General features: G+C 32.2%; 67 protein-coding genes and 4 pseudogenes (2 of these 71 running past the window's edge). 34 read left to right on the forward strand and 37 right to left on the reverse strand.

Annotation, left to right across the window (positions count from 1 at the left end; all coding sequences use genetic code 11):
* The 6 genes from AAHN00_RS06770 to grpE form a co-directional block, all read right to left on the reverse strand.
* Positions 1-1,694: the 5' portion of a pentapeptide repeat-containing protein gene (locus AAHN00_RS06770; protein WP_342272486.1), read on the reverse strand. Its footprint begins 169 nt before the window's first position; only the first 1,694 of its 1,863 coding nucleotides appear in the window; the start codon lies at positions 1,692-1,694; its stop codon lies beyond the left edge, outside the window.
* Positions 1,684-2,262, reverse strand: a complete 579-nt coding sequence (locus AAHN00_RS06775; RefSeq protein ID WP_341748228.1) for a biotin transporter BioY — start codon at positions 2,260-2,262, stop codon at positions 1,684-1,686. Before AAHN00_RS06775 ends, AAHN00_RS06770 begins: the two co-directional genes overlap by 11 nt.
* Positions 2,246-3,661 carry a sigma-54 dependent transcriptional regulator gene (locus AAHN00_RS06780; protein ID WP_342272487.1) on the reverse strand — a complete coding sequence of 472 codons (1,416 nt, stop codon included), beginning with the start codon at positions 3,659-3,661 and terminating at the stop codon, positions 2,246-2,248. The genes AAHN00_RS06775 and AAHN00_RS06780 overlap by 17 nt, the downstream gene beginning before the upstream one ends.
* Before the next feature lie 147 nt (positions 3,662-3,808).
* Positions 3,809-4,471, reverse strand: coding sequence for an HdaA/DnaA family protein (locus tag AAHN00_RS06785; protein ID WP_341751747.1), 663 nt, complete (start codon positions 4,469-4,471; stop codon positions 3,809-3,811).
* A gap of 9 nt (positions 4,472-4,480) precedes the next feature.
* The gene (locus tag AAHN00_RS06790) at positions 4,481-5,527 is read right to left on the reverse strand and encodes an AI-2E family transporter (protein WP_410521421.1); all 1,047 of its coding nucleotides are present in this window, start codon (positions 5,525-5,527) and stop codon (positions 4,481-4,483) included.
* 19 nt (positions 5,528-5,546) lie between these two features.
* Positions 5,547-6,128 carry a nucleotide exchange factor GrpE gene (gene grpE / locus AAHN00_RS06795; protein WP_342272488.1) on the reverse strand — a complete coding sequence of 194 codons (582 nt, stop codon included), beginning with the start codon at positions 6,126-6,128 and terminating at the stop codon, positions 5,547-5,549.
* Between the two features lie 200 nt (positions 6,129-6,328).
* On the opposite strand from grpE, the gene AAHN00_RS06800 reads away from it, so the two are divergent.
* From AAHN00_RS06800 to AAHN00_RS06815, 4 genes are all read left to right on the forward strand, one after another.
* Positions 6,329-6,778: a helix-turn-helix domain-containing protein gene (locus tag AAHN00_RS06800; protein ID WP_342270962.1), complete on the forward strand. Its 450-nt coding sequence runs from the start codon at positions 6,329-6,331 to the stop codon at positions 6,776-6,778.
* Between the two features lie 92 nt (positions 6,779-6,870).
* Entirely contained in the window at positions 6,871-7,281 is a 411-nt protein-coding gene (locus AAHN00_RS06805; RefSeq protein ID WP_342272605.1) for an IS630 family transposase, read from the forward strand.
* A 74-nt stretch (positions 7,282-7,355) separates the two neighbouring features.
* The gene (gene rph / locus AAHN00_RS06810; RefSeq protein WP_342272489.1) at positions 7,356-8,081 is read left to right on the forward strand and encodes a ribonuclease PH; all 726 of its coding nucleotides are present in this window, start codon (positions 7,356-7,358) and stop codon (positions 8,079-8,081) included.
* A 20-nt stretch (positions 8,082-8,101) separates the two neighbouring features.
* Entirely contained in the window at positions 8,102-8,779 is a 678-nt protein-coding gene (locus AAHN00_RS06815) for a hypothetical protein (RefSeq protein ID WP_342272490.1), read from the forward strand.
* A 233-nt stretch (positions 8,780-9,012) separates the two neighbouring features.
* On the opposite strand, the gene AAHN00_RS06820 is transcribed toward AAHN00_RS06815, so the two are convergent.
* The 3 genes from AAHN00_RS06820 to ykgO form a co-directional block, all read right to left on the reverse strand.
* Positions 9,013-10,227 carry an IS5 family transposase gene (locus tag AAHN00_RS06820; protein WP_342272606.1) on the reverse strand — a complete coding sequence of 405 codons (1,215 nt, stop codon included), beginning with the start codon at positions 10,225-10,227 and terminating at the stop codon, positions 9,013-9,015.
* The gene (locus tag AAHN00_RS06825; protein WP_342271196.1) at positions 10,178-10,366 is read right to left on the reverse strand and encodes a hypothetical protein; all 189 of its coding nucleotides are present in this window, start codon (positions 10,364-10,366) and stop codon (positions 10,178-10,180) included. Before AAHN00_RS06825 ends, AAHN00_RS06820 begins: the two co-directional genes overlap by 50 nt.
* A gap of 248 nt (positions 10,367-10,614) precedes the next feature.
* Complete coding sequence (gene ykgO, locus AAHN00_RS06830; RefSeq protein WP_094648811.1) at positions 10,615-10,740, reverse strand: type B 50S ribosomal protein L36; 126 nt, start codon at positions 10,738-10,740, stop codon at positions 10,615-10,617.
* Positions 10,741-11,074: 334 nt separating this feature from the next.
* On the opposite strand from ykgO, the gene AAHN00_RS06840 reads away from it, so the two are divergent.
* Positions 11,075-12,319, forward strand: a complete 1,245-nt coding sequence (locus AAHN00_RS06840) for an AmpG family muropeptide MFS transporter (RefSeq protein ID WP_342272491.1) — start codon at positions 11,075-11,077, stop codon at positions 12,317-12,319.
* Here the strand turns inward: AAHN00_RS06840 and AAHN00_RS06845 are convergent.
* The 7 genes from AAHN00_RS06845 to AAHN00_RS06875 all read right to left on the reverse strand — a co-directional run bounded on the left by AAHN00_RS06845 (position 12,316) and on the right by AAHN00_RS06875 (position 19,941).
* Positions 12,316-14,541 (reverse strand): Sca4 family protein, encoded by a 2,226-nt coding sequence (locus tag AAHN00_RS06845; RefSeq protein ID WP_342272492.1) that lies wholly within the window; start codon positions 14,539-14,541, stop codon positions 12,316-12,318. The two genes, AAHN00_RS06840 and AAHN00_RS06845, sit on opposite strands and share 4 nt — an antisense overlap.
* 64 nt (positions 14,542-14,605) lie before the next feature.
* Positions 14,606-15,424, reverse strand: a complete 819-nt coding sequence (locus tag AAHN00_RS06850; RefSeq protein ID WP_342272493.1) for a division plane positioning ATPase MipZ — start codon at positions 15,422-15,424, stop codon at positions 14,606-14,608.
* Positions 15,414-16,925, reverse strand: a complete 1,512-nt coding sequence (locus AAHN00_RS06855; protein ID WP_342272494.1) for a leucyl aminopeptidase — start codon at positions 16,923-16,925, stop codon at positions 15,414-15,416. The genes AAHN00_RS06850 and AAHN00_RS06855 overlap by 11 nt, the downstream gene beginning before the upstream one ends.
* 275 nt (positions 16,926-17,200) lie before the next feature.
* Positions 17,201-17,362, reverse strand: coding sequence for a hypothetical protein (locus tag AAHN00_RS06860; RefSeq protein WP_342271033.1), 162 nt, complete (start codon positions 17,360-17,362; stop codon positions 17,201-17,203).
* Positions 17,363-17,946: 584 nt separating this feature from the next.
* On the reverse strand, positions 17,947-18,111 hold the full coding sequence (locus AAHN00_RS06870; protein WP_410521437.1) for a CopG family antitoxin: 165 nt from the start codon (positions 18,109-18,111) through the stop codon (positions 17,947-17,949).
* Positions 18,047-18,187, reverse strand: a complete 141-nt coding sequence (locus tag AAHN00_RS15035) for a hypothetical protein (RefSeq protein WP_410521476.1) — start codon at positions 18,185-18,187, stop codon at positions 18,047-18,049. Before AAHN00_RS15035 ends, AAHN00_RS06870 begins: the two co-directional genes overlap by 65 nt.
* A gap of 254 nt (positions 18,188-18,441) precedes the next feature.
* Entirely contained in the window at positions 18,442-19,941 is a 1,500-nt protein-coding gene (locus AAHN00_RS06875; protein WP_410521422.1) for an Npt1/Npt2 family nucleotide transporter, read from the reverse strand.
* A 208-nt stretch (positions 19,942-20,149) separates the two neighbouring features.
* On the opposite strand from AAHN00_RS06875, the gene AAHN00_RS06880 reads away from it, so the two are divergent.
* Together AAHN00_RS06880 and AAHN00_RS06885 are read left to right on the forward strand one after the other, a co-directional pair.
* Complete coding sequence (locus AAHN00_RS06880) at positions 20,150-20,290, forward strand: hypothetical protein (protein ID WP_342272495.1); 141 nt, start codon at positions 20,150-20,152, stop codon at positions 20,288-20,290.
* A gap of 38 nt (positions 20,291-20,328) precedes the next feature.
* Positions 20,329-21,036: an IS6 family transposase gene (locus AAHN00_RS06885; protein WP_342270905.1), complete on the forward strand. Its 708-nt coding sequence runs from the start codon at positions 20,329-20,331 to the stop codon at positions 21,034-21,036.
* A gap of 221 nt (positions 21,037-21,257) precedes the next feature.
* Here AAHN00_RS06885 and AAHN00_RS06890 read toward each other — a convergent pair whose 3' ends face one another.
* Positions 21,258-21,488 carry a hypothetical protein gene (locus tag AAHN00_RS06890; protein WP_342272496.1) on the reverse strand — a complete coding sequence of 77 codons (231 nt, stop codon included), beginning with the start codon at positions 21,486-21,488 and terminating at the stop codon, positions 21,258-21,260.
* Between the two features lie 273 nt (positions 21,489-21,761).
* On the opposite strand from AAHN00_RS06890, the gene AAHN00_RS06895 reads away from it, so the two are divergent.
* Both AAHN00_RS06895 and AAHN00_RS06900 read left to right on the forward strand, forming a co-directional pair.
* Positions 21,762-24,500: an NB-ARC domain-containing protein gene (locus AAHN00_RS06895; RefSeq protein ID WP_342272497.1), complete on the forward strand. Its 2,739-nt coding sequence runs from the start codon at positions 21,762-21,764 to the stop codon at positions 24,498-24,500.
* A 73-nt stretch (positions 24,501-24,573) separates the two neighbouring features.
* Complete coding sequence (locus AAHN00_RS06900) at positions 24,574-25,896, forward strand: IS5 family transposase (RefSeq protein ID WP_342272498.1); 1,323 nt, start codon at positions 24,574-24,576, stop codon at positions 25,894-25,896.
* Between the two features lie 503 nt (positions 25,897-26,399).
* On the opposite strand, the pseudogene AAHN00_RS15040 reads toward AAHN00_RS06900, so the two are convergent.
* A pseudogene (locus tag AAHN00_RS15040) lies at positions 26,400-26,505 on the reverse strand (IS630 family transposase); the annotation flags it as partial.
* 108 nt (positions 26,506-26,613) lie between these two features.
* Between AAHN00_RS15040 and AAHN00_RS06910 the strand changes: the two are divergent.
* Both AAHN00_RS06910 and AAHN00_RS06915 read left to right on the forward strand, forming a co-directional pair.
* Positions 26,614-26,904: a transposase gene (locus AAHN00_RS06910; RefSeq protein WP_342270937.1), complete on the forward strand. Its 291-nt coding sequence runs from the start codon at positions 26,614-26,616 to the stop codon at positions 26,902-26,904.
* An 11-nt stretch (positions 26,905-26,915) separates the two neighbouring features.
* The gene (locus AAHN00_RS06915) at positions 26,916-27,764 is read left to right on the forward strand and encodes an IS3 family transposase (RefSeq protein WP_342272570.1); all 849 of its coding nucleotides are present in this window, start codon (positions 26,916-26,918) and stop codon (positions 27,762-27,764) included.
* A 53-nt stretch (positions 27,765-27,817) separates the two neighbouring features.
* Here the strand turns inward: AAHN00_RS06915 and AAHN00_RS06920 are convergent, their stop codons facing one another.
* Entirely contained in the window at positions 27,818-28,267 is a 450-nt protein-coding gene (locus AAHN00_RS06920) for a helix-turn-helix domain-containing protein (protein WP_342272500.1), read from the reverse strand.
* A gap of 471 nt (positions 28,268-28,738) precedes the next feature.
* Positions 28,739-29,623, reverse strand: coding sequence for a transposase (locus tag AAHN00_RS06925; RefSeq protein WP_342272501.1), 885 nt, complete (start codon positions 29,621-29,623; stop codon positions 28,739-28,741).
* 64 nt (positions 29,624-29,687) lie between these two features.
* On the opposite strand from AAHN00_RS06925, the gene AAHN00_RS06930 reads away from it, so the two are divergent.
* Positions 29,688-30,113 (forward strand): hypothetical protein, encoded by a 426-nt coding sequence (locus AAHN00_RS06930; protein WP_342271013.1) that lies wholly within the window; start codon positions 29,688-29,690, stop codon positions 30,111-30,113.
* The gene (gene tnpB, locus AAHN00_RS15045; RefSeq protein ID WP_342271559.1) at positions 30,101-30,289 is read left to right on the forward strand and encodes an IS66 family insertion sequence element accessory protein TnpB; all 189 of its coding nucleotides are present in this window, start codon (positions 30,101-30,103) and stop codon (positions 30,287-30,289) included. The genes AAHN00_RS06930 and tnpB (AAHN00_RS15045) overlap by 13 nt, the downstream gene beginning before the upstream one ends.
* 192 nt (positions 30,290-30,481) lie before the next feature.
* Here the strand turns inward: tnpB (AAHN00_RS15045) and AAHN00_RS06940 are convergent.
* Positions 30,482-31,435: pseudogene (locus AAHN00_RS06940) on the reverse strand (IS110 family transposase); the annotation flags it as partial.
* A gap of 124 nt (positions 31,436-31,559) precedes the next feature.
* Positions 31,560-31,841: a conjugal transfer protein TraD gene (locus AAHN00_RS06945; RefSeq protein WP_342272503.1), complete on the reverse strand. Its 282-nt coding sequence runs from the start codon at positions 31,839-31,841 to the stop codon at positions 31,560-31,562.
* Positions 31,842-31,988: 147 nt separating this feature from the next.
* Between AAHN00_RS06945 and AAHN00_RS06950 the strand changes: the two genes are divergently transcribed.
* On the forward strand, positions 31,989-32,141 hold the full coding sequence (locus tag AAHN00_RS06950) for a hypothetical protein (protein WP_342272504.1): 153 nt from the start codon (positions 31,989-31,991) through the stop codon (positions 32,139-32,141).
* An 80-nt stretch (positions 32,142-32,221) separates the two neighbouring features.
* Here AAHN00_RS06950 and AAHN00_RS06955 read toward each other — a convergent pair whose 3' ends face one another.
* The gene (locus AAHN00_RS06955; RefSeq protein WP_342270912.1) at positions 32,222-33,406 is read right to left on the reverse strand and encodes an IS3 family transposase; all 1,185 of its coding nucleotides are present in this window, start codon (positions 33,404-33,406) and stop codon (positions 32,222-32,224) included.
* Between the two features lie 220 nt (positions 33,407-33,626).
* Here AAHN00_RS06955 and AAHN00_RS06960 point away from each other — a divergent pair, with 220 nt between their 5' ends.
* The gene (locus tag AAHN00_RS06960) at positions 33,627-34,889 is read left to right on the forward strand and encodes an IS256 family transposase (protein WP_342270914.1); all 1,263 of its coding nucleotides are present in this window, start codon (positions 33,627-33,629) and stop codon (positions 34,887-34,889) included.
* Positions 34,890-34,962: 73 nt separating this feature from the next.
* Here the strand turns inward: AAHN00_RS06960 and AAHN00_RS06965 are convergent, their stop codons facing one another.
* Complete coding sequence (locus tag AAHN00_RS06965) at positions 34,963-36,147, reverse strand: IS3 family transposase (RefSeq protein WP_342270912.1); 1,185 nt, start codon at positions 36,145-36,147, stop codon at positions 34,963-34,965.
* A gap of 581 nt (positions 36,148-36,728) precedes the next feature.
* Here AAHN00_RS06965 and AAHN00_RS06970 point away from each other — a divergent pair.
* From AAHN00_RS06970 to AAHN00_RS15050, 3 genes are all read left to right on the forward strand, one after another.
* Complete coding sequence (locus tag AAHN00_RS06970; RefSeq protein WP_342272505.1) at positions 36,729-37,196, forward strand: PD-(D/E)XK nuclease superfamily protein; 468 nt, start codon at positions 36,729-36,731, stop codon at positions 37,194-37,196.
* Between the two features lie 100 nt (positions 37,197-37,296).
* Entirely contained in the window at positions 37,297-38,964 is a 1,668-nt protein-coding gene (gene ettA, locus AAHN00_RS06975) for an energy-dependent translational throttle protein EttA (RefSeq protein ID WP_342272506.1), read from the forward strand.
* Between the two features lie 51 nt (positions 38,965-39,015).
* Positions 39,016-39,297, forward strand: a complete 282-nt coding sequence (locus AAHN00_RS15050; protein WP_410521438.1) for a DUF2672 domain-containing protein — start codon at positions 39,016-39,018, stop codon at positions 39,295-39,297.
* Here the strand turns inward: AAHN00_RS15050 and AAHN00_RS06980 are convergent.
* Positions 39,220-39,459 carry a hypothetical protein gene (locus AAHN00_RS06980; protein ID WP_342272507.1) on the reverse strand — a complete coding sequence of 80 codons (240 nt, stop codon included), beginning with the start codon at positions 39,457-39,459 and terminating at the stop codon, positions 39,220-39,222. The genes AAHN00_RS15050 and AAHN00_RS06980 overlap by 78 nt on opposite strands.
* A gap of 124 nt (positions 39,460-39,583) precedes the next feature.
* Here AAHN00_RS06980 and AAHN00_RS06985 point away from each other — a divergent pair, with 124 nt between their 5' ends.
* The 7 genes from AAHN00_RS06985 (at position 39,584) to AAHN00_RS15060 (ending at position 42,756) form a co-directional block, all read left to right on the forward strand.
* Positions 39,584-39,898, forward strand: coding sequence for a TfoX/Sxy family protein (locus AAHN00_RS06985; RefSeq protein ID WP_342272609.1), 315 nt, complete (start codon positions 39,584-39,586; stop codon positions 39,896-39,898).
* A gap of 270 nt (positions 39,899-40,168) precedes the next feature.
* Positions 40,169-40,501, forward strand: a complete 333-nt coding sequence (locus AAHN00_RS06995) for a transposase (RefSeq protein WP_342272610.1) — start codon at positions 40,169-40,171, stop codon at positions 40,499-40,501.
* Positions 40,495-40,845 (forward strand): IS66 family insertion sequence element accessory protein TnpB, encoded by a 351-nt coding sequence (gene tnpB, locus AAHN00_RS07000; protein WP_342272509.1) that lies wholly within the window; start codon positions 40,495-40,497, stop codon positions 40,843-40,845. Before AAHN00_RS06995 ends, tnpB (AAHN00_RS07000) begins: the two co-directional genes overlap by 7 nt.
* Positions 40,846-40,882: 37 nt before the next feature.
* Positions 40,883-41,191 (forward strand): hypothetical protein, encoded by a 309-nt coding sequence (locus AAHN00_RS07005; protein WP_342272510.1) that lies wholly within the window; start codon positions 40,883-40,885, stop codon positions 41,189-41,191.
* 45 nt (positions 41,192-41,236) lie between these two features.
* On the forward strand, positions 41,237-41,581 hold the full coding sequence (locus AAHN00_RS15055) for an IS66 family transposase zinc-finger binding domain-containing protein (RefSeq protein ID WP_410521423.1): 345 nt from the start codon (positions 41,237-41,239) through the stop codon (positions 41,579-41,581).
* Positions 41,514-42,326: an IS66 family transposase gene (tnpC, locus tag AAHN00_RS07010; RefSeq protein WP_342272611.1), complete on the forward strand. Its 813-nt coding sequence runs from the start codon at positions 41,514-41,516 to the stop codon at positions 42,324-42,326. The genes AAHN00_RS15055 and tnpC overlap by 68 nt, the downstream gene beginning before the upstream one ends.
* A 289-nt stretch (positions 42,327-42,615) precedes the next feature.
* The gene (locus AAHN00_RS15060) at positions 42,616-42,756 is read left to right on the forward strand and encodes a transposase domain-containing protein (protein WP_410521439.1); all 141 of its coding nucleotides are present in this window, start codon (positions 42,616-42,618) and stop codon (positions 42,754-42,756) included.
* A 926-nt stretch (positions 42,757-43,682) separates the two neighbouring features.
* On the opposite strand, the gene AAHN00_RS07015 is transcribed toward AAHN00_RS15060, so the two are convergent.
* Entirely contained in the window at positions 43,683-43,988 is a 306-nt protein-coding gene (locus tag AAHN00_RS07015) for a hypothetical protein (protein WP_342272511.1), read from the reverse strand.
* Positions 43,989-44,002: 14 nt separating this feature from the next.
* On the opposite strand from AAHN00_RS07015, the gene AAHN00_RS07020 reads away from it, so the two are divergent.
* Positions 44,003-44,428 carry a hypothetical protein gene (locus AAHN00_RS07020; RefSeq protein ID WP_342271013.1) on the forward strand — a complete coding sequence of 142 codons (426 nt, stop codon included), beginning with the start codon at positions 44,003-44,005 and terminating at the stop codon, positions 44,426-44,428.
* Positions 44,416-44,769 (forward strand): IS66 family insertion sequence element accessory protein TnpB, encoded by a 354-nt coding sequence (tnpB, locus tag AAHN00_RS07025; protein WP_341752109.1) that lies wholly within the window; start codon positions 44,416-44,418, stop codon positions 44,767-44,769. Before AAHN00_RS07020 ends, tnpB (AAHN00_RS07025) begins: the two co-directional genes overlap by 13 nt.
* Here tnpB (AAHN00_RS07025) and AAHN00_RS07030 read toward each other — a convergent pair.
* The 8 genes and pseudogenes from AAHN00_RS07030 to AAHN00_RS07065 form a co-directional block, all read right to left on the reverse strand.
* Positions 44,766-45,962 (reverse strand): IS66 family transposase, encoded by a 1,197-nt coding sequence (locus AAHN00_RS07030; RefSeq protein ID WP_342270935.1) that lies wholly within the window; start codon positions 45,960-45,962, stop codon positions 44,766-44,768. The genes tnpB (AAHN00_RS07025) and AAHN00_RS07030 overlap by 4 nt on opposite strands.
* 215 nt (positions 45,963-46,177) lie before the next feature.
* Positions 46,178-46,411, reverse strand: coding sequence for a hypothetical protein (locus AAHN00_RS07035; RefSeq protein WP_250310741.1), 234 nt, complete (start codon positions 46,409-46,411; stop codon positions 46,178-46,180).
* Between the two features lie 341 nt (positions 46,412-46,752).
* Positions 46,753-47,211 (reverse strand): hypothetical protein, encoded by a 459-nt coding sequence (locus tag AAHN00_RS07040; RefSeq protein ID WP_342272512.1) that lies wholly within the window; start codon positions 47,209-47,211, stop codon positions 46,753-46,755.
* A gap of 47 nt (positions 47,212-47,258) precedes the next feature.
* Positions 47,259-47,965, reverse strand: a pseudogene (locus tag AAHN00_RS07045) (IS6 family transposase).
* A 319-nt stretch (positions 47,966-48,284) separates the two neighbouring features.
* Positions 48,285-48,434 carry a hypothetical protein gene (locus AAHN00_RS07050; protein WP_250310986.1) on the reverse strand — a complete coding sequence of 50 codons (150 nt, stop codon included), beginning with the start codon at positions 48,432-48,434 and terminating at the stop codon, positions 48,285-48,287.
* Between the two features lie 65 nt (positions 48,435-48,499).
* Positions 48,500-49,081: pseudogene (locus AAHN00_RS07055) on the reverse strand (IS3 family transposase); the annotation flags it as partial.
* A 35-nt stretch (positions 49,082-49,116) separates the two neighbouring features.
* On the reverse strand, positions 49,117-50,019 hold the full coding sequence (locus tag AAHN00_RS07060) for an IS3 family transposase (RefSeq protein ID WP_342272567.1): 903 nt from the start codon (positions 50,017-50,019) through the stop codon (positions 49,117-49,119).
* A complete protein-coding gene (locus AAHN00_RS07065; protein WP_342272513.1) occupies positions 49,977-50,099 on the reverse strand; it encodes a hypothetical protein in 123 nt (40 codons plus the stop codon). The genes AAHN00_RS07060 and AAHN00_RS07065 overlap by 43 nt, the downstream gene beginning before the upstream one ends.
* 135 nt (positions 50,100-50,234) lie before the next feature.
* Between AAHN00_RS07065 and AAHN00_RS07070 the strand changes: the two genes are divergently transcribed.
* A complete protein-coding gene (locus AAHN00_RS07070) occupies positions 50,235-51,419 on the forward strand; it encodes an IS3 family transposase (RefSeq protein ID WP_342270888.1) in 1,185 nt (394 codons plus the stop codon).
* 25 nt (positions 51,420-51,444) lie between these two features.
* Here AAHN00_RS07070 and AAHN00_RS07075 read toward each other — a convergent pair whose 3' ends face one another.
* Positions 51,445-51,606 carry a transposase gene (locus tag AAHN00_RS07075; RefSeq protein ID WP_342272514.1) on the reverse strand — a complete coding sequence of 54 codons (162 nt, stop codon included), beginning with the start codon at positions 51,604-51,606 and terminating at the stop codon, positions 51,445-51,447.
* Positions 51,607-51,689: 83 nt separating this feature from the next.
* On the opposite strand from AAHN00_RS07075, the gene AAHN00_RS07080 reads away from it, so the two are divergent.
* The 6 genes from AAHN00_RS07080 to tnpB (AAHN00_RS07105) all read left to right on the forward strand — a co-directional run bounded on the left by AAHN00_RS07080 (position 51,690) and on the right by tnpB (AAHN00_RS07105) (position 54,013).
* On the forward strand, positions 51,690-52,115 hold the full coding sequence (locus AAHN00_RS07080; RefSeq protein WP_342271098.1) for a hypothetical protein: 426 nt from the start codon (positions 51,690-51,692) through the stop codon (positions 52,113-52,115).
* The gene (gene tnpB / locus AAHN00_RS07085) at positions 52,103-52,282 is read left to right on the forward strand and encodes an IS66 family insertion sequence element accessory protein TnpB (RefSeq protein WP_342272515.1); all 180 of its coding nucleotides are present in this window, start codon (positions 52,103-52,105) and stop codon (positions 52,280-52,282) included. Before AAHN00_RS07080 ends, tnpB (AAHN00_RS07085) begins: the two co-directional genes overlap by 13 nt.
* A 44-nt stretch (positions 52,283-52,326) precedes the next feature.
* Entirely contained in the window at positions 52,327-52,956 is a 630-nt protein-coding gene (locus tag AAHN00_RS07090) for a transposase (protein WP_342272516.1), read from the forward strand.
* A gap of 44 nt (positions 52,957-53,000) precedes the next feature.
* Positions 53,001-53,171, forward strand: coding sequence for a hypothetical protein (locus tag AAHN00_RS07095; protein WP_342271174.1), 171 nt, complete (start codon positions 53,001-53,003; stop codon positions 53,169-53,171).
* An 87-nt stretch (positions 53,172-53,258) separates the two neighbouring features.
* Entirely contained in the window at positions 53,259-53,672 is a 414-nt protein-coding gene (locus AAHN00_RS07100) for a hypothetical protein (protein ID WP_342271838.1), read from the forward strand.
* Positions 53,660-54,013 carry an IS66 family insertion sequence element accessory protein TnpB gene (gene tnpB, locus AAHN00_RS07105; RefSeq protein WP_341752109.1) on the forward strand — a complete coding sequence of 118 codons (354 nt, stop codon included), beginning with the start codon at positions 53,660-53,662 and terminating at the stop codon, positions 54,011-54,013. The genes AAHN00_RS07100 and tnpB (AAHN00_RS07105) overlap by 13 nt, the downstream gene beginning before the upstream one ends.
* Here tnpB (AAHN00_RS07105) and AAHN00_RS07110 read toward each other — a convergent pair.
* Together AAHN00_RS07110 and AAHN00_RS07115 are read right to left on the reverse strand one after the other, a co-directional pair.
* Positions 54,010-55,068: an IS66 family transposase gene (locus AAHN00_RS07110; RefSeq protein ID WP_342272517.1), complete on the reverse strand. Its 1,059-nt coding sequence runs from the start codon at positions 55,066-55,068 to the stop codon at positions 54,010-54,012. The genes tnpB (AAHN00_RS07105) and AAHN00_RS07110 overlap by 4 nt on opposite strands.
* Before the next feature lie 51 nt (positions 55,069-55,119).
* Positions 55,120-55,977 carry the 3' portion of an IS3 family transposase gene (locus AAHN00_RS07115; RefSeq protein ID WP_342272567.1) on the reverse strand. 45 nt of this gene lie beyond the right edge of the window, so only the last 858 of its 903 coding nucleotides appear in the window; its start codon lies off the right edge, out of view; its stop codon occupies positions 55,120-55,122.

Raw genomic sequence — 55,977 nt, forward strand, 5'->3', positions numbered from 1 at the left:
AGCGATGATTTACTAAAATCTGTGTTATTTAGATTTGCCATAGTTAAGTCAGTATTTTGTAATATACAACTCTGAAGCTTAGAATTAGATAAATCTACCCTTTTAAGAACAGAACCTGAAAAAATAGTTTGATTAAATACAAGATATAGTAAATTTAAATCTTGTAAATTCATATTTGATAAGTCTTTTACCTGCTCTAAATCTTTTACAGAATATATAATATTTGTTGACTTAAGCTTATCAAAGTCTTGACTATTTAATACAATATTTCTATTAAAATCTGAATTAATAAAATTACTATCTTTATATCTCACATTATTTAGTTGAGAATTTATAATTGATGAATTATCAAAGGTCACTTCTGACAACTCTGAATTTATGATAGCCATTTGATAAAAATTACTATCAACAAATTTGGTACTATTTAAAACAGTATTCTGCATAAGCACTTTAGTAAAATTCACCTTATTAAATTGAGTACTAGAGAAATTAGAGTTTATTAACTCACTATTAGTCAAATCAGAATTAATAATAGTTGCTTGTTTGACATAGCTATTATTCAGTAATATACCAGTAAGATTACTATTCTCAATATCGCTATTAACAATGTTAATTTTATTTAACTTAAGCAAAATGCTACTGCAATTCTTTATTGATATATCCTTTATGCTAGTGTTATTAAAGTGAGTATTATCCATAATACTCTTTTGAATTTGCACTTGCTGCAGTTGTGCATTATTAAAATTGGTATTTTCAAAATTACAACTTTCAATAATTGCATTGGTAAAATTCACAGACTGAAAAGAAGAAAAAGAGAATAACGAGTTAGTAAGCTTTATATTTTTTAATTGAGCCTGATTAATAATACCATGAGTAAAATCTGAATTATTAATAATCGCTCCAGTAAAATCTACCCCTGTTAGATCTACAGATTCACAATAACAATTAGTGATACTAGCGTAATTAGCTAATATTTGCCGCAAATCTGTACCATAAAAAATAGAGTTTGATATAACTGCATTTTTGAAACTACTTTTTTCTAAATTGCTTTTCTGAAAATTAGATTTACTTATAATACTACCATCAAATACAACTTTAATAAGATTGGCATTTTCAAAATTAACATTTTCTAAATTAGCTTTGATAAAATCAGTGTCCTCAAAATTTGATTGAATAAAATTACTATTTTCCAAATTGGCATTTTCAAATATAGATGCTTGAAAATCTGAGCCATAAGCTGATATATTTTTTAATCTAGTATTAGAGAGATCACTTTCTTGAATTACAGATTTTGTTAGAACTGCATTCTCAAAATTTACTCCTGAGAAATCCACACGTGATATTTCACAGAAACTTAAATCAACACTAGAAAGGTCTTCATCTGTCAGTTTAACACCTAATAATTTTAATCCCCTTAAATTTGAACCAAATTTACTTTTAATATTTACTCGTACCTTATTTTTATTCTGCTCTATTATATAATTCCTAATAACAAGACTTTGACTATTAGATAATAAACCATCTGTATCTCTCGGAGAATCCGAACACCCGGTAAGGAATAAAAGTAAAGCTAGAATAAAGAATTTTAGTTTAAAATACTCGCCAACAAAAGAGATGTTAATCTTGCTTCCTTTAACGTCATTTCCGCCGTAGCTCGAATGACACCGAGGCTGCTTAAAGATATTATAGAGCATTTTTTCTGTTTACACCTGTTATATAATGATATAAAGAAGAAAATATTAATATCTTCACTAAACCAGTTGGTATAAATACTATAAACCCACTATAAATAGCTTGTTTAATTCCTATAATTGTTGTCAACCAGCTAACTCCCAAAAAGTAAATTATAACGTGACCAATAAGACAGCTAAAAAACCCTGCTAAAAATCTCTTAGTAAATTTTTCGGACAACCTACTATTAATTATACCCATAACAGGAGCTGCCAATAACATTCCTATAAGATAACCACCTGTTGTACCAAGAAGAAAATATAAACCACTGGATAATTTTGTAAACATTGGCAGCCCTACTATTCCGGCTGTAAGATAAGTTAAAATCGTAGCAAAACTAAGTCGAGGGCTATAAGTAAAAGCAATAATACTAACCACCACAGTTTGCATAGATACTGGTACTGGCTGGGTAGGAATAATAATCTGAGCTCCAGCAAAGAGAGCTATTACCCCCATCATCACTTTAATAACAACTACAGCATGCTTATTAGCTATAAAATTTGCTAGAGTTTTCTTATTCGTAACTGTCATAAATTTCCTCTTCGTTAAATTTATTATTAGGAATATGTAAATTGAGCAATTTCAATTTACGATGTAAAGCCGAACGTTCCATACCTACAAAGGATGAGGTCTTAGAAATATTATTATTAAACCTATACATTTGAGCGGCTAAATATTGCCTTTCAAAAATCTCTCTTGCCTCTCGAAGTGGCATGGTCATCATATCAACATTATCTTCCTGCTTTGCAGAACTAGCACTATTAACTAGAATTTCTGGTGGTATCATAGATGGTTTTATTACTTCATTATTATTTGAAGATAGTGGATTCATAATTAAAGTCCATTCTATCACATTGCGTAATTGCCTTATATTACTTGGCCAATTATAAACTTGCAGAGCTGCAATAGTTTCATCAGAAAATTCACGTGCTTTTAAACCAGAAAACTTAGCAAGTTGCTTAACAAAATATTTGACTAATACAGACATGTCATCTTTTCTATCATATAAAGATGGTACTTTTAAGGAAATAACATTTAGGCGATGATATAAATCTTCCAATAGTTCACCTTTACTTATTTCTTCTTGTATAACCTTAGAAGTTGCAGCAATAATCCTTATATCTAATTTTATTGCTTTGCTTCCCCCCTTATGAAACATTTGATCTTGCACAAATTTAAGCAATTTTACTTGTACCGAAACTGGCAAACCACTAATTTCATCTATGTATAAAGTACCATTATTTACTATTTCTAATATCGAAGGACGTATAACGCCTTGGTTCTCTATTCCTTCAAATAATTCTTGATGGACTCGGTCAGGATTCATGCATACTGGACTAAAGATTACGAAAGGAGCATTAGCCCTTTTTGATTTTTTATGAATTAACCGAGCAGCTAGTTCTTTACCACTACCAATTTTACCTTGAATCAATACTCTACTAGTAGCTAAAGCAGCTTTTTCAATATCAGACTTAAGCTTAGCTGTAATGTGAGAGTTACCTATAAGCTCAGTTTTATCAATAACCTTTGATTTCAGATCAAAATTTTCACGCTTTAACTTAGCTGCTTCACAGGCTCTTTTTAATAAAATCACTAACTTATCATGACTAAATGGCTTTTCTAGATAGTCATATGCCCCCATTTTGATAGCATTTACTGCAGTTTCAATAGTACCATGTCCACTAATAACTATCACGGGCATTAGTGGATAGCGTTTTTTTACTATTTCCAAAATCCCAAGTCCATCAAGTTCACTACCCTGGAGCCAAATATCTAGAATAATTGCCGAGGGGGTTCTTTCCTGGAGTATTTTAAAAGTTTGAATACTATTAGCAGCGGTCTTGGTAGTAAATCCTTCCTCTTTTAAAATATCTGAGACTAAATCTCTAATATCTGCTTCATCATCAACAACAAGAACATCTATAGACATTGATTTTTCCTAAAACTAATTATTGAAATTATACGTTAATAGCTTACATAAAAGAAATCAACTAATTTTTATAACATTTTTACCACATAATCAAAATTATACATATTAAGCCCACACCAAGGCATGCGAATTCGTGATAAGACTATACTATTTAAGAACTTGTTTTATAAGAGGAACAGTAATAGCTCGTTTATGAACTAATGCAAAATGCGTTATTATCCCTAATAATTTTATCATTTGATCAAATTGCCTCGGCAAATTAATTAATAAATATTCAATTACACAGTCAGATACCTTAAGCGATTGATCAGAAAAATACTTAAAGATTAACTTGGTCATTAATTCATCATCAGGCTGGTTTATTTCTAATCTTACAACAGCATTAATTCTTGAGGATAAATCCTGTAACGCAAAATTACTAGCTAAACTTCCTGTAGTCATCAACAAATATTTACGACACTCACTTATTAAATTAAAACAATGGAGAACTTTTCTTTCATCCCAAAATTCTATATCTTCCATAATAAAAGCATTATACTGCATTATATCTTCTGCACTAAGTATATCTAAATCTTTTTTTATAAAAAATGCATTCGACAAATTTTGCCATATTTTACTAAGATAGGTCTTACCAGAGGATGGTGGTCCGTAAATCAAAACTGTAAACTCATACGGTTTACTTCCCCAAGATACAGACCAGTTTTTGATTGAATTGTATGCAACTTGATTAGAAAGTGAATTAATAAAATTATCTAGAGCATATAGATTATTACTAAATAATGGTAATATATATTGCTGAGAGTTTGGCATAATTAATGTTTAAGTCTTATAAAACTTACTGGATTTATAAAAGTCGATAGCAGCTAAAAACAAAACTTTTATTATACTAGCAATTGGCACAGCAAAAAATATACCAATAAAGCCAAATAGGTTACCCAGTGCTAGAACCGCAAATATTATCCAAAGAGGATGTAATCCTATCTTATCACCTATGATTTTCGGTGATAAAATATACCCCTCAACTATTAGACCAATCAAATAGATAATTATTATATAAAATAATTTATTGACCATACCAAAAGTAAAATAACTAACAATCATGGTAAGAGAAAAGGATATAAAAACTCCAACGAATGGTATAATTATTGAGAAACCAGATAATATCCCTAATAATACACCTAGATCTACGCCAAGAATCGATAAAGAGATTCCATAGTAAACTGATAATAACAAACAAACATTTAGTTGCCCTCTTATATAAGCAGATAAGGAACAATTAATTGCTGATAATATTTCTTGAATTTTCTTTTTACCTTTTAAAGGTAGCAAGAGGTCTATATTCTTTGCCATTGTTAGCCAATCCCGTAAAAAATAAAACAATATAAGCGGTATTAATAAAATTAACATAAATAAATTGATTGTTATCTTTGTCACATGCCAAATATTATTAGCAAGACCTGTGATAAGCAAAAATATGCCATTAACAAAATTACTAATAGAATCTTTTATCTTATCGGCAATATTTGGATCTATTGAATAAACTTTTGCCGTAATAACCGGTATTAATTCAGTTTGTAAGTAATCTTTATAAGCAGGAATCTTACTAATAAGTAGAGTTATTTGTTGATATATGATAGGCAACACTACCACAACCACTATAGTAAAAATACTGAAAAACAGCAAAGAAATTACCGAAACTATTATAGTTCTAGATAGTTTATATCGTAATGAGAGATTATCAATTATAGGATGTAATATATATGATATTATCCCAGCTATAAGAAATGGCATCAATATATCAGAGATCAAAGTCAAAGTTACTATAACAGCCCCAATAACAATAACCCAAAAAATAACTTTATCCAAGATTATGCCTTTTCTTTATTCATGTTTTTTTCGATACTTGCACTATAGCAGGTCTAACTAACCTATCTTTTATCTTGTAGCCTGATTGCATAATACCTATAATACTATCTTGATCATATTCATCTGATACTACTTGTGAAATTGCGTGATGTATATTGTAATCAAACTTTTCCCCTAATAATGGCTCTATTGATTCTAAACCGTGCTTTTTTAGTATGCTAGTCAATTCACTTTTAGTCATTTCTACCCCGGTAATAATACTAGCTAGATCACCTTCCGTATTTTGTGGCTTATGCTCCAAAGCTCTAGAGAGATTATCATTAACACTTAGCAGATCTTTAGCAAAAGAGAAAATGGCATAGTCTTTTGCATCTTCAATTAATTTTTCTAAACGTTTCCTAGTATTGTCAGATTCAGCTATTGTCCTTAGCAATTTATCCTGTAAGACTTCAATTTGATTTTTCAAACTAGCAATCTCTTGCAAACTATCTTGCAAAATTAGGGTATCTGTAGTATCTTCCTCTGTTTCATTTACTAGCTGAGCATCATTGTCAACTTTAATTTCTTGGTTACCATTATTCTTCTCATGTTGTTTTTCCATATTTACAGCCTTTTTTCTTGCAAAAATCTATTTTCTTAACATATAGTGTAAATCTTTGTATTTTCAAGTCAATTTTAATTAAGTAATACCAATTGCAATAATTAACGCAGTGTTATAAAATGGGTTTTTAACTGATAAAAGGTAATCAAATAGCTAGGTTAATATTACCGCAAGGTTTTGAAGGTCATGATTTTATAAAAATGATGAAACATGAGCCGCATGGTCGAAATCGTATACGTTTATTGGCGATGTATCACCTTCAATTAGGCAAATCTTTTAAAGCCATATCTGCAATAGTGAAGTCACACTGGAAAACTGTGCAATCATGGCTCAGAAGATTTAGGAATCATGGTTTTGAAGGATTATTTGAATCACAAAGAAGCGGTGCCCCTAGGAAGATTAACACTATACAAGAGTCTGCTCTTTTTGATAAAATCAATACGCTCAGTGAAAGTAAAACTGGTGGGTATATAACTGGAAAGGAACTACATATCATGTTACTTGAGGAATATGGTGCTAAATGTGCGTTAAAAACAGTCTACAATACTATGCACCGCCTTGGTTTTAGCTGGATTACTTCTCGTTCAATGCATCCAAAGTCAAATCAAGAGACTCAAAATACATATAAAAAAACTTTCCAGATATGTTAACAGAATTATTACCAAAAAATATCGATAGATGTAAAGTTGATATATGGTCTCAGGATGAAACTCGAGTTGGGCAACAAGGTAGCTGAACTCGTATATGGGCTAAGCGTGGCACTAGACCCCGTAAAGTTCGGCAACAGCAATTCATTTCAACATATATTTATGGAGCTGCTTGCCATGATACAGGAGAAGCTTTTGCATTAATTTTACCATATGCAAACACACAGGCAATGAATAAATTCTTAGAAGACCTTTCTCGCAGTATTCAAGGCAACCGACATATAGCTTTACTAACGGATAATGCAGGTTGGCACACAGCCAAAAAACTAACTGTGCCAAGCAATATCACTTTGATACCGCTTCCGCCCTATGCACCGGAACTTAATGCAATGGAACAAGTTTGGGAATGGATCAAGAATCATTACTTGTCAACCAATGTTATGGTGTATATGAAGATATCGTCACTATGGCTTGTTACGCTTGGAATCAACTTGCTCATAATGTAGATTTAGTAAAATCAATTATGTATAGAGACTGGATAAATACACCGTGTTAATTATTGCAATTGGTATAATAATCCATGAGAGCTTTTAATAGAAAGAATAATCAATTACGCAATATTTCAATTGAACCTTCAGTTCTGCTTAACGCTGATGGTTCGTGTCTTGTTAAGTTCGGCAATACCCATGTAATATGTAGTGCAACATATGAAACAAATGTTCCGCCATTCCTACGAGGGCAAAATCAAGGTTGGATAACTGCTGAGTATGGTATGTTACCTCGCTCAACCCACCAACGTATGAAGCGTGAATCAACGCAAGGAAAACAGTCTGGTAGGACACAAGAGATTCAAAGACTAATTGGCAGATCGATGCGTACGGCAATTGATCTAAAAGCCTTGGGAGAAAAGCAAATTATCATTGATTGTGATGTAATTAATGCTGATGGTGGAACTAGGACAGCAGCAATTACTGGTAGCTATATTGCACTTCATTTAGCGATTAGATCATTAATTGCTAGAAAAATACTTAAAACTAATCCTTTAATTAGCCAAGTAGCCGCTATTTCATGCGGTATATATAAAGGACAGCCCATAGTTGATCTTGATTATTTAGAGGATAGCAACGCGGAAGTAGATGCCAATTTTGTTTTCTCAGGCAATGGAAATATAATAGAAATTCAAAGCACAGCAGAAAAAAACCCCTTTTCCGAAGAGCAATTTTATGATATGCTAAAATTGGCGAGGTTTGCTTCCTCTGATCTATTCAAGCTACAAAACCAAATATTATTAAATAGCACAATTTAATATTTTTACATGGAATATTTATGACTATAAAAGAATTTTTTACTAGATATTCGGAATTAAATGTTGAAGATTTAAAAAATCTTTTAGTTGATCGTGTTAAGGGTCTTAACATAAATCCAGCAGACAGTAAAGAAAAACTTATACATAATATAATCAAAACACCTGAAAAATCTACAGATCCAAAGGGTAGTCTTGAAAAAGCTGGTGTAATAATAGATATAATGGAAAAAGTTGTATTGCAGCATGCGGGTGATTTTCTAAAAGGAGCTCATGTAATGGTTGAGGACAATGGAGATATGTATGATACCTTAAAAGATTTAGGATTAGTTAAAGAACGAATCTCTTCACATCATAGAGGTAATAAAGCTGAGCCAGATGCATCAGTGCAAGCTGGAGAAAGATTTAGGGAATTTTTAGTTGGAAAAACGAAAGACGGGAAAACATGGTTTCAGCTAGAAGCTCATTCTATAGGAGGGCTTAGCAATTTTATAAAACATATGATAGATTATGTGACTTATGTATTAACCGGCAAGAATGTTGGGCAATATGGCCTTTCAGAACACGTGGACAGCAAACCTATTACACTTAAGACTAAAGAAGTTAAGGAAAAAACACAAAAGAAAACTCCTACTACAACTGCCAAATTTGTACAAAGAATAGGAGATGAAAAGAGAAAAACACAACATATTGAACGTTAATATCATCGTTCGCAGTTAATACTTACTACATAGTCTGTCCGCCAAAAATATTTAAAGCCCCCCATAATCTATGATTGAATAAAATTTTTACAAAAAAAATTCTAATATTTGCACTAAAATTAAAAATTGTTTTCAATTTTATTGAAAAATTTCTGTTTTAGTAAAATTTTTACATGAGCTTATTGTTAACGATTTTTTTTAATCGTTTAGCAAGTTTTTTAATGATAATTTTTTTATGTAGAGTTAGGCATGATGTGTAAATGATTGGCAATACATCGTAAATTCAAACCTATAGCAGAGATTATTGGATTGATCACATCTCCTATCACACCCTTCAAGAAGTTTCTGCCCATCCTGCCATATTGTTTCAAATGCCCTATTATTAGTTCTATAGCACTGCGTCTCCTGATCATACACTTGTCTTCTTTCAATAACTTTTTCCGAGTTTTTGGGGTATATACCTTACTCTTCTCTTTAACATTGCTGCCAGTATAACCAAGATCAACAAACGATTTTTTTATCTTTATTCCAGTTACATTTTCTACCGCTTCAAAACTCTGCTGCAATGTATGACCATCATAAGGATTATTATGAAACGATTTTGCTGACAGTACAAAATTTCTACGACCACTGACTACTACCGCAACTTTATTGCCAAACTCATATGGCTTGTTTCGTTTTCCCTTCCCTATACACTCTACCTCAGGGGCATGAAAACTATACAATATTTTATTCTGTTCTTTGTATTGCTTTTTCTCTTCTCTTTTTAAAACAGATTGGCTATGTATTTGTTTTACTTTTTTCAATACTTCTTGATCTCTGATAGATAAGTTTAATTTCTGATTTTTTATCTCACGCTCACATATTCTAACCAAACGACCAAGTAACGTTTTTAAATGCTTCATTATTTTCCAACGCTTCTTGGCTTTGCTATGCTCTTTATACTTCCAGAGCTTTATTATATCTCGCTTATAGGTTCTAGCGTAGGTTTCGTTTAAACTTATACCCAAACTTTGGCAAAGCTTCACAATACTAAGCCTAGCTTTATCCATTAAATAAACATCATGTGGGTGCTTGATATTCTTAATTTGTACCGTTGTATCAGCAATTATCAATTCCAAATCTTTTTTTTTAATTGTGTTAGTTCTTATTCCAACTCTTATCAACTCTGCTAATATCTCGTTATATCCAGATTCACCTAATAAATTACGAAATCTTCTTATGCTAGTTTCCGACATCGCTATATCTGTTTCTATATATTCCCACCCACAGAAATATTGCCAATACATGTTTTCTTTTAGTTCTTCCTCTGCTAATGAATCTGAAAAATTATACATTGCTTGTAGCATCGTTACACCAAGCATCACTCTATGACATTTTCTATTTCTACCAAATCTCTTAATAGAAACATTTTTTGATAACCATTCTTCTAGACCAGACCAATTTATTGTCCCACTTTGGGAGAAAAACCCCGCACTTGCAGTGCGTCGTTTCAACATAAATTTTAAATATCTTATCAAGAAAAGATAAGATATTTTTTAACAAAATCTTACACTTCACAGATATATTCTTTTTGTGTTGTGACACTTTCTAAATGAGCCATACACAAATAGTTTCTAACTTTTAAGTTAGTACATACATGAGGCATTCATGCCGTAATATTAAGCTCTGCACTTGCAGTGCAGAGTGGTTAACTAGCATATTTTAACATTTTCTTATGGATTTCTTTATTATTTTCTGCCATTAAACCCTATTATCTATAAGACTTATAGAGTTTTGCCGGACAGACTACATATTAACTATTGGCTGTGCAAATTTCCCTGTAAATATACATTTTAGCCTTGCTTAGCTTTAAATCTTTTGATTTTCTTGTTTATTACAAGGATTTTACCTTTTCTTTTTACAACCTGACAATCTTTATCTCTTTTCTTTAAAGATTTTAACGAACTTACAACTTTCATATAAAACTATCCTTGGTATTACTTGCAAAACCCTAGAAAGTGATATAGTCAATTGATGAGAAGTTGGTGACGTCGTCACTCGTCGCTCGCCTATTACATATAGGCGTCGCTCCATCGCTCCTAGCACCAAATCCTCCTGAATTGACTATAAATCAACCTTCAAACTTTCACTAGCTTAAGTTTAAAAAAGTAATAATAATATTTTTTATCAATTCAGTCAACCTAAAAACTTCTTTAGAGTAATTTAAAAGTCGGGATGTACTGCGATGTAGAGAAATCTAGCTTGTATAAAAAAATTATTACGGTATTCTAACTTTTTTCCAATATTAATTTTATGTTAACTCCTTTAAAATTATTCGTTATTTGGTTATTTGGACTAACTAGCGGGTTTACCTTAATGATTACAGGTAATACTTTAAACTACTGGTTGGCCAAGGAAAATATTGACTTACAATCTATTGGTATGTTTGCTTTTATCATAATGCCCTATTCTATTAACTTTTTATGGGCTCCTATTTTTGACACTATACATTTAGGTCAATTAAGAAAACTGCTTGGTCATAGATTATCTTGGATTTGTCTAATCCAGATTTTATTGGCATTTAGTATTTTTCTTTTAAGTACCATGAATCCTCACCACAGTCTAATATTGTTTGCACTAGTAGGCTTGATAATATCATTTTTAAGTTCAGCTAAAGATAGTATCCTAGGGGCTTTCAGAACCGAAATTATTGCAAAAGAATCTCAAGGAGCAGCTTCTGGAATTTATATTTTTGGCTACCGCATTGGTATGCTAATTTCAAGTTCTGGAGCTATCTATCTGTCAAGCTATTTAGGATGGAATAATATATATAAAATTTTTGCCATTTCTGTACTTGTTTGTTCTGCTATTTTGGTTACAAGTATCTTGCGGTTAGAACACGACTTAGCCTCAAAAACTTATCTAGATCATAAAATAAATATTTCAAACTTTGTACAAAATATCTTAAGACCTGTAGGGTCTTTTTCCTTACTCTTTTTAATAATAGTTTTCCTTATTTTATATAGATTACCAGATGATTTTATTACTATGATGATGAACCCCTTCTTAATACATCTTGGTTATAACGAATTTGAAATAGCCAGTGCAGGGAAATTCTTTGGCATAATATCTACAATAATTGGCGGACTAATAGCCAGCTTAGTGATGAAAAAAAAGAATATCTTAGATAGCTTGCTGATATTTGGCGTAATTCATGCAATCGCACATACCTCACTTATTGTGCATGAGATTTATGGCAAAAATCTACCATTATTCTTTATTACCACAGTCTGTGAAGGTATAACTTGCGGGATGGCTATGACAGCTTACATTGCTTTTATAGCTTCAATATGCACAGGCAAATTTCGTGCCACTCAGTATTCATTTTTTTCTTCTATGATGGGATTTTCAAGATCGATTTTTCCAGCTCTTTCAGGATATATTGTCGTACAATTTGGATGGAAAAGCTTTTTTACATTTATTATTATAATCACAATTCCTTCTCTACTTCTGCTACTAAAAATCAGCTCACTATTAAAAGCAAAAATGAAATATTAAATGTAACCATGAGTTCTATTACGTTGTTGGTGTCGGGATAATGTCTTTTGTTTTGTTGATACTACTGTGTTTGTTTCAGGTGGAGTGTTGTTCACATGATGTTTTAAGCTACTCTGAATCTGCGTTAATTCACCTATAGAGTCGCTTGCCTCAAGGGGAATAATAGCTTGTGACATATTGATATTACATTCTTTATTTTTTGCTACTTCTTGTACCATTGCTTCATATTGACCTTTGGTTACAGGGATAGTGTAGATATTATTCCCTCTTTGTATATATCCTATAGCATCTTTATCATCCCCAGCAAACTTTAGTGATAATGGGTTGGTTATTTCCACTAGTTTTCCTTGCTTGTTATAGTGAACAGTAAAATAAAGTGCTTTCGAGCTTGCAATATTTTCACCTTTCTCGTTTTGTACCGGGAATGAAAGATGGACAGCTGTACTAGAGGGCTTGATTGTTAATGGTAGATTAATATTTCGATAATTACTAATCTCTCTCTCTGTTACACCATCTTCTAATATTACTTTCTTATAGGTCTTTATATTAGTTTCTATTAATTTAAATAATTCTTCATCTTTGACTTTAATAACCCTTGACCTAGTAGAGGTTGTGTTTGTTACTGTTTCTTGTTCGTTCCAAGTTAAAGATTTAAAATGATTAGCCTGCAGGACTTTAGCGTAACTTTGTACTTCATCATTCATGGCTTGTGCTATATTTGCTTTTACACTGGGGGCAGCCCAAGCCTTTTGTATTAATCCGTTGTTATTTTCTATAAACTCTTTAAACTCCTGAGAATTAGTAGCAAGACCTGCAATTGCAACTCCTTTATCCGTCTTAATATTTGCTTCAGCAAGGACGTGTTGTAATAGTGCTTGTTGTTTGGCAATAATTTCTTGTCTAAAGGCTAATGTTATAGAATCCACTTTGGAGGTTGAGGATTGAACATTAGTAGTTGTTGTTTCGTGAGTCAGCATAACGTCTAGTGCTTTTCTAGATATTTGCATAGATGGTTCGAGATCGCTTGTTTTTTTGGTCAGTAGCTGTTTTTCTTCTTGTAATATTTTTGCTATTTCTTTAATTAATAATACTTCTCGAGCTTTATAGTCTAAAATATACTCTATTTTCTTTTCTTTTCTTAATTTTAATTTTTTGGTTTGGTTGATTATATTGTTAAAATAATCGGGATGTTCTTGGACTAATTCTCGTAATTTTGGTGTGTTAATTTTTCCTTTTGTTACTAAAAGACCCAATTTAATTTGCAACCCATATTCTTTTAATGATTGTTGTCTCTTTTGCATAGTCTCTTTAAGAGCATCTTTAACATCAGCAATCTTTATGTTTTCTGGGGCTATGTCCTTAAATTTCTGGTGCATTGCCATTTTCGCCCAATTTGCTAGTGCTTTATCACTATAATATTTTGATAATTCAGCAAAGCTATTATCAATAGTATCATTTAAATCAACTTGGGCAGTATCAAGTAAACCTTTTACAAATAACTCATTATACTTTAGGCTACTTGGGAATTCTCTAAAATGATTAGTTGGACCTAGTAAGGGCAGATGTCTAGACCAAGAATTTGGATGGATGTTATCCTCTAATTGGTCAAGACTTCCAGCAAAATCTATACGAACTAGTTTGGGAAGAATGGTAGAATCTTCGGGGTCTCTTATAACTCCTATGTTACCTGTATGAATATCAAAGTCACCTATTAATAAGCTAGTTGGAGCTATTTTATCAAAAGAACTATAATGAAGCTCTTCAAAAGCTTTGCTTAAAGTATTAGATAATAATTCTCTTGTTCCCATGAAAATCGGTCTTCCACCATCTTTTCGAAGCCAACCACTTGGTTTAGTTTTTGTAGACATGTGTTTATCCATATCTACATACATGTCACCACTATAATTCTTAAAAAATTCAGACCGTACATATACCTCAGAGCCATCACTTTGAAGCCCTCCTTCCTGATGTACTTTTTCGGTAAGATGATCAGGTACAGTGAGAGAAACTTTAGCTCCATGATTTGGATTTGTTGCTTGAAAAATTTGTGAGCCTAGAAACTCTGATATATTTTTTCGAGAATCCCCTTCGCTTTTAATCATGGATAGAAGGTCATCAGAATTTTTGTATATTCCTCCTAATTCTCCACCATCATTAGCTCCAAGTGATTTCTTTGCCAAATAATTCCAACCGATAAATTTTGATATCAATGGTGTTGTCATATTATCCTCTTGGACTTTTTTGCTTCAGTTCGATATCGAACTAATGGTTATATTGATTATACACTCAAATAATTTCAAGAAAGTTTAAGAAATCTCGTAATTCTTGTCGAGCAGCTACGTGAGATATACTAAGTGTTTTTCCATGATTAGCTGTTGTTAAGTCGAGTAATGTTAATCCTTGTAAAAATAATTCCCGAAAAATTACTCTTTCACTAAAGCCTGGGGCAATTTTAAAGCTAATTCTTTTTGCTAATTGTTCAAGAGAAGTAGCAACATTCCTTTTATTTACTGCATCCAAGTTGCTTAATCTATTACGCATTACAATCCAATTAATTGTTTCGCCATTACGGTTAGCCTTCTGCATTTTTTGTTCCCAAACCATTTGGCTATAGATTGACGGAGTAATAATTGACAAATTGTTAGCATTAACTTTACCTAGTACATCAAAATCAAGGAAACTGTCATTAATTGGCGTAATTATAGTATCAGCATAAGAGTGAGCTAGTCTTGATAAAAAAGAGTAGCTTCCTGGTGTATCGATTACTACATAATCTGCTTTTTTTGCCTGTTCAAATATTTGTTCAAACCTAGTTTTTTCGTCCTCTTCTTTAAGGTTAATGACTTGTTCTTGGCTTTCAGTTAAATGAACATGCTGAGGAACGGCAACCGTTTTATCCGGATTTTTTAGATTGTAATCAGCCCTATTCTTTAAATAATTTGTTAAAGAACCCTGACGTGAATCAGTATCAATACTAGCTACCGTATGACCATTATAAAGTAAGGCAGTAATAAGATGCATGGAGCACGTAGTTTTACCCGCTCCACCTTTTTCATTACCAACTACAAAAATACGATTTGTTTGATTTGCTTGATTATTTTTCATAATTGTCTTGGATAAATTGGTTAAGAAGCCTTACACCATAACCTACTGCTCCTTTGGGACCAAGAGGATTACCTGTTTTATTATAGGCAACACCAGCAATATCAAGATGAGCCCAAACCATACCTTCCTTAATAAAATTTCCTATAAATTGAGCTGCCGTACAACTACCAGCCGCTCCAGGGACATTACCAATATTGGCAAGATCAGCAATGTTAGACTTTATCATCTCATCAAAATCTTTATGCAGAGGCATACGCCATAATTTTTCATTAACTTTATTACCAACCTCTATTAGCTTATTAGCTAATTCATCATTATTAGCGAAGCATCCAGCATAAGTTTTGCCCAGAGCAACAACGATAGCTCCAGTAAGGGTAGCAAGATCGATGACACATTGAGGTTTAAATTTTTCTTGAGTATACCAAATTGCATCAGCCAAGACTAACCTACCTTCTGCATCAGTGTTATCCACCACCACTGTTTTTTTGGACATAGTGGTTACCACATCTCCTGGTCGTTGAGCATTACCTGATGGCATATTTTCCACAAGACCAACTACCCCAACCAAGTTAACTTGGGCGTTACGACTAGCCAAAGCCATGATAGCTCCAACTACTGCGGCTGAGCCAGCCATATCATATTTCATATCTCCCATATTGGCTGCTGGTTTAAGAGAAATCCCACCACTATCAAAAGTAACTCCTTTACCAACGAAAGCTACAGGCGGAGTATCATCATCCAAACCATTATATTGCATTACTACAAGTTTAGATTCATTTTGCGAACCTTGTCCAACACCAAGCAAAGCACCCATACCAAGATTTTTCATTTCTCTTTCACCGATAACGGTAATTTCAACTTCTAATGGTTCAAGATTCTCTAATATCTTTTCCGAGTAAGATGAAGGAGTTTTGATATTGGCTGGTTCATTAATTATATCTCTAGCAAAGAATACTGCCTTAGACAATGATTTTTTATCATTAAATAATTCTTCTGCTTTAGACTTGTCATCTATAGAAATCTCCAGAGAATCTACAACAAATTTTTCTCCTTCACTTTGGGTAGTTCTGTATTTATCAAATCTATATGAAGCAAGCAAACAGCCGCTAGCTATAAGCATCGCCACAACAGCTGGCTCATATTGTCCAATATTATGAGAGATTTTTATACCAATAGTTCTAATTTTACAGCAAGTACTACTGGATAAAATTTTTCCCCCGATCTCCTCAATACAAGAGGTCTTTAGTTTTGTTTCATCACCAATGCCAACTATGATTAAATATTTTATTTCCCCATCCTTAGCAACAGAGTTAACAATTTTAATTTGTCCAAATTTCCCAGCAAATACTAATTTATTCTGAATAGTTTTAGAAATTAAAGCATGATGTTGTTGGTCAAGTAGCAATAACTCATTGTCTAATTTTAGTTGTTCGTTAATAAAAACTACAGTTGCTTGATTATTTGATAATTCTTTACTTATAAAGTTAATGTTATTGAGCATAAATTCCTATTTTTGAGAGGCTAATTTTATATATTCTTTTTGTAAGCGTAATAATCTGAATAATGGAAGTATATAAAAACCCCACTAATTAATAAAGTAATTCTTTAAGTCTTTAAATATTATATTCTAAAATTATCTTCCACTAAGTAGAAAAGTGATTAATTTCAATTATTTTTTTGTGGTAGAGTATATAAAAATAAATATTGCCAAGTGTGCAAGTTTAGGTAGGTATAATAGTCCTCGATGTTCTAAGGGTGATGGTACTGAGCTTACTATCAATTTATTGTCCCACTTTGGGAGAAAAACCCCGCACTTGCAGTGCGTCGTTTCAACATAAATTTTAAATATCTTATCAAGAAAAGATAAGAATGAATCATACAGATATTTTTTAACAAAATCTTACACTTCACAGATATATTCTTTTTGTGTTGTGACACTTTCTAAATGAGCCATACACAAATAGTTTCTAACTTTTAAGTTAGTACATACATGAGGCATTCATGCCGTAATATTAAGCTCTGCACTTGCAGTGCAGAGTGGTTAACTACATCGATACTTGAGGTTAATTAGTTTCTTTTAAATTAGATTTAATTTTGTCTGAATATAATTTTACCTATAAACCTTAACCTAAAAATTTCTTTCTTGCTTTTCTACTTGGAAATAGTGTTTTCAGGAAAATAGTGTTATCATCTTCTTTTATATAAGGTATAGCATATATTTCAGTTAGTATCCTTACATATAGAACTTGCTGATCAGGATATTGTTCTTGATTATGATGTTTTTAGACCTTTTGAAACTCTACTTCTGCTGGTGATTTGTACGTCGATGCGGTACTCGAATCACGTACATTCGAGTACGCTGCGGTTCTGCGTTCCGCGTTTCCTTCAAATCCCTCAGCATAAGCGAGTTTCGAAAGAGGTCTATTGAATTATTTCTTCAAAACCTATTCCTCTTTCAAGCAACAATTTTGAATTCTTTTCATAATTATATCTAAATTTAATCAACTTAAACTACCTAACAACTACAATTTTGTGGCTTCTTTATGAATTAACATATTAATATATGTTTGATATGCTAACCCAAGTTTTGAAGCCTTAATTTTTATAGCTTCAATATCCTGCTCAGCTACTCTTATAGTAATAGGATGCTTTCTCTTTAGCTGCATTTTGAAATAGTTTAATATCATTTTGATTTTTAATACTAGGTTGTTCTTCAAAATTAATCTCTATATCCTGCTCATATTTATCTAATTTGTAGCTCATAGTTTGATATATTTTATTTAATATACTAATAAATAGTACATACTATGTCAATACATTATACGCGAATTCGATAGGCGAACAATAGTGTACTGCTCGTAAATGAAGAGTTGGTAGACGATAGTATAACTTCAAGAAGAGCTAGGCAGTAGCAAAGTCGAGCGGCGTAGCGTACATGAGTAACTAGGCAGCTTCGGTCTTTGGTCGCGGGAACGCCAATTCTTGAAGTCCTACCTGAGTATGCATAGTGAAGTGGGCTAGGCAATTTTTTTATACTCAAAGTATATTTTTCTTACCGAGTGAATCCATACAACACAAACAATGGTAAATACCACCATTAAAAATGGTGATATAGAGCTAAAAGTAGCTGTTGGTATTAATGTGAAAATAATTGACTGTATTAACCCGCTCGAAGATTTACCAACCTTCGAGCTAATGACGTCTACAGCTGCCTTACCTTTTGTCTTTAGCTCTTGGTCAAGAGGAATATATAACATTTCTCTTGAGGTATCCCAAATTGAATATTTACTACCTTTCACTAGAATGTTTTGTAAAGCACCAATTGACACCGCAAGAGCTAAGGGTGTCATGAGAATGCTACTATCAAATATCGATAATACTTGGTGGTCAAATACGATTAAGATAAAAAACAATATACCAGTAATCATCATGACAATTGGCGGAATTACTGCAGCAACAAACCAGCCATGGCTACGCATTATATTATTGCCTATTATAGTCATTACCATAATAGCAACTCCAGTCCAAAGAATGTAAAGACTATTGAATTCTGCATAACTATTAACAGTGGGGTATAATTCCTTAATTTTTGCTTTCCATACTGCTTCTACCAAATTCATTGATAAACCAAAGGCAGCAGAGCAAATTAGCATTAACCATAAATATTTTGATCTTGTTATATATTTAAAACTTTCAATTAAACCCATGCCTTCTTTAGTAGATCTACCACTTTTAGCATTTGCATAAAATGTTGGATTTGTAAAAACATTTTTGGTAATAAACTTTACAAGTAAACATGATATAACAGCAGAAACTACCACGAGACTTGTTGATATTTTTATAAGTGTAGTTTTGTTGTCCGATACGGTTAAAAAATATTTAGCAATACTGTTCTCAGATGATAAGTTCATCATCAAAAAGCCTACAAATATTAAAGAAGAATTGCCAAATAATGAAAAAAGCGTGTAAAACCTTTTTGCTTCTTCTGTTGTAGTAAGTTCATTAGCAAACTGCCAAAAAAGTAAAACATAAAAGATATTTGGCCAAAGTTCAGATAATGTATAGAAAAGCATATAACTCCAATTACCAACTAAAGCTATATACCATTTAAGATGAGGATAAGTTCCCATAATTTGTTCTAGTGAATTTGGACTAATATGGAAAATATCGACATTTGGATAAATAATGAAAGCAAAAAGAATGAAGAATCCAACAAAAAAAGTGATTAAATAGCAAAAAATCTTTTCAAAACTAAAATGATTAAGCATCTTAGCATAGATTATAACGAATAAAGCTGCTGCAGGTGTTACACAATAAACTTTAGTAAAACTTACTACTTCAGCACTAATCTCTGAAATTAAAATACTATCTTTTAAAATTCTTAATATGTTTTGATTGAATAGGACACAGAACATCAGACCGCACATAGGTATGAATTTTCCAAGCTCATGATTATGGATAGACCAAAATATAGTTCTGAATTTGCTTTTAAATAAGTTTGACTGTATACTAGTCATAATAAGGATTCCCTAAGACAAAAAAAAAACTTGAGGACATGTTCAAGAGTTTCTCTATAATGGCTTAAGGCTATTATGAAAACCAAAGAAAGTTAGGAAGTTATATATTATTAGCCTCCCTATGTCAAGATATTTTAATTTAGCTTGTATAGCAAGATAGGAGATGCTATAACTCTTTATGTCTATATAGAAAATCTAACGAGAGTATATGAGAAAACTATTATTATTAATCGCTGTTGCAACTTCTGTTATTTTAACTTCTACCATATCAATAGCAGATGAAAATCAGTTTTATGTAAAAGCAGAAGTTGGTGCAACAATAGGTTCTGTCGCATATGTTGGACAATAGAAAAAAGATTGATATAATGATCTAAAAAAGATGTTAAGATGTTTCGTATTACTGCAAGATTATTATCATATTTCAAAGGATTTTGTTCTTCACCAGAAATAATAATGTTATTTGTCTATATGAAATGCCGATTTTCTTTAAGTTATCGAGATTTGGAAGAAATGATGAGTATAAGGGGAGCAAAAATTGATCACTCTACATTACAAAGATGGGTTATAAAATTTGTACCATTGATAGATCAGGTGGTTAGAAAAAGAAAGAAGCCAGTTGGTAGTAGTTGGAGAATGGATGAGACTTATATTAAATTAAACGGTAAATGGGTTTATTTATATAGAGCACTAGATAGTCTTGGTAATACTGTAGACTTTCTGCTACGTAAGCATAGAGACAAGCCTGCAGCACTTGCATTTTTTCGTAAAGCCTTTAGAGAGAATAATTTTCCTGAGAAAGTAGTAATTGATAAAAGCGGTAGTAATACGGCTGCTCTTAATGATTTGAATACAGAAGTTCCTAAAGATTATAAAATTAAGGTTATTCAGACCAAATACCTGAATAATCTTGTAGAACAAGATCATAGGTTTATCAAAAAACGTACAAAGCCAATGCTTGGTTTTAAGAGTTTTCATTCTGCAGAAATGACTATTACCGGTATAGAAAATATTCGTATGATGCAAAAAAGACAAATAATTGGAGCTAATGATAATCTTTCTACTTTTGAGAATTTTGCTATGTTAATGGCATCATAATGTCCAAAACCTTAGTTTTAACAATCTTGATGTAGTATGATTTATAGATGCGACAAAACCTTCTTAATATCTTCTTTAAAGCAGAACAAGGATCTTTTAATCTGTAATGTATTTCAGCTACTATATCATTTTTATACAGTTTAGTACTAATAGTACCTATGATATTACGTAAATCGTTAGTATTTTGCATAATTAATACTCTGCTATTAGTTGTAGTAAATTTATTTAAAAATATTTATTATTTTACAATAATTTAAGTGTAGTTTAACTTCCTTACCTACTAAGCTAGAAGAATTTATTGTCCCACTTTGGGAGAAAAACCCCGCACTTGCAGTGCGTCGTTTCAACATAAATTTTAAATATCTTATCAAGAAAAGATAAGAATGAATCATACAGATATTTTTTAACAAAATCTTACACTTCACAGATATATTCTTTTTGTGTTGTGACACTTTCTAAATGAGCCATACACAAATAGTTTCTAACTTTTAAGTTAGTACATAAATTAGGCATTCATGCCGTAATATTAAGCTCTGCACTTGCAGTGCAGAGTGGTTAACTAAAACCTAAATTAGAATTATTCCAACTCTTAAAAAACATTAAGTATTATACGTAAGTAAAATACTTAAATATAATGTAGAGACTCTTTCTATTATTTATGTTTGTATTTACTAAATGGTTCTATAACCTGATAGAATAATAATAGTTTAAATAAATTAGATTTTATGGAAGATAAAGAGATACTATGTCCACAAGATATTTATGAAAAGCACTTGATAATAATTAACAATATCAGCTTTACATCAAGAGAAATAGACGTGATAGCATGCATTATGCATGGGAAAAACACAAAAGGAATAGCTAATTTCCTATCAAATGAGGATAAACAGATCGAGATAAGAACTATTGAAAGTCATATCTCTAATATCAAACGGAAAATACGAACAAATACCCGAGAGGGAATTATAAACTTTATAGAAACATCTGATAAATACAAGCTAATACAAAGTTATTATTTAAGTTTGTTAATTCAACAAGAATTTAAAAAAATCTTAAAGGAAATTTTAATATTAACAAAGTCTGATAATATATCATTTTTTATTGTTTTACAGATGCTAGAAAACAATGATTTAAACTTGATAATTAATAATATACGTAGTGATTTACAACTTATAGGCATAACAGTTTTTATAGAACTACGGGAAAATTTTGATAACACTCCTATAGTTTTAAGGCACAAGGAGACACATGATGAAGGCAGAAAGCAATTAAGGCAATGTACTGTCTATGTTTTACCTGTAAATGAAGCTAATATATCTAAACAACAGCAAGGTGATAATTCTGTTATTATGTCTAATGAGCAGGATATATCTAAAGTATTTTTTCTTATACCGCAGGAATGTATAAAATTTTCATCTAAACAAACTAATTTTGAATATATTAATCTCTCTTTGTCCAAACAATATTATTTTGTTTTTTTAGAAATTATTACAAAGATTTTTCCTAATATGAATGTAAACAACATTATTATTAAGTTCAAGGAAAGGTATAATAATATTATATCCAATAATTCTGCTTCACTTTCTCCTCAATCTTATTTGACAAATAAAAGTGTTCAAGGTAAAGCTAGAAATATTTATCTACTAATAGTTGGTGTATTGATTTTGATTATTTGTAGTATTTATTTTTTAATATTTAGCCCAACTATTAAAAAAGCAGTTAAAAATCAAGAAGCAGAAGTGTCATATCTTAAAACACAAGAATCAGTAATACTTCCTAAGAACTTGACTAGTTGGAATATACCTAGACAAGATAATGTTTTTGTTGGGAGAGAAAAACTATTGAGTGATTTATACAATAAATTGCATAAGAATCATACACCAAAAGGAATAAGCAATTTAGCAATTAGTGCATGTGCTGGACTTGGGGGAATTGGTAAAACACAATTAGCCTTGCAATATATAAATCATACAAAACATCCTTATACACTTAAAGCTTGGTTTTCTGCAGAGAACATTGATGATTTGTATAATAAATATGTTGAATTTGCTAAGTTATTAGGATACACAGAAGCCGTCTATACAAAAGAAAAAATTATTGCTTATATTAAACAATGGCTAATTGACAATCCAGGATGGCTTTTAGTTTATGACAACGTAAACAACTATCGTGAAATTGAACCATTTCTACCAGAAACTGGTGGACATGTAATTTTAACAACTCGTCAGCGTTATTGGCCAACAAAATTTTCAATATTACCGGTTAATATCATGACAGAAGAGGAAGCTATCAAAACAATAAAGACTTTAATAGAACGAGATATAACAGCAGAAGAACAAGATGCTATAAAAGAATTAGTAGAAGTTTTAGGATATTTACCCTTAGCACTAGTACAAGCTGGTTCTTATATTAAGCAAAAACATATAACTATTCCAGAATATTTAGGTCTTTATAAGAGATATGAATCAGAACTATTAGCGGATAATTCTTTTTTAGAAGAAACAAAAGGCTATAACTATCCAGTGGCAATAACCTGGAATATTAGCTTAGAGGCAATTGTTAGAGATACTAAAATTAATAATGAACCCCCTATAGCTATTGAACTTTTAGCGGTATGTGCATATCTAGCTCCAGACAAAATCTCTCGTAAACTATTACTGACATGGCTACAAACAGCTTATCCACATTTATTATCTCCACAATTAACATTAAATAAACACATTGCTCTATTATGGCAATATTCCATGATCAATTATGATGATAATGATAATATTGCTATTCATCGCCTAGTAAAAGCAGTTTTATGTCACCAAATAAGTCAAGGGCTAGAAAACAAAAATAATATTTATTCTACCTTAAATTTAAGATGGTTTGAATCACTATTACAATTTTTTATAAATAATGAATACGAATTTAAACTAACTAATTCTTTTCAACAACTTATTGAAACTAGTCAGCAATTTAAAACTAAATTTAAGGATAAATATAATGGAAATCTTGCAGCAATGGACTTAATAATTTCTTTGATCTACTTTGAGCAAGAGAAATATGAAGATTTTTTAAAGATACTTGATCAGGTTAATACATATTTGCAAAAAACTGACGGTTTAGAAATATTAAAGTGTAAAATTCTAGGTTTATACTCACTATATTTTCGTAAAATTGGTAATTATCACAAGGCTGAAGAAAAAATAAATGAAGCATTTTATGAGTATAATAATATAAAAATAAGTAAGTCAGAAAAAGATAATGATATAAAAAATTTAAAGGCAAATTTATTGTCGAATAAAGCTATTCTTAGCTTAGTCAGAAATAAAGCAAAGAATAAAATGAATATAAATACACTAGAAATAGAGACTGCTATAAAATCAATTCTAGAAGCAATAGTTTTATTTAAAGAAGCTCATAACACTAGAAAGTCTGTCCGGCAAAACTCTATAAGTCTTATAGATAATAGGGTTTAATGGCAGAAAATAATAAAGAAATCCATAAGAAAATGTTAAAATATGCTAATAAACCTTATGGATTTCAGTCAATATGCCAATAGAAAATATTATCAAATCACAAAAACAAGGAAAACTTTTTGGTTATAAATTAAAAGAAGAATTAAACTCAAATAATAAGCTATATAAATTAAGAGAATTAATAAATTGGTCTGGTCTAGAAGAATGGTTATCAAAAAATGTTTCTATTAAGAGATTTGGTAGAAATAGAAAATGTCATAGAGTGATGCTTGGTGTAACGATGCTACAAGCAATGTATAATTTTTCAGATTCATTAGCAGAGGAAGAACTAAAAGAAAACATGTATTGGCAATATTTCTGTGGGTGGAAATATATAGAAACAGATATAGCGATGTCGGAAACTAGCATAAGAAGATTTCGTAATTTATTAGGTGAATCTGGATATAACGAGATATTAGCAGAGTTGATAAGAGTTGGAATAAGAACTAACACAATTAAAAAAAAAGATTTGGAATTGATAATTGCTGATACAACGGTACAAATTAAGAATATCAAGCACCCACATGATGTTTATTTAATGGATAAAGCTAGGCTTAGTATTGTGAAGTTTTGCCAAAGTTTGGGTATAAGTTTAAACGAAACCTACGCTAGAACCTATAAGCGAGATATAATAAAGCTCTGGAAGTATAAAGAGCATAGCAAAGCCAAGAAGCGTTGGAAAATAATGAAGCATTTAAAAACGTTACTTGGTCGTTTGGTTAGAATATGTGAGCGTGAGATAAAAAATCAGAAATTAAACTTATCTATCAGAGATCAAGAAGTATTGAAAAAAGTAAAACAAATACATAGCCAATCTGTTTTAAAAAGAGAAGAGAAAAAGCAATACAAAGAACAGAATAAAATATTGTATAGTTTTCATGCCCCTGAGGTAGAGTGTATAGGGAAGGGAAAACGAAACAAGCCATATGAGTTTGGCAATAAAGTTGCGGTAGTAGTCAGTGGTCGTAGAAATTTTGTACTGTCAGCAAAATCGTTTCATAATAATCCTTATGATGGTCATACATTGCAGCAGAGTTTTGAAGCGGTAGAAAATGTAACTGGAATAAAGATAAAAAAATCGTTTGTTGATCTTGGTTATACTGGCAGCAATGTTAAAGAGAAGAGTAAGGTATATACCCCAAAAACTCGGAAAAAGTTATTGAAAGAAGACAAGTGTATGATCAGGAGACGCAGTGCTATAGAACCAATAATAGGGCATTTGAAACAATATGGCAGGATGGGCAGAAACTTCTTGAAGGGTGTGATAGGAGATGTGATCAATCCAATAATCTCTGCTATAGGTTTGAATTTACGATGTATTGCCAATCATTTACACATCATGCCTAACTCTACATAAAAAAATTATCATTAAAAAACTTGCTAAACGATTAAAAAAAATCGTTAACAATAAGCTCATGTAAAAATTTTACTAAAACAGAAATTTTTCAATAAAATTGAAAACAATTTTTAATTTTAGTGCAAATATTAGAATTTTTTTTGTAAAAATTTTATTCAATCATAGATTATGGGGGGCTTTAAATATTTTTGGCGGACGGACTAGAAAATTTTTACTATCAATTAGATTATATGGAGAACTACTTATTTTAGCCAACCAAGCTGATAAAATAATAATAGAATTTAATAAACATAATAACTTAATTGAGCAAATAGCTGATAACAAAACTAATACCAATTGCAATAATTAACACGGTGTATTTATCCAGTCTCTATACATAATTGATTTTACTAAATCTACATTATGAGCAAGTTGATTCTAAGCGTAACAAGCCATAGTGACGATATCTTCATATACACCATAACATTGGTTAGACAAGTAATGATTCTTGATCCATTCCCAAACTTGTTCCATTGCATTAAGTTCCGGTGCATAGGGCGGAAGCGGTATCAAAGTGATATTGCTTGGCACAGTTAGTTTTTTGGCTGTGTGCTAACCTGCATTATCCGTTAGTAAAGCTATATGTCGGTTGCCTTGAATACTGCGAGAAAGGTTGATGTGGTTATAGTTTTCCGGACAGTTAATAGGAGACAATATTAACAGAAAGGAAGTACAAAAATGACTAATAGCAAACCAAAGGTTTATCCGGCTGAATTTAAAGAGTCAGCAGTTAAATTAGCAATTGAGTCCAAGCGACCTGTGTCACAAACAGCTAAAGAGTTAGGTATTACTAGAAATACTCTATATACTTGGGTAGATAAATATTCCAAACCTAAAGAATCAATAATGCGAACAGATGAACATCTCTATGATGAATTAAAAAGATTAAAGAAAGATTTAGCTAGGGTAACGCAGGAGCGTGATCTATTAAAAAAGGCTGCCGCGTACTTTGCGAAAGAGTCCCAATAAAGTACGCATGGATAAAGAAGCATAAAGGTGATTTTTCAACTGCGATTATGTGCAAATTTATGAAAGTATCACGTAGTGGCTATTATGAATGGTTAACTACCCCTGAATGCAATAGGGACAAAGAAGATAATGCTTTAACCTGTAAGATTAAAACAATTTTTCAAGAAGGTAGAAGGAATTATGGATCTAGACCCATTAAAAAGGAACTATCTAGACACGGTATAATTGTTAGTCGGAAGCGGATTGCAAGGCTAATGAATGAAGCTGGTTTAGTATGTAAAAGCAAACATAAATTTAAAGCAACTACTGATTCTAGTCATAATAAGCAAGTTGCTCCTAATTTATTGGATAGAAAGTTCAAGGTCTATGCTGCTAATTGTTATTGGGTTGGGGACATCACATATGTTCCAACTGAAGAAGGTTGGCTGTACTTAGCAACCGTTATTGATCTATTTTCTAGGAAAATTATAGGGTGGTCAATGAATAGTAACATGAAAGCTGATTTAGTTAATAATGCTCTGCTAATGGCAATATGGCAACGTAAACCACCTAAAGGACTTATTTGGCATACTGATAGAGGTAGTCAATATTGTTCTGATAGCCATTCAAAACTTACAAAACAACATGGTATTATACAGAGTATGAGCGGTAAAGGAAATTGTTGGGATAATGCTGTTGCTGAAAGCTTTTTTCACACTATAAAAACAGAACTAATTTATCAATATAAATTTAAAACTAGGGAGGAAGCAAAATATGCCATATTTGAATATATAGAAGTATTTTATAATCGTATAAGGATGCATTCAACTAATGACTATCTATCACCTGTACAATACGAGAAAATGCAAAAATGTGCCTAAACAAACTGTCCGGAAAACTGTTGACAGATCAATATTTTTTGGTAATAATTCTGTTAACATATCTGGAAAGTTTTTTTATATGTATTTTGAGTCTCTTGATTTGACTTTGGATGCATTGAACGAGAAGTAATCCAGCTAAAACCAAGGCGGTGCATAGTATTGTAGACTGTTTTTAACGCACATTTAGCACCATATTCCTCAAGTAACATGATATGTAACTCCTTTCCAGTTATATACCCACCAGTTTTACTTTCACTGAGCGTATTGATTTTATCAAAAAGAGCAGACTCTTGTATAGTGTTAATCTTCCTAGGGGCACCGCTTCTTTGTGATTCAAATAATCCTTCAAAACCATGATTCCTAAATCTTCTGAGCCATGATTGCACAGTTTTCCAGTGTGACTTCACTATTGCAGATATGGCTTTAAAAGATTTGCCTAATTGAAGGTGATAGATCGCCAATAAACGTATACGATTTCGACCATGCGGCTCATGTTTCATCATTTTTATAAAATCATGACCTTCAAAACCTTGCGGTAATATTAACCTAGCTATTTGATTACCTTTTATCAGTTAAAAACCCATTTTATAACACTGCGTTAATTATTGCAATTGGTATAAAATGTTTTTTTATATAACTTATTCAGATGCTTATTTTAGTAAAGGTGATTTCAACAAAGCTTTGGAGTATTGTTCTAAGGCTAAACAACAAGCAGAAAAATTATATCTTAACGATGCACTAAATAATATTAACAATAAAGAGAAAACTATTAAGTCCGTCCGCCAAAAATATTTAAAGCCCCCCATAATCTATGATTGAATAAAATTTTTACAAAAAAAATTCTAATATTTGCACTAAAATTAAAAATTGTTTTCAATTTTATTGAAAAATTTCTGTTTTAGTAAAATTTTTACATGAGCTTATTGTTAACGATTTTTTTTAATCGTTTAGCAAGTTTTTTAATGATAATTTTTTTATGTAGAGTTAGGCATGATGTGTAAATGATTGGCAATACATCGTAAATTCAAACCTATAGCAGAGATTATTGGATTGATCACATCTCCTATCACACCCTTCAAGAAGTTTCTGCCCATCCTGCCATATTGTTTCAAATGCCCTATTATTGGTTCTATAGCACTGCGTCTCCTGATCATACACTTGTCTTCTTTCAATAACTTTTTCCGAGTTTTTGGGGTATATACCTTACTCTTCTCTTTAACATTGCTGCCAGTATAACCAAGATCAACAAACGATTTTTTTATCTTTATTCCAGTTACATTTTCTACCGCTTCAAAACTCTGCTGCAATGTATGACCATCATAAGGATTATTATGAAACGATTTTGCTGACAGTACAAAATTTCTACGACCACTGACTACTACCGCAACTTTATTGCCAAACTCATATGGCTTGTTTCGTTTTCCCTTCCCTATACACTCTACCTCAGGGGCATGAAAACTATACAATATTTTATTCTGTTCTTTGTATTGCTTTTTCTCTTCTCTTTTTAAAACAGATTGGCTATGTATTTGTTTTACTTTTTTCAATACTTCTTGATCTCTGATAGATAAGTTTAATTTCTGATTTTTTATCTCACGCTCACATATTCTAACCAAACGACCAAGTAACGTTTTTAAATGCTTCATTATTTTCCAACGCTTCTTGGCTTTGCTATGCTCTTTATACTTCCAGAGCTTTATTATATCTCGCTTATAGGTTCTAGCGTAGGTTTCGTTTAAACTTATACCCAAACTTTGGCAAAGCTTCACAATACTAAGCCTAGCTTTATCCATTAAATAAACATCATGTGGGTGCTTGATATTCTTAATTTGTACCGTTGTATCGTATACCTGCAGCAAAACTGCATAACTTTATCTAATGTTTTTGCTAGTATGAATTTTTTATACATTTGGGTTTCATACTATGCAAATACCATCAATTACTATTGAGCAAGTAGCTCAGCAATTTAAAGCCTGGCGTCAAACTAAAACTAATAAGTTTGATCCTATACCAAACCATCTAAAGGAATTAGTTTACCAATTACTCCATCATTATTCTTACCAAGAGATAGCTAAACATCTTAATATTAATAAAGCAACAATCAGTTCAATTAAAAAAGCCCATGAGCCTACCCTCAAAACTTCTCCTGTCTCAACTTCAAATCAAGCTCTACAACAAAATATTAATTTTCTCCCATTTCAACTATTAAATTCTATAGATACCGATCCTGTAGCTGCCCCCAAACAAAATCACTATACTTGTCACATTATTAAACCAAATGGTACCAAACTTATTATCCAAACACTAGAACCAAAAACCATAATTCAGACATTTTTATGCTGCAACTAACCCCGGCGTCAGTTATTTTTGTTGCCACTATTGCCATCGATTTTCGCAAGGGTATCGATGGCTTAATCGCTGTTTGTAGACAAAAACTTTCTTCTGACCCTCTTAATGGTTCCTTGTTTTTATTGTCCCACTTTGGGAGAAAAACCCCGCACTTGCAGTGCGTCGTTTCAACATAAATTTTAAATATCTTATCAAGAAAAGATAAGATATTTTTTAACAAAATCTTACACTTCACAGATATATTCTTTTTGTGTTGTGACACTTTCTAAATGAGCCATACACAAATAGTTTCTAACTTTTAAGTTAGTACATACATGAGGCATTCATGCCGTAATATTAAGCTCTGCACTTGCAGTGCAGAGTGGTTAACTATGACCGTTTCTCTCAGATAAATTAAACATCCACTCAGTAAACTTGCTATAATCTTTTTTAGATTTTTGTTCTTCCGTGGTAAATCTTATCTTGCTATTCAGAATGGATCTTGCCCCTTGAATTAACAAAGTACGTAAATAGATATCACCTCTTTTACTAATACCAAGCAACTTATTTTTGCCACCACTAGAGTGTTGCCTTGGCACTAATCCGAGCCATGCTGATAATTGCCTACCATTTTCAAAACAACTAGCATTACCTATTGAGGCTATTAAGGCTGTGGCAGTTATTAAACCTATACCTGGTATCATCATTAGTTGTTGGTGATTACTATACTGGCTAGCTATGATTTTTAATCGTTGTTCTAGCTCTTTTATTTTTTTATCATTTTCTACAAATTCTTCTTTTAACTCACTAAATGTTTGGTAGCTTAGCTGACTTAAATCCCCTTCGTCTAAAATCTCAGTTAATTTTGTTATAATCTTATTGATTCCTTGCGGAATAGTAAAACCAAATTCATATAATAGCCCTCTAATCTCATTAGCAAGTGCAGTACGATTTTTTACCAATCTCTGTCTTACCCTATGAATAAATAAAATATCTTGTTGCTCTACAGTTTTAATGGGTACAAACCTCATACTAGGTCTTGCTAATGCCTCACATATTCCTTCTGCATCAGCTTGATCATTTTTATTGGTTTTGACATAAGGCTTAACAAACTGTGGTGCCATTAGTTTTACATTATGACCTAATTTTATTAATTCTCTTGCCCAATAGCTAGCTCCACCGCAAGCTTCCATGCCTACTAGACATTTTGGTACGTTAGCCATAAAAGTTAAAACCTGTTCTCTCATTAATTTCTTCTTTAATATTGTCTTGCCATTTTTATCTACACCGTGAATTTGAAAAATTCTTTTTGCAATATCTATACCAATTGTGGTAACTTCCATATGGACCTCCTTATTGTTGTTTAGGATTCATTTCCTATCCTAGAAGATTAGCATACGCTTCTCATTCTGTATATAGGGTAGGTCCATACCATTATTTTAGCACATCCTAAAATTGAAACAATCTCTATGAATCATACACTTTATTATCAAAAATATCTTTACCAATTTTAGTCCATTGGTTTTTGATATGTGGGGACTCTGTTAATTCATTTTTTAAAGAAACTAATGCTCCAAATAAACTATTAGTAGGTAAGTCATCAAGTTTTGCTTTAGCAATCAATCCCCCTAGTTCAATTAAGCGACGAGTACGCACTTTTCTTTCTATAATTTTAAGTTTAGCTTCTTCAGTAATAATTTTGGCTTTCTGTTGTTGTAATTTTAATCTTTGTTTTATAAGATTATCCATATGAGTATAATATTTTAGATATTATTGTTTACATGTCATGAATGCACAATAAATTTAAGAAGTCCAACATATTATTTAAGTATCAATCAGGAGTTTCGCACTTAGCAAAAAATATGTTAATCTAGCAAGAAAGAGTTTTAGTTAAGCATGGCAAGATCAAAATGTAGCAAAGACTTATATAAATCATTTTTACAAGCAAGTAGCGTAAGATATAGTGGTAAAGCATTATCTGAAGTAAGTCCAATAAACCTATCTCATGATAGTGCAAGTCGATGGTTAAATAACCTCAGTTTGATGTAAGAGGAAGGTTGAGATTGGAAACTGGACTGATTTTTCAAGACAAATTTTTCACTAATTTTGTTTCCCATTTTACATAATTTTTAAGCTGCATTTTGTAAGTAATCAAGATACACGTTCATCGGTTTTTTATAACCAATACTTGAATGGAATCTTTGATTGTTATATTTATCCATGTATTTATCAATACCATCTTTAAGTTCTGCGATATTTTTAAAATCATTTATAAATATACAATTATATTTTAAAGTTCTAAAAAATCTTTCAATCACAATATTATCAATGCTTCTACCCTTACCGTTCATTGAGATTTGTATATTATTCTCTTTTAGAATTCCCGTATGCTCATGTCCAGTATATTGACTACCCTGATCACTATTGAATATTTGTGGTGCAGGGTATTTATTCAGTGCATCTTTTAATACATCGGTTACAAGTGATGCATCCATAGAATTAGATACTTTATAACTTAGTATTGCCTTACTATGCCAATCTATAATCGCCACAAGATACATAAATCCTCCGTTAGTTCTAATATAAGTAATGTCACCACTCCACACTTGATTAACATAAGGTACATGAATAGTTCTATTCGTTCCTGATTTGTGCCAGTACGGCTCAAGCAAATAGCTATAAATTTTATGTTGACCATCCTTCACAGAAGTAGATTGCTTTTTATGAGGATGAATAGCTTCTATACCCATTATTCCCATATATTTAAGCACCCTATCTCTGCCCACATTAAAGCCGTCTTCCAATAATTGTTTGTATATATAACGATAACCATACTCAGGGTTATCCGTATATATTTCATCTATTCTATTTAAAATATCAAGATTATATAAGCTCATTACTTTAGCTTTATAATATACTCCAGATCTGCTTATCTTTAATAGTTCACATTGCCTTGTCTTTGCTAACGTACTCAGCTTGGGGTCGACAAGACTTTTCTTATTTGATAAGTCCAAGCTGTTTAGCTTTCCCACCGCCCAGTCCCTCTCGACTGTAGCCTTACCTAATGCTTTTGCAAGTTCATCGTTTTGATTCTTAAGTTCACTAATCTGCCCTTTGTACTCACTAACAGCTTTTGCTGGCTCAAATGCCAATGACGCATTATCTAAAAATTGTCGTTTCCAGTTTTGCATAGTTTTAGCCGTTACTTCATATTTGACCGATAACTGACCTATTGTTGATTCTTCTTTTAACATCTCTAATACTATTTTAGTTTTTGCTTCTGCACTAAAATTTTTAATTTGTTTTTTACCCATTTGTTTCTCTTTAATTTTATTTATTATTCTATACTTATTGAGAAACAAAAATACCTGCTTCTTTGTCTAATTTTTTCAGTCCATTATAATTGTTTAATTTTCCAAAAGCGAAACTGGACTGATTTTTCAAGACGAGTCTGTCCTATAGTTTGTGTAAGTTGCAAAGAAAGCAGTAAGAGATTACTGTAAAAAAAGTAACTTAAGCAAGCAAGGAGGAATTATGGCTAAAAAATTAGATACAGATAAAGATACATTAGACATCAGTAATCAGCTAGTAGAAGAATTATTATCAAAAGCAGATCCATCGGAGTTATTTGGTCGAGATGGTTTATTTCAACAGCTAAAGAAGCAAATAGTTGAGAAAATATTAGCAAGTGAGTTGGATCATGAATTAGGATATTCAAAACATAGCAAGATGCCAAAAGTAGATAATAATCGTCGTAATGGTAGCTATGAGAAGACAGTAATTGATGGGGATGGTCGTAAGCTGACAGTAGAAGTACCAAGAGATCGGGAAGGAGAGTATAATCCTCAATTAATACCAAAAGGGCTGAGGAGATTTAATGGATTTGATGAGAAAGTGATATCCCTTTATGGTCGCGGTATGACAGTCAGCGAGATCCGAGGGCATTTAGAAGAAATATATCAAACTGATGTATCTGGTGACTTGATATCCACCATAACAGATGGGGTGATAGAAGAAGTAACTAGGTGGCAAAATCGTTGTTTAGATAGGGTGTATCCAATATTATACTTGGACTGTATCTATGTAAAATCTAGAGACAATCACATAGTAATAAATAAAGCAGTATATTTAGCACTTGCTGTAAATATAGAAGGGAAAAAGGAGTTACTTGGCATTTGGATAGGCAAAAATGAAGGTGCTAAATTTTGGATGCAAGTAGTTACTGAGTTAAAGAATCGAGGAATTGAACAAATTTATGTTGCTTGTGTGGATGGTTTAAAGGGCTTTCCAGAAGCTATAAGCAGTGTATTCCCGAGTACTATAGTACAATTATGTATTGTACATATGGTTCGCAATTCAGTAAAGTATGTGTCATATAAAGATTTAAAAGAGGTCACATCAGATCTAAAACAAATTTATACAGCTAATAATGACGAAATGGCACGTTTAAAACTTCAGCAATTTGGTGTAAAATGGGATAAAAAATATCCGGTAATTTCTGATATTTGGCAACGTAATTGGTCTGGGATAATACCGTTTTTTGCCTTTCCTGAAGAGATCAGAAAGGTAATTTATACTACTAACACTATAGAATCTGTAAATCGTCAAATTAGAAAAATTATCAAAAATAAGGGGGTGTTTCCAGATGATAAGTCAATTCAAAAAATAATATTTTTATCCCTACAAAATGCAGCCAAAAAATGGACCATGCCTATTAAAGATTGGTCTTTAGCTTTAAATCAATTTGAAATACTTTGTGGAGATTTTAAATATGATTTATTGGAAAATAAAAAATGAACTTACACAAATTAAATGATTGACTCTTCAAGACAAATTTTTCACTAATTTTGTTTCCCATTTTACATAATTTTTAAGCTGCATTTTGTAAGTAATCAAGATACACGTTCATCGGTTTTTTATAACCAATACTTGAATGGAATCTTTGATTGTTATATTTATCCATGTATTTATCAATACCATCTTTAAGTTCTGCGATATTTTTAAAATCATTTATAAATATACAATTATATTTTAAAGTTCTAAAAAATCTTTCAATCACAATATTATCAATGCTTCTACCCTTACCGTTCATTGAGATTTGTATATTATTCTCTTTTAGAATTCCCGTATGCTCATGTCCAGTATATTGACTACCCTGATCACTATTGAATATTTGTGGTGCAGGGTATTTATTCAGTGCATCTTTTAATACATCGGTTACAAGTGATGCATCCATAGAATTAGATACTTTATAACTTAGTATTGCCTTACTATGCCAATCTATAATCGCCACAAGATACATAAATCCTCCGTTAGTTCTAATATAAGTAATGTCACCACTCCACACTTGATTAACATAAGGTACATGAATAGTTCTATTCGTTCCTGATTTGTGCCAGTACGGCTCAAGCAAATAGCTATAAATTTTATGTTGACCATCCTTCACAGAAGTAGATTGCTTTTTATGAGGATGAATAGCTTCTATACCCATTATTCCCATATATTTAAGCACCCTATCTCTGCCCACATTAAAGCCGTCTTCCAATAATTGTTTGTATATATAACGATAACCATACTCAGGGTTATCCGTATATATTTCATCTATTCTATTTAAAATATCAAGATTATATAAGCTCATTACTTTAGCTTTATAATATACTCCAGATCTGCTTATCTTTAATAGTTCACATTGCCTTGTCTTTGCTAACGTACTCAGCTTGGGGTCGACAAGACTTTTCTTATTTGATAAGTCCAAGCTGTTTAGCTTTCCCACCGCCCAGTCCCTCTCGACTGTAGCCTTACCTAATGCTTTTGCAAGTTCATCGTTTTGATTCTTAAGTTCACTAATCTGCCCTTTGTACTCACTAACAGCTTTTGCTGGCTCAAATGCCAATGACGCATTATCTAAAAATTGTCGTTTCCAGTTTTGCATAGTTTTAGCCGTTACTTCATATTTGACCGATAACTGACCTATTGTTGATTCTTCTTTTAACATCTCTAATACTATTTTAGTTTTTGCTTCTGCACTAAAATTTTTAATTTGTTTTTTACCCATTTGTTTCTCTTTAATTTTATTTATTATTCTATACTTATTGAGAAACAAAAATACCTGCTTCTTTGTCTAATTTTTTCAGTCCATTATATATTTTATGCTTTCAAATTCTAATATTCAGTTTATAAAGCATCTGTATAAAGATTTTTATAGTCACCTTTTTGGTTAAAACCCCCAGCTTCAGCTGGGAAAGACTTCAGTCCTTGTTCTAATATTTCAATTCACTATAACTTGAATATATGATATTTTAATATACATAAGAGCTTGCTCTTATGTATATTAAAATATCATATATGACAGATTATAACAAGACTAGCCACACTGTATTTTACCATCGCTTTCATGTTGTTTGGATCACTAAATATCGCTACAAAAGTATTGCAGGGTAACTTATAAGAATTAGGATCAGAGAGACAGCACAGGCATTAGTAATATCTCTTTAGAGTAATAGCGACTTCCAGTCTAGATATCAACCCACCAGCTTCAGCTGGTTGTTATTGAGATAGAGATTATCGAAGCACCACGTGCTATCAATTGTAAAGCTAATGAAAGAAAAAATACAGAAGAAGTTTTGATTAGAAATTATGGATAAAATACAAGGTGGATCAATTGCAAATAAAACAGGGAATGAACTTGAGGTATTTATAAATAATCGTCTTGTTAGGGAAGGTTACGTTTTTGTTCCCAAGACTAGATTTATTGCTTCACAAGTATTAGCACAACCAATCTATACTAGACAATTTAATTTAGGAGAAACTATCTATAATACCGCTTGGCAATGCGATTTTATTCTATATCATCCTATAAAACATTCTAATTGTCTTGTTATTGAATCTAAGTGGCAACAATCAGGCGGTTCTGCAGATGAAAAATACCCTTATACAATATTAAATGTTAGAAAACAAAGTGTTTATAATGTTATTATCATTATAGGTGGAGATGGTTACAAAAGAGGTGCTTTACAATGGTTAAAAGATCAAGTTTATGGAAACTTAAAAGGTGTTTTTAGTATGTCTGAATTTACAACTTGGGCAAATAAACAAAATATTTAGGTTGTATATGTATATAGCTTCCTTAAAGAGTTAAGGTTAATTTGTTCTATTAACTATTTAAAAACTACAAATAAATTACAAAAATAAAGGATTAAGGATTATGTCGTATCAATATGTTTATGTTATGAATGGTCTAAGTAAGACCATCAACGGTAAACAAATTTTAAAGGAAACGTATTTGTCTTTCTTACCAGGGGCAAAAATCGGTATTATTGGTCCAAATGGTGCTGGTAAATCTACTCTTTTAAAAATTATGGCAGGTATTGACAAAGAATATGACGGTGAGGCGTTTGTAGCTAGTGGGGTTAGAGTTGGCTATTTAGCTCAGGAACCGCATCTTGATCCTACTCAAAATGTTTTTGATAATATTATGGAAAGTTTAAGTGATAAGAAAGCTTTAATCGATGAATTTAATGAAATAAGCTATAAATTTGCTGAGGAAATGTCAGATGATGCAATGAACGAACTTCTAGCAAAACAGGCTGATCTACAGGAGAAAATAGATAGTTGTGATGCTTGGAGTTTAGAGAGGGAAATAGAGATTGCTATGTTTGCATTAAGGTGTCCAAATAAAGATGCCGATGTTACAAAAATCTCAGGTGGGGAAAAAAGACGAGTTGGGTTATGTAAACTTTTACTAGAAAAGCCTGATATGTTATTACTCGATGAACCAACAAACCATTTAGATGCTGAATCGGTATCTTGGCTAGAAAATTATTTAAAAAATTATAAAGGTACTGTAGTAGTTATTACCCATGATCGATATTTTCTTGATAATGTAACGGATTGGATATTAGAGGTGGATCGTGGTAGATGTGTTCCATGGCATTCTAATTACACTGCTTGGCTCGAGCAAAAGCAAGCAAAATTAGAGCTTGAAGATAAAGAAGAAGATGATAGAAGTAAACAATTAAAAAGAGAACTTGAATGGATACGTCAATCACCAAAAGCTAGGCAATCAAAAAGTAAGGCTAGAATTACCGCTTATCAGGATTTGTTGACCAAACAAAAAGAACAAAGATCCGGCACTGCACAAATTATTATACCTAATGGTCCACGCCTAGGCGATTTAGTTATAGAGGCAGAGCATATAGCGAAGAGATACGGTGATAAGGTATTGTTATCAGACTTTAGCTTTAAGGTTGTTCCAGGGGCAATTGTTGGTATTATAGGTCCAAATGGAGCAGGCAAATCCACCTTATTTAATATTATCACTGGTAAAACTAAACCAGACCACGGCTCTATTAAATTAGGACAAACTGTTAAACTTGGTTATGTTGACCAGTCAAGAGACACTCTAGATGATAATAACACTGTGTGGAGTGAAATTTCCTCAGGTCTTGAAGAGTTACAACTCGGTTCTAGATCAATGAAAAGTCGAGCTTATTGTGCAGCCTTTAATTTTAGGGGTGGCGACCAGCAGAAGAAAGTAGGGCAACTTTCTGGTGGTGAACGCAATAGAGTGCATATAGCCAAATTACTAAAAGAGGGAGCTAACGTTATATTACTTGATGAACCATCTAATGATCTTGATGTTGACACATTACGAGCCTTAGAAGATGCTATTTTAGATTTTGCTGGATGTGTATTAATAATAAGCCATGATCGTTGGTTTTTAGACAGAATAGCAACACATATTATTGCTTTTGATAAAGATGGAAATGCTACGTGGTTTGAAGGAAATTACCAAGATTATCATGATTATATGATTAATTCAACAGGTGAAAATATTATTAATCCTAAATATCGTCATAAAAAGTTAGTATAAAATATGTCTCTAGGAGAAATATTAGTGGTTATGTTAGTAGCACTGATAGTAATGAAGCCAGAAGATATTCCAAATATTATAAAAAAAATCCAAGAATTTAAATTATACTGCTCGACTATCAAAAATCAAGCATTGGGCTATATTACGAAAGACTTAAAAATTGATAATGATATTCTAGAAAATAATGCTGAGCAGTTGAATTTTTATTTAGAAAGAATCATTAATATCCAAGGCTATTATGATGGTAATTATTCTCTAGATGAGCTTAAAGCAAAGTATGATGAGCTTATAAAAATAAAAAGTACAAAGTATGTACAAGATTGTAAGAAATAATGAATTTATTGTCCCACTTTGGGAGAAAAACCCCGCACTTGCAGTGCGTCGTTTCAACATAAATTTTAAATATCTTATCAAGAAAAGATAAGAATGAATCATACAGATATTTTTTAACAAAATCTTACACTTCACAGATATATTCTTTTTGTGTTGTGACACTTTCTAAATGAGCCATATACAAATAGTTTCTAACTTTTAAGTTAGTACATACATTAGGCATTCATGCCGTAATATTAAGCTCTGCACTTGCAGTGCAGAGTGGTTAACTGAATATATAAAAGATATATTAGCCCCTTTTGGTCAAATAACTACTCGTGCGATGTTTGGTGGTTATGGCATATATAAAGATAAAGTGATAATAGGGATTATTGCAGAAAGTGAGCTATATTTTAAAGCAGATAGCTTCACTGCTGAATATTTTAAATCTTTTGGCTCACAGCCATTTACCTATAATAGCAAAAATAAGCTAGTAACTATATCATATTGGAAAGTATTACCTGAGATTTTAGATCAACAGGAAGAACTTGGAAAATGGGTCTCTATGGCATTTAATGTATCTATTAATTCCAAGAAAATACCTCATGCTTTAAATCATTGAGGTAGAATTGTGAATTATGAAGGACACCAAAAATCTGATAATAGACCTATTTCGAAACTCGCTTATGCTGAGGGATTTGAAGGAGACGCGGAACGCAGAACCATAGCGTACTCAAATGTACGTGAGGATTCGAGTACCGCATCGACGTACAAATCACCAGCAGAAGTAGAGTTTCTAAAGTAACCGTCTAGTGAAGGTGGTCTATAAAAGCAAGAAGATATAAGTATTATTCTGTAGTAGAAACTACAAGGGAATAAGAGTAGGAGAGATATCACAGCTGAACAAAGGAAGCAAATAATTTCAGAGTCATATGTGTCTGGGTATGTTATATCACAAGTTGCTCAGTCTTATGGAATTTCAAAAGAGACATTATATGGATGGCGTAGTAGGGAAAGGAGGAAAAGAAGGGAAGAGGCAAAGGCAAATAATTCAGGCAACAAATTTATAGAATTATCAATACAGAAAACAACGGTACAAGAAACAAAATGCACAATATTAAAAAAAGCAGAATTAAAATTTAATGATTTTTCTTTATCAATTGAAGGTAGTGTTAGTAGTAGCAAGTTGTTGGAGATAGTCAAAATATTGGATAGATCATGCTAGATATAGGACATGATAGCAAAATCTATCTTTGTACCGGTTATACTGACATGCGTAAGGGCATTAATGGTTTATCAATACTGACCCAATCAATATTACTTGATCAATATGATAAGAGTATCTTATTTGTATTTAGGGGTAAAAAGGCTGATCGGATAAAAATATTGTGGTGGGATGGTCAAGGTTTTTGTTTATATTATAAATGTCTTGATGGCGGAAAATTTGTATGGCCTAAGGTTAATGAGAAACAATCTATTGGAATTACTAAAGCCCAGTTAGCAATGTTGATAGAAGCTATTGACTGGCGTAATCCGAAGTGGTTTAATAGACCTCAATATGCTGGATGAAGATTTAGCGTGATAGTGTGTATTATTTATAACAGTTATGATTTTAAATTTAAATAACTTACCTACTGACATAGCAGTGTTGCATAGAATGCTTGCGGCATTAAACAATAATATACAGTCACTAACTATAGAAAACCAGTCATTAACCAGTGAGAATCAATCATTAAAAGAACAGCTGGCATTACTAAAAGCCAAGCGTTATGGCAAATCATCAGAGAAACTAGATAAGCAAATAGAGGAACTTGAGCTTAAAATAGAAGAAAACGAGCTAATTTTAGGATTTAAAACTGAGCCAAATAATGCTAATTCCGATAAGAGTATAGTCACTTCAAATGATAGTAAATAGAAGCCAAAGCGTCAGAAATTACCGGATCATTTACCAAGAGAAGATGTGGTATTAAAGCCTATTGACCAGTGTCACGCATGTGGTGGAGTAGAGTTTCGTAAGATAAGTGATGATATTGCAGAAACATTAGAATATGTTCCTGCATCATTTAAGGTAATACGACATATAAGACCACGCTGTGCTTGTATTAATTGTGAGCAGATAGTACAGGCTTATCCTCCATCAAAAGCCATTGATAAAGGTAAGCCGGGGGCTGGTTTACTGGCACATATATTAATTCAGAAATATTGCAATCATCTGCCGCTATATCGGTCAATCGCAAATTTACGAGAGAGAAGGAGTAGAGATTTCGAGGACAACAATGGCAAGCTGGGCTGGTCAATGTGCTAGATTGCTAGAGCCAATAGCCAAAGCAATTCAACAATGTATCTTTTCGAGTAAGCAGATACATGGTGATGATACACCTGTGAGGGTTCTAGCTCCTGGGATTGGTAAAACCAAGACTGGTAGAATATGGACTTATGTATCAGATGGTAGACCTCATGGGGATAAGTCTCCAGTTGCAGTTTGCTATTTTTATAGCCCTGATCGGAAAGGGACAAGACCGCTTGAGCATCTCAAAGATTTTACAGGAGTGCTGCATGCTGACGCTTATGCTGGTTATAACCAATTATATATCGATGATGAAAAATCAGCTACTAAGATAGAGGAAGCAGCATGTTGGGCTCATGTACGCCGTAAGTTTTACGAAGTAACAATAGCAAATGATAAAGCCAATATTGCTATCGCCATATTGGAGCAGATTGGTGAAATTTATGGCATCGAAGCTAACATAAGAGGATTAGAACCTGATAAGAGGCTAGAGGAACGCACGAAAAAATCTAAAGTACTGGTGGAAAAATTGTTTACAGGTTTTAGGAAAGCATATGATCAACTGCCTAAAAAAAGCAGTACGGCAAAAGCTATTTCTTATGCTTTGAACAATCAGAACGCACTGATGAAATTTTTGGATAATGGTAAAATAGAAATTGACAATAACGCTGCAGAGCGTGCAATGAGATCAATTGCCATAGGGCGAAAAAATTGGCTTTTTGCTGGATCAGACAATGGTGGTCATACTGCTGCTATTATCTAGTCCGTCCGCCAAAACTCAAAAAAATACTACTTGTGGCACTAATTTCCAAAAATTGTATGATTTTAGACTAAATTATTATGATTTCGAGAGCTAATTTCAAGTTTTTGTATCAAAAACACCCTATTTCCCAAAACATACTCAATTTGCTCGTTACCATTTTTTTGTATTTCCATAAGCTTTTGATATAAAACCCTTCATTTTCTTATGGATTTTACTATTACTTTTTGCCTTAAAACCCCTTTGTCTATAAGGCTTGTAGAGTTTTGGCGGAGCGACTATCTATTCCATTATCGAAACTGCTAAATTAAATAATGTCAATCCTTGGAAATATTTGCAAAAAGTACTTGCAACAATTCAGGATTATAAAGCCAATAAAATTGTAGGCCTCCTCCCTTGGAATATTATACTAGACTCAATAACAACCAGCTGAAGCTGGTGGGTTGATATCTAGACTGGAAGTCGCTATTACTCTAAAGAGATATTACTAATGCCTGTGCTGTCTCTCTGATCCTAATTCTTATAAGTTACCCTGCAATACTTTTGTAGCGATATTTAGTGATCCAAACAACATGAAAGCGATGGTAAAATACAGTGTGGCTAGTCTTGTTATAATCTGTCATATATGATATTTTAATATACATAAGAGCTTGCTCTTATGTATATTAAAATATCATATATTCAAGTTATAGTGAATTGAAATATTAGAACAAGGACTGAAGTCTTTCCCAGCTGAAGCTGGGGGTTTTAACCAAAAAGGTGACTATAAATAATAATTCTAGACCGCCTTTACTAGACGGTTACTTTCTAAAGCTAAAAACATGATTTTAAAAGATTAAAATCATGTTTTTAGCAAAATATTAATTTAACAATCAGATGCAGAGCCGTCTCAAATCTGATTGTTTCGATAATTTTACCGAATTTGGGATAAGAATTGACAAATTCTTATCCCAAATTCGCGTAATCTGTATTAAGAATCTTTTTGATAATCCACAAGATCAAAGACAATCTTATGATTTTTTTGTTAATAGCAAAGTTAACAATGATTATTTAATAGAGTCGCATTTTAGGCAAACTACTGATAGAATTAACAACAATAATGATAATTTATTGCTAGTGATACAAGACAGTACTTATCTTAACTTTACTAACCACAAAGCCAAGATTGACATTGGTATAGTCAATTCAGGAGAATTTGGTGACGTCGTCGCTCGCCTATTATCTATAGGCTTCGCTCCTCATCTTCGAGATAAATATGAGCAAAAATTATGCTATAGAAGTGGATTATCATGCGGCGGGTGGAAAAACTAAACCTAATTTCCATCAACTTTTTATCTACTCTTAATCAGAAATTTAGGTTTATAGAAAATATCGTGAGATAATATCATTACTTACATATTCTCCGCTAGAGTTATTTTTAATCCATTCTTCATCTAAAAAATTCATAACTACTAAATCATTAGAAAATTTGTACTTTTGATTATATACTAATTCTTTCACTATTGATTTTTGTATTTTAGGATGTAACATATATTGTTGTGGCTTGTGATTAACCTCTTGAACTAAATTAAATACTGCTTGCACGATTCCACCAAGTAATGTATACCTGCAGCAAAACTGCATAACTTTATCTAATGTTTTTGCTAGTATGAATTTTTTATACATTTGGGTTTCATACTATGCAAATACCATCAATTACTATTGAGCAAGTAGCTCAGCAATTTAAAGCCTGGCGTCAAACTAAAACTAATAAGTTTGATCCTATACCAAACCATCTAAAGGAATTAGTTTACCAATTACTCCATCATTATTCTTACCAAGAGATAGCTAAACATCTTAATATTAATAAAGCAACAATCAGTTCAATTAAAAAAGCCCATGAGCCTACCCTCAAAACTTCTCCTGTCTCAACTTCAAATCAAGCTCTACAACAAAATATTAATTTTCTCCCATTTCAACTATTAAATTCTATAGATACCGATCCTGTAGCTGCCCCCAAACAAAATCACTATACTTGTCACATTATTAAACCAAATGGTACCAAACTTATTATCCAAACACTAGAACCAAAAACCATAATTCAGACATTTTTATGCTGCAACTAACCCCGGCGTCAGTTATTTTTGTTGCCACTATTGCCATCGATTTTCGCAAGGGTATCGATGGCTTAATCGCTGTTTGTAGACAAAAACTTTCTTCTGACCCTCTTAATGGTTCCTTGTTTTTATTCTATAATAAAAACAGAACTGCCATTAAAATTTTGTCCTTTGACGGTCAAGGCTTTTGGCTATGCTCTAAACGCCTATCCAAAGGTAAATTTACCGCAAAACTTTTCCCATCTGATAATTCATCTTATCAAATTTGTTATAGAACCTTACACATTCTTATTCATAATGGTGATCCTAGTTCTGCCAAATTCTCTAATGATTGGCTTCCTGTCGTTTAAGCTGCTGTCTCGATTAATTCCGTATTATTCATATATCTTGCATAGGCAAAAGGCGTATAATTCGCAGGACGCTTCTTTGCTTTGCTACTCTGCTCTTGTAGCCAATTTAAATATTTAAAGGCATTGATCTCGTTCTCACTACAAGTCTTTACTATACTATACAGACCACTATGTATCTCAGCACTATTGATTGTTTTAAAGAATAATGAATTCTTCCTTTGTAAAATAATGGTACGCAGTGATCTCTCAGCCCAATTATTATCAAGATTGCTAACTGGGATTTTTAAAAATTGGGTCAAACCTTCTTTATTATTTATCCAATATTTCATAGCTTGTCCAAGCCTACTATTAGGCTCAACTTTCTTGTCGTTAAATAATTCGTCTATTTTGTTATATATGTTTTCTATATATTTACTGCTATGTTCCTGATGATACCCAAGTTTTTCTTCAGGACTCATCTCTTTACATTGATGTTCATTGTGGTAAATCCCTCGTGTTTGTTTGAGAAAATATCCGCATTCTTCAGGGTAATATAGTTCATTCTCTGTAAATTTTCTCTGACCATGTGACAAACAATTGATCATCACTATTATTGCCAGTAATTCTTGATCTGCTTCTGATAATACCGGGTTATTATTGTTACTTGCGTCAGTCATTAATTGGATAGAATCTGTTCTATTCTTACGATTCTTTAGTACGTTACCTATATTTTCTCCACCATGCCTATTACCGGTAAAATATAAAACTATCACCTCATTATTTGCAGTCTTAGCACATATTGTAGTAGTATAACAGCTGCGTCCTTTCTTATTTTGAGTACGTAATTTCTTATTGGCTATAGTAATTTCTAAAATCCTAGCTCTAGTATCATCAAGGTTCAGTGAACTACATTCGGCAGCCATTTCCAATAATACCCCGTAAATTTCAGCTCCACCACCTTCTTGCCAAACATCTAAATATTGTTGCCAGAGCGAGCTATATGCCACAGGAACACCACTTAAACTTTGCAGCCTAGATAAACGGTAGAAAGGAGTACCATAGGTCTTTTGTAACACTATTGCACTTCTGCTACTATTTGTCCATTTGTTGATATTTTTATTGTTCATAACTATATAATCACAAGCATTACAACGTAGCGTTTTCTTTACATATCTGTTGACTGTAATTGGAGCATTACCTGTAAATTGTAGCAATTTTCTAGCTTCACTATTATATAGTTTGCCATTACAACAGTGAGGACAGCTATCACCACTACAAAAATTCTCAGGAGTTAAATAGCTGGTATTCGCATCCTTATAATCATCAAACCCATATTTACCTTGCCAATTACTACGATCTATCTTTTTGGGCTTATCGCACTCTTCTTCATTACCACCATTCCCGTTATCAGATTCACTTGGCGGTTCTTTTAATGAATCTGAACTATCTTTTTTTTGTTATCTGCCTTAAAACCAATCAGCATTTCCTTAAGCTTATTTATACTGATATTTGATGATGCTAGCTTGTCTATTAGCTCATTACAAAATTTCACAAGTTCTACTATCGTTTGCTGTTCATCTCCCGTTAATGAACTTTCCTTGACATGTTGTATTAGTTCTTCTCGTTCTTCAGCACTTAAGGTCGCTACTTTTGGTTTTTTCATTTGATTAATTATCATTATTATTAATATTTCAAATGTTATAATATAATTGGTACTTTTTCAACTAGTTTTTATTACAAAACTTACGCTATGTTATCTCAAGTATGACTAAAAACCTTGGCTGAAAGCCATTTTTTCATAGTAAAGAATTTTAATAATATCTCAGTACAAAGCCACTTATCATAAAACATAGCGTAAGTTTTGATTAATCGGTGATATTTGCATAGTAGAAACCCAAATTTATACAATAAATTCATACTAGCAAAAAAATTAGATAGTGTTACGCAGTTTTGCTGCAAGTATACCCATCAACTTTTTATCTACTCTTAATCAGAAATTTAGGTTTATAGAAAATATCGTGAGATAATATCATTACTTACATATTCTCCGCTAGAGTTATTTTTAATCCATTCTTCATCTAAAAAATTCATAACTACTAAATCATTAGAAAATTTGTACTTTTGATTATATACTAATTCTTTCACTATTGATTTTTGTATTTTAGGATGTAACATATATTGTTGTGGCTTGTGATTAACCTCTTGAACTAAATTAAATACTGCTTGCACGATTCCACCAAGTAATAATCCTCGAGTAAGTTGTATATCATTTGCTGGCACAGATTCTCCAGAATTATCCAAATTTACAGGGTATCCTCCTCTAAAAATATTGAACGTTGCACTATCTGTAGAATATTCGATATTATCCAATACGTTAGAGGTATTAATAGAAGAATTATCTTGAATAATATGCAGTAATGACTGAAATTCTATATCTTGTGATGAGCAACGGTTTTGTCGCATCTATAAATCATACTACATCAAGATTGTTAAAACTAAGGTTTTGGACATTATGATGCCATTAACATAGCAAAATTCTCAAAAGTAGAAAGATTATCATTAGCTCCAATTATTTGTCTTTTTTGCATCATACGAATATTTTCTATACCGGTAATAGTCATTTCTGCAGAATGAAAACTCTTAAAACCAAGCATTGGCTTTGTACGTTTTTTGATAAACCTATGATCTTGTTCTACAAGATTATTCAGGTATTTGGTCTGAATAACCTTAATTTTATAATCTTTAGGAACTTCTGTATTCAAATCATTAAGAGCAGCCGTATTACTACCGCTTTTATCAATTACTACTTTCTCAGGAAAATTATTCTCTCTAAAGGCTTTACGAAAAAATGCAAGTGCTGCAGGCTTGTCTCTATGCTTACGTAGCAGAAAGTCTACAGTATTACCAGACTATCTAGTGCTCTATATAAATAAACCCATTTACCGTTTAATTTAATATAAGTCTCATCCATTCTCTAACTACTACCAACTGGCTTCTTTCTTTTTCTAACCACCTGATCTATCAATGGTACAAATTTTATAACCCATCTTTGTAATGTAGAGTGATCAATTTTTGCTCCCCTTATACTCATCATTTCTTCCAAATCTCGATAACTTAAAGAAAATCGGCATTTCATATAGACAAATAACATTATTATTTCTGGTGAAGAACAAAATCCTTTGAAATATGATAATAATCTTGCAGTAATACGAAACATCTTAACATCTTTTTTAGATCATTATATCAATCTTTTTTCTATTGTCCAACATATGCAACAGAACCCTTGGGATGCTAGGCCTTACCCAGCTTGCCCACATAGTAATATTTGGCGAGATGGTAACTTATGGGCAAAAGGACATTGGGTTAATAATAAGTTTGGGGCTTGTAGTTTAGCGGCAATAATTCTCGAATTATCTTATAAATGCGGTATTCCATTAAAGCATATCGATATATCAACTCTTGATGAAGCTGTAGAAGGGTTGGTATTAAATAAAGCTTTGTCTTGTATTGATGTTATTAACCTTTTGCGTATTACGTCAATTCGGGATAAGGATATTGTGAACATGTAGATTAAAATCAAATTTTGTTGAAGGTTTATTTTTCTTTAATGAGTAAGCAACAAGAGTAGATAATATATGGACAAAGGCATTTATTGGTGATCTATGTCTAGTATGTTCAAGGTTCATTTGAAACTGGACTGATTTTTCAAGACAAATTTTTCACTAATTTTGTTTCCCATTTTACATAATTTTTAAGCTGCATTTTGTAAGTAATCAAGATACACGTTCATCGGTTTTTTATAACCAATACTTGAATGGAATCTTTGATTGTTATATTTATCCATGTATTTATCAATACCATCTTTAAGTTCTGCGATATTTTTAAAATCATTTATAAATATACAATTATATTTTAAAGTTCTAAAAAATCTTTCAATCACAATATTATCAATGCTTCTACCCTTACCGTTCATTGAGATTTGTATATTATTCTCTTTTAGAATTCCCGTATGCTCATGTCCAGTATATTGACTACCCTGATCACTATTGAATATTTGTGGTGCAGGGTATTTATTCAGTGCATCTTTTAATACATCGGTTACAAGTGATGCATCCATAGAATTAGATACTTTATAACTTAGTATTGCCTTACTATGCCAATCTATAATCGCCACAAGATACATAAATCCTCCGTTAGTTCTAATATAAGTAATGTCACCACTCCACACTTGATTAACATAAGGTACATGAATAGTTCTATTCGTTCCTGATTTGTGCCAGTACGGCTCAAGCAAATAGCTATAAATTTTATGTTGACCATCCTTCACAGAAGTAGATTGATCTGTCAACAGTTTTCCGGACAGTTTGTTTAGGCACATTTTTGCATTTTCTCGTATTGTACAGGTGATAGATAGTCATTAGTTGAATGCATCCTTATACGATTATAAAATACTTCTATATATTCAAATATGGCATATTTTGCTTCCTCCCTAGTTTTAAATTTATATTGATAAATTAGTTCTGTTTTTATAGTGTGAAAAAAGCTTTCAGCAACAGCATTATCCCAACAATTTCCTTTACCGCTCATACTCTGTATAATACCATGTTGTTTTGTAAGTTTTGAATGGCTATCAGAACAATATTGACTACCTCTATCAGTATGCCAAATAAGTCCTTTAGGTGGTTTACGTTGCCATATTGCCATTAGCAGAGCATTATTAACTAAATCAGCTTTCATGTTACTATTCATTGACCACCCTATAATTTTCCTAGAAAATAGATCAATAACGGTTGCTAAGTACAGCCAACCTTCTTCAGTTGGAACATATGTGATGTCCCCAACCCAATAACAATTAGCAGCATAGACCTTGAACTTTCTATCCAATAAATTAGGAGCAACTTGCTTATTATGACTAGAATCAGTAGTTGCTTTAAATTTATGTTTGCTTTTACATACTAAACCAGCTTCATTCATTAGCCTTGCAATCCGCTTCCGACTAACAATTATACCGTGTCTAGATAGTTCCTTTTTAATGGGTCTAGATCCATAATTCCTTCTACCTTCTTGAAAAATTGTTTTAATCTTACAGGTTAAAGCATTATCTTCTTTGTCCCTATTGCATTCAGGGGTAGTTAACCATTCATAATAGCCACTACGTGATACTTTCATAAATTTGCACATAATCGCAGTTGAAAAATCACCTTTATGCTTCTTTATCCATGCGTACTTTATTGGGACTCTTTCGCAAAGTACGCGGCAGCCTTTTTTAATAGATCACGCTCCTGCGTTACCCTAGCTAAATCTTTCTTTAATCTTTTTAATTCATCATAGAGATGTTCATCTGTTCGCATTATTGATTCTTTAGGTTTGGAATATTTATCTACCCAAGTATATAGAGTATAATGGACTGAAAAAATTAGACAAAGAAGCAGGTATTTTTGTTTCTCAATAAGTATAGAATAATAAATAAAATTAAAGAGAAACAAATGGGTAAAAAACAAATTAAAAATTTTAGTGCAGAAGCAAAAACTAAAATAGTATTAGAGATGTTAAAAGAAGAATCAACAATAGGTCAGTTATCGGTCAAATATGAAGTAACGGCTAAAACTATGCAAAACTGGAAACGACAATTTTTAGATAATGCGTCATTGGCATTTGAGCCAGCAAAAGCTGTTAGTGAGTACAAAGGGCAGATTAGTGAACTTAAGAATCAAAACGATGAACTTGCAAAAGCATTAGGTAAGGCTACAGTCGAGAGGGACTGGGCGGTGGGAAAGCTAAACAGCTTGGACTTATCAAATAAGAAAAGTCTTGTCGACCCCAAGCTGAGTACGTTAGCAAAGACAAGGCAATGTGAACTATTAAAGATAAGCAGATCTGGAGTATATTATAAAGCTAAAGTAATGAGCTTATATAATCTTGATATTTTAAATAGAATAGATGAAATATATACGGATAACCCTGAGTATGGTTATCGTTATATATACAAACAATTATTGGAAGACGGCTTTAATGTGGGCAGAGATAGGGTGCTTAAATATATGGGAATAATGGGTATAGAAGCTATTCATCCTCATAAAAAGCAATCTACTTTTGTGAAGGATGGTCAACATAAAATTTATAGCTATTTGCTTGAGCCGTACTGGCACAAATCAGGAACGAATAGAACTATTCATGTACCTTATGTTAATCAAGTGTGGAGTGGTGACATTACTTATATTAGAACTAACGGAGGATTTATGTATCTTGTGGCGATTATAGATTGGCATAGTAAGGCAATACTAAGTTATAAAGTATCTAATTCTATGGATGCATCACTTGTAACCGATGTATTAAAAGATGCACTGAATAAATACCCTGCACCACAAATATTCAATAGTGATCAGGGTAGTCAATATACTGGACATGAGCATACGGGAATTCTAAAAGAGAATAATATACAAATCTCAATGAACGGTAAGGGTAGAAGCATTGATAATATTGTGATTGAAAGATTTTTTAGAACTTTAAAATATAATTGTATATTTATAAATGATTTTAAAAATATCGCAGAACTTAAAGATGGTATTGATAAATACATGGATAAATATAACAATCAAAGATTCCATTCAAGTATTGGTTATAAAAAACCGATGAACGTGTATCTTGATTACTTACAAAATGCAGCTTAAAAATTATGTAAAATGGGAAACAAAATTAGTGAAAAATTTGTCTTGAAAAATCAGTCCAGTTTCGAGTATTTCTAGTAATACCTAACTCTTTAGCTGTTTGTGACACAGGTCGCTTGGACTCAATTGCTAATTTAACTGCTGACTCTTTAAATTCAGCCGGATAAACCTTTGGTTTGCTATTAGTCATTTTTGTACTTCCTTTCTGTTAATATTGTCTCCTATTAACTGTCCGGAAAACTATAACCACATCATACATTTGGGTTTCATACTATGCAAATACCATCAATTACTATTGAGCAAGTAGCTCAGCAATTTAAAGCCTGGCGTCAAACTAAAACTAATAAGTTTGATCCTATACCAAACCATCTAAAGGAATTAGTTTACCAATTACTCCATCATTATTCTTACCAAGAGATAGCTAAACATCTTAATATTAATAAAGCAACAATCAGTTCAATTAAAAAAGCCCATGAGCCTACCCTCAAAACTTCTCCTGTCTCAACTTCAAATCAAGCTCTACAACAAAATATTAATTTTCTCCCATTTCAACTATTAAATTCTATAGATACCGATCCTGTAGCTGCCCCCAAACAAAATCACTATATTTGTCACATTATTAAACCAAATGGTACCAAACTTATTATCCAAACACTAGAACCAAAAACCATAATTCAGACATTTTTATGCTGCAACTAACCCCGGCGTCAGTTATTTTTGTTGCCACTATTGCCATCGATTTTCGCAAGGGTATCGATGGCTTAATCGCTGTTTGTAGACAAAAACTTTCTTCTGACCCTCTTAATGGTTCCTTGTTTTTATTGAGTCTGTCCTATAGTTTGTGTAAGTTGCAAAGAAAGCAGTAAGAGATTACTGTAAAAAAAGTAACTTAAGCAAGCAAGGAGGAATTATGGCTAAAAAATTAGATACAGATAAAGATACATTAGACATCAGTAATCAGCTAGTAGAAGAATTATTATCAAAAGCAGATCCATCGGAGTTATTTGGTCGAGATGGTTTATTTCAACAGCTAAAGAAGCAAATAGTTGAGAAAATATTAGCAAGTGAGTTGGATCATGAATTAGGATATTCAAAACATAGCAAGATGCCAAAAGTAGATAATAATCGTCGTAATGGTAGCTATGAGAAGACAGTAATTGATGGGGATGGTCGTAAGCTGACAGTAGAAGTACCAAGAGATCGGGAAGGAGAGTATAATCCTCAATTAATACCAAAAGGGCTGAGGAGATTTAATGGATTTGATGAGAAAGTGATATCCCTTTATGGTCGCGGTATGACAGTCAGCGAGATCCGAGGGCATTTAGAAGAAATATATCAAACTGATGTATCTGGTGACTTGATATCCACCATAACAGATGGGGTGATAGAAGAAGTAACTAGGTGGCAAAATCGTTGTTTAGATAGGGTGTATCCAATATTATACTTGGACTGTATCTATGTAAAATCTAGAGACAATCACATAGTAATAAATAAAGCAGTATATTGTATACCTGCAGCAAAACTGCATAACTTTATCTAATGTTTTTGCTAGTATGAATTTTTTATACATTTGGGTTTCATACTATGCAAATACCATCAATTACTATTGAGCAAGTAGCTCAGCAATTTAAAGCCTGGCGTCAAACTAAAACTAATAAGTTTGATCCTATACCAAACCATCTAAAGGAATTAGTTTACCAATTACTCCATCATTATTCTTACCAAGAGATAGCTAAACATCTTAATATTAGTTAACCACTCTGCACTGCAAGTGCAGAGCTTAATATTACGGCATGAATGCCTCATGTATGTACTAACTTAAAAGTTAGAAACTATTTGTGTATGGCTCATTTAGAAAGTGTCACAACACAAAAAAATATATCTGTGAAGTGTAAGATTTTGTTAAAAAATATCCTATCTTTTCTTGATAAGATATTTAAAATTTATGTTGAAACGACGCACTGCAAGTGCGGGGTTTTTCTCCCAAAGTGGGACAATAAAGCAACAATCAGTTCAATTAAAAAAGCCCATGAGCCTACCCTCAAAACTTCTCCTGTCTCAACTTCAAATCAAGCTCTACAACAAAATATTAATTTTCTCCCATTTCAACTATTAAATTCTATAGATACCGATCCTGTAGCTGCCCCCAAACAAAATCACTATACTTGTCACATTATTAAACCAAATGGTACCAAACTTATTATCCAAACACTAGAACCAAAAACCATAATTCAGACATTTTTATGCTGCAACTAACCCCGGCGTCAGTTATTTTTGTTGCCACTATTGCCATCGATTTTCGCAAGGGTATCGATGGCTTAATCGCTGTTTGTAGACAAAAACTTTCTTCTGACCCTCTTAATGGTTCCTTGTTTTTATTCTATAATAAAAACAGAACTGCCATTAAAATTTTGTCCTTTGACGGTCAAGGCTTTTGGCTATGCTCTAAACGCCTATCCAAAGGTAAATTTACCGCAAAACTTTTCCCATCTGATAATTCATCTTATCAAATTTGTTATAGAACCTTACACATTCTTATTCATAATGGTGATCCTAGTTCTGCCAAATTCTCTAATGATTGGCTTCCTGTCGTTTAAGCTGCTGTCTCGATTAATTCCGTATTATTCATATATCTTGCATAGGCAAAAGGCGTATAATTCGCAGGACGCTTCTTTGCTTTGCTACTCTGCTCTTGTAGCCAATTTAAATATTTAAAGGCATTGATCTCGTTCTCACTACAAGTCTTTACTATACTATACAGACCACTATGTATCTCAGCACTATTGATTGTTTTAAAGAATAATGAATTCTTCCTTTGTAAAATAATGGTACGCAGTGATCTCTCAGCCCAATTATTATCAAGATTGCTAACTGGGATTTTTAAAAATTGGGTCAAACCTTCTTTATTATTTATCCAATATTTCATAGCTTGTCCAAGCCTACTATTAGGCTCAACTTTCTTGTCGTTAAATAATTCGTCTATTTTGTTATATATGTTTTCTATATATTTACTGCTATGTTCCTGATGATACCCAAGTTTTTCTTCAGGACTCATCTCTTTACATTGATGTTCATTGTGGTAAATCCCTCGTGTTTGTTTGAGAAAATATCCGCATTCTTCAGGGTAATATAGTTCATTCTCTGTAAATTTTCTCTGACCATGTGACAAACAATTGATCATCACTATTATTGCCAGTAATTCTTGATCTGCTTCTGATAATACCGGGTTATTATTGTTACTTGCGTCAGTCATTAATTGGATAGAATCTGTTCTATTCTTACGATTCTTTAGTACGTTACCTATATTTTCTCCACCATGCCTATTACCGGTAAAATATAAAACTATCACCTCATTATTTGCAGTCTTAGCACATATTGTAGTAGTATAACAGCTGCGTCCTTTCTTATTTTGAGTACGTAATTTCTTATTGGCTATAGTAATTTCTAAAATCCTAGCTCTAGTATCATCAAGGTTCAGTGAACTACATTCGGCAGCCATTTCCAATAATACCCCGTAAATTTCAGCTCCACCACCTTCTTGCCAAACATCTAAATATTGTTGCCAGAGCGAGCTATATGCCACAGGAACACCACTTAAACTTTGCAGCCTAGATAAACGGTAGAAAGGAGTACCATAGGTCTTTTGTAACACTATTGCACTTCTGCTACTATTGATCTGTCAACAGTTTTCCGGACAGTTTGTTTAGGCACATTTTTGCATTTTCTCGTATTGTACAGGTGATAGATAGTCATTAGTTGAATGCATCCTTATACGATTATAAAATACTTCTATATATTCAAATATGGCATATTTTGCTTCCTCCCTAGTTTTAAATTTATATTGATAAATTAGTTCTGTTTTTATAGTGTGAAAAAAGCTTTCAGCAACAGCATTATCCCAACAATTTCCTTTACCGCTCATACTCTGTATAATACCATGTTGTTTTGTAAGTTTTGAATGGCTATCAGAACAATATTGACTACCTCTATCAGTATGCCAAATAAGTCCTTTAGGTGGTTTACGTTGCCATATTGCCATTAGCAGAGCATTATTAACTAAATCAGCTTTCATGTTACTATTCATTGACCACCCTATAATTTTCCTAGAAAATAGATCAATAACGGTTGCTAAGTACAGCCAACCTTCTTCAGTTGGAACATATGTGATGTCCCCAACCCAATAACAATTAGCAGCATAGACCTTGAACTTTCTATCCAATAAATTAGGAGCAACTTGCTTATTATGACTAGAATCAGTAGTTGCTTTAAATTTATGTTTGCTTTTACATACTAAACCAGCTTCATTCATTAGCCTTGCAATCCGCTTCCGACTAACAATTATACCGTGTCTAGATAGTTCCTTTTTAATGGGTCTAGATCCATAATTCCTTCTACCTTCTTGAAAAATTGTTTTAATCTTACAGGTTAAAGCATTATCTTCTTTGTCCCTATTGCATTCAGGGGTAGTTAACCATTCATAATAGCCACTACGTGATACTTTCATAAATTTGCACATAATCGCAGTTGAAAAATCACCTTTATGCTTCTTTATCCATGCGTA

Origin of the sequence: Candidatus Tisiphia endosymbiont of Parasteatoda lunata (genome assembly GCF_964030955.1) — a bacterium.
Taxonomy (GTDB): domain Bacteria; phylum Pseudomonadota; class Alphaproteobacteria; order Rickettsiales; family Rickettsiaceae; genus Tisiphia.

What these genes read in the sequence shown, in the direction of transcription:
- AAHN00_RS06970 (WP_342272505.1), top strand. Translation starts at nt 36,729, where the DNA reads ATGGATAAAATACAAGGTGGATCAATTGCAAATAAAACAGGGAATGAA.
- grpE (WP_342272488.1), bottom strand. Translation starts at nt 6,128, where the DNA reads ATGGAAAAACAACATGAGAAGAATAATGGTAACCAAGAAATTAAAGTT.
- AAHN00_RS07065 (WP_342272513.1), bottom strand. Translation starts at nt 50,099, where the DNA reads ATGCGAACAGATGAACATCTCTATGATGAATTAAAAAGATTAAAGAAA.
- tnpB (WP_342272509.1), top strand. Translation starts at nt 40,495, where the DNA reads ATGCTAGATATAGGACATGATAGCAAAATCTATCTTTGTACCGGTTAT.
- AAHN00_RS06845 (WP_342272492.1), bottom strand. Translation starts at nt 14,541, where the DNA reads ATGACAACACCATTGATATCAAAATTTATCGGTTGGAATTATTTGGCA.
- tnpB (WP_341752109.1), top strand. Translation starts at nt 44,416, where the DNA reads ATGCTGCAACTAACCCCGGCGTCAGTTATTTTTGTTGCCACTATTGCC.
- AAHN00_RS06885 (WP_342270905.1), top strand. Translation starts at nt 20,329, where the DNA reads ATGTTTCGTATTACTGCAAGATTATTATCATATTTCAAAGGATTTTGT.
- AAHN00_RS07080 (WP_342271098.1), top strand. Translation starts at nt 51,690, where the DNA reads ATGCAAATACCATCAATTACTATTGAGCAAGTAGCTCAGCAATTTAAA.
- AAHN00_RS15050 (WP_410521438.1), top strand. Translation starts at nt 39,016, where the DNA reads ATGAAGCCAGAAGATATTCCAAATATTATAAAAAAAATCCAAGAATTT.
- ettA (WP_342272506.1), top strand. Translation starts at nt 37,297, where the DNA reads ATGTCGTATCAATATGTTTATGTTATGAATGGTCTAAGTAAGACCATC.
- AAHN00_RS07020 (WP_342271013.1), top strand. Translation starts at nt 44,003, where the DNA reads ATGCAAATACCATCAATTACTATTGAGCAAGTAGCTCAGCAATTTAAA.
- AAHN00_RS06775 (WP_341748228.1), bottom strand. Translation starts at nt 2,262, where the DNA reads ATGACAGTTACGAATAAGAAAACTCTAGCAAATTTTATAGCTAATAAG.
- AAHN00_RS06840 (WP_342272491.1), top strand. Translation starts at nt 11,075, where the DNA reads ATGTTAACTCCTTTAAAATTATTCGTTATTTGGTTATTTGGACTAACT.
- AAHN00_RS15035 (WP_410521476.1), bottom strand. Translation starts at nt 18,187, where the DNA reads ATGAGCTACAAATTAGATAAATATGAGCAGGATATAGAGATTAATTTT.
- AAHN00_RS06815 (WP_342272490.1), top strand. Translation starts at nt 8,102, where the DNA reads ATGACTATAAAAGAATTTTTTACTAGATATTCGGAATTAAATGTTGAA.
- rph (WP_342272489.1), top strand. Translation starts at nt 7,356, where the DNA reads ATGAGAGCTTTTAATAGAAAGAATAATCAATTACGCAATATTTCAATT.
- AAHN00_RS06850 (WP_342272493.1), bottom strand. Translation starts at nt 15,424, where the DNA reads ATGAAAAATAATCAAGCAAATCAAACAAATCGTATTTTTGTAGTTGGT.
- AAHN00_RS07035 (WP_250310741.1), bottom strand. Translation starts at nt 46,411, where the DNA reads ATGAAAAAACCAAAAGTAGCGACCTTAAGTGCTGAAGAACGAGAAGAA.
- AAHN00_RS06950 (WP_342272504.1), top strand. Translation starts at nt 31,989, where the DNA reads ATGGCAAGATCAAAATGTAGCAAAGACTTATATAAATCATTTTTACAA.
- AAHN00_RS07040 (WP_342272512.1), bottom strand. Translation starts at nt 47,211, where the DNA reads ATGCGACAAAACCGTTGCTCATCACAAGATATAGAATTTCAGTCATTA.
- AAHN00_RS06875 (WP_410521422.1), bottom strand. Translation starts at nt 19,941, where the DNA reads ATGACTAGTATACAGTCAAACTTATTTAAAAGCAAATTCAGAACTATA.
- AAHN00_RS06870 (WP_410521437.1), bottom strand. Translation starts at nt 18,111, where the DNA reads ATGATATTAAACTATTTCAAAATGCAGCTAAAGAGAAAGCATCCTATT.
- tnpB (WP_342271559.1), top strand. Translation starts at nt 30,101, where the DNA reads ATGCTGCAACTAACCCCGGCGTCAGTTATTTTTGTTGCCACTATTGCC.
- AAHN00_RS06955 (WP_342270912.1), bottom strand. Translation starts at nt 33,406, where the DNA reads ATGGGTAAAAAACAAATTAAAAATTTTAGTGCAGAAGCAAAAACTAAA.
- AAHN00_RS06945 (WP_342272503.1), bottom strand. Translation starts at nt 31,841, where the DNA reads ATGGATAATCTTATAAAACAAAGATTAAAATTACAACAACAGAAAGCC.
- AAHN00_RS07075 (WP_342272514.1), bottom strand. Translation starts at nt 51,606, where the DNA reads ATGACTAATAGCAAACCAAAGGTTTATCCGGCTGAATTTAAAGAGTCA.
- AAHN00_RS07100 (WP_342271838.1), top strand. Translation starts at nt 53,259, where the DNA reads ATGGCTCATTTAGAAAGTGTCACAACACAAAAAAATATATCTGTGAAG.
- AAHN00_RS06895 (WP_342272497.1), top strand. Translation starts at nt 21,762, where the DNA reads ATGGAAGATAAAGAGATACTATGTCCACAAGATATTTATGAAAAGCAC.
- tnpB (WP_341752109.1), top strand. Translation starts at nt 53,660, where the DNA reads ATGCTGCAACTAACCCCGGCGTCAGTTATTTTTGTTGCCACTATTGCC.
- ykgO (WP_094648811.1), bottom strand. Translation starts at nt 10,740, where the DNA reads ATGAAAGTTGTAAGTTCGTTAAAATCTTTAAAGAAAAGAGATAAAGAT.
- AAHN00_RS06920 (WP_342272500.1), bottom strand. Translation starts at nt 28,267, where the DNA reads ATGATGAAACATGAGCCGCATGGTCGAAATCGTATACGTTTATTGGCG.
- AAHN00_RS07095 (WP_342271174.1), top strand. Translation starts at nt 53,001, where the DNA reads ATGCAAATACCATCAATTACTATTGAGCAAGTAGCTCAGCAATTTAAA.
- AAHN00_RS06785 (WP_341751747.1), bottom strand. Translation starts at nt 4,471, where the DNA reads ATGCCAAACTCTCAGCAATATATATTACCATTATTTAGTAATAATCTA.
- tnpB (WP_342272515.1), top strand. Translation starts at nt 52,103, where the DNA reads ATGCTGCAACTAACCCCGGCGTCAGTTATTTTTGTTGCCACTATTGCC.
- AAHN00_RS07070 (WP_342270888.1), top strand. Translation starts at nt 50,235, where the DNA reads ATGGGTAAAAAACAAATTAAAAATTTTAGTGCAGAAGCAAAAACTAAA.
- AAHN00_RS06780 (WP_342272487.1), bottom strand. Translation starts at nt 3,661, where the DNA reads ATGTCTATAGATGTTCTTGTTGTTGATGATGAAGCAGATATTAGAGAT.
- AAHN00_RS06855 (WP_342272494.1), bottom strand. Translation starts at nt 16,925, where the DNA reads ATGCTCAATAACATTAACTTTATAAGTAAAGAATTATCAAATAATCAA.
- AAHN00_RS06960 (WP_342270914.1), top strand. Translation starts at nt 33,627, where the DNA reads ATGGCTAAAAAATTAGATACAGATAAAGATACATTAGACATCAGTAAT.
- AAHN00_RS06800 (WP_342270962.1), top strand. Translation starts at nt 6,329, where the DNA reads ATGATGAAACATGAGCCGCATGGTCGAAATCGTATACGTTTATTGGCG.
- AAHN00_RS07050 (WP_250310986.1), bottom strand. Translation starts at nt 48,434, where the DNA reads ATGAACCTTGAACATACTAGACATAGATCACCAATAAATGCCTTTGTC.
- AAHN00_RS07015 (WP_342272511.1), bottom strand. Translation starts at nt 43,988, where the DNA reads ATGTATAAAAAATTCATACTAGCAAAAACATTAGATAAAGTTATGCAG.
- AAHN00_RS06930 (WP_342271013.1), top strand. Translation starts at nt 29,688, where the DNA reads ATGCAAATACCATCAATTACTATTGAGCAAGTAGCTCAGCAATTTAAA.
- AAHN00_RS07090 (WP_342272516.1), top strand. Translation starts at nt 52,327, where the DNA reads ATGGCTAAAAAATTAGATACAGATAAAGATACATTAGACATCAGTAAT.
- AAHN00_RS07005 (WP_342272510.1), top strand. Translation starts at nt 40,883, where the DNA reads ATGATTTTAAATTTAAATAACTTACCTACTGACATAGCAGTGTTGCAT.
- AAHN00_RS06900 (WP_342272498.1), top strand. Translation starts at nt 24,574, where the DNA reads ATGCCAATAGAAAATATTATCAAATCACAAAAACAAGGAAAACTTTTT.
- AAHN00_RS06910 (WP_342270937.1), top strand. Translation starts at nt 26,614, where the DNA reads ATGACTAATAGCAAACCAAAGGTTTATCCGGCTGAATTTAAAGAGTCA.
- AAHN00_RS06965 (WP_342270912.1), bottom strand. Translation starts at nt 36,147, where the DNA reads ATGGGTAAAAAACAAATTAAAAATTTTAGTGCAGAAGCAAAAACTAAA.
- AAHN00_RS06880 (WP_342272495.1), top strand. Translation starts at nt 20,150, where the DNA reads ATGAGAAAACTATTATTATTAATCGCTGTTGCAACTTCTGTTATTTTA.